At 71.5% G+C, this 56,498-nt stretch carries 53 protein-coding genes and 1 tRNA gene (2 of these 54 cut by a window edge); 30 read left to right on the top strand and 24 right to left on the bottom strand.

Translation table 11 applies throughout. From position 1 onward, the window contains the following. The 4 genes in view from AB5J73_RS23080 to AB5J73_RS23095 are tightly spaced (each overlapping or abutting the next) and all read left to right on the top strand, a layout consistent with a single transcriptional unit that may run on beyond the window. Positions 1-227 carry the final stretch of a Re/Si-specific NAD(P)(+) transhydrogenase subunit alpha gene (locus AB5J73_RS23080; RefSeq protein ID WP_370972139.1) on the top strand. The gene continues 886 nt to the left of window position 1, outside the view, so the window shows 227 of its 1,113 coding nt (coding positions 887-1,113); its start codon lies off the left edge, out of view; it ends in the stop codon at positions 225-227. Continuing rightward, positions 224-535 carry an NAD(P) transhydrogenase subunit alpha gene (locus tag AB5J73_RS23085; protein WP_329050201.1) on the top strand — a complete coding sequence of 104 codons (312 nt, stop codon included), beginning with the start codon at positions 224-226 and terminating at the stop codon, positions 533-535. Before AB5J73_RS23080 ends, AB5J73_RS23085 begins: the two co-directional genes overlap by 4 nt. Beyond that, entirely contained in the window at positions 532-1,920 is a 1,389-nt protein-coding gene (locus AB5J73_RS23090) for an NAD(P)(+) transhydrogenase (Re/Si-specific) subunit beta (protein WP_370972142.1), read from the top strand. Before AB5J73_RS23085 ends, AB5J73_RS23090 begins: the two co-directional genes overlap by 4 nt. After that, entirely contained in the window at positions 1,917-2,648 is a 732-nt protein-coding gene (locus tag AB5J73_RS23095) for a lipoate--protein ligase family protein (RefSeq protein WP_370972144.1), read from the top strand. Before AB5J73_RS23090 ends, AB5J73_RS23095 begins: the two co-directional genes overlap by 4 nt. A 29-nt stretch (positions 2,649-2,677) precedes the next feature. Here AB5J73_RS23095 and AB5J73_RS23100 read toward each other — a convergent pair whose 3' ends face one another. Next, positions 2,678-3,106, bottom strand: a complete 429-nt coding sequence (locus AB5J73_RS23100; protein WP_370972146.1) for a histone-like nucleoid-structuring protein Lsr2 — start codon at positions 3,104-3,106, stop codon at positions 2,678-2,680. Positions 3,107-3,235: 129 nt separating this feature from the next. On the opposite strand from AB5J73_RS23100, the gene AB5J73_RS23105 reads away from it, so the two are divergent. Further along, a complete protein-coding gene (locus AB5J73_RS23105; protein WP_370972148.1) occupies positions 3,236-4,630 on the top strand; it encodes an NAD(P)/FAD-dependent oxidoreductase in 1,395 nt (464 codons plus the stop codon). 1 nt (position 4,631) lies between these two features. Here the strand turns inward: AB5J73_RS23105 and AB5J73_RS23110 are convergent, their stop codons facing one another. After that, entirely contained in the window at positions 4,632-6,980 is a 2,349-nt protein-coding gene (locus AB5J73_RS23110) for a hypothetical protein (RefSeq protein ID WP_370972150.1), read from the bottom strand. 272 nt (positions 6,981-7,252) lie between these two features. Between AB5J73_RS23110 and AB5J73_RS23115 the strand changes: the two genes are divergently transcribed. Next, on the top strand, positions 7,253-7,756 hold the full coding sequence (locus AB5J73_RS23115; protein WP_125306203.1) for a DUF3145 domain-containing protein: 504 nt from the start codon (positions 7,253-7,255) through the stop codon (positions 7,754-7,756). A 31-nt stretch (positions 7,757-7,787) separates the two neighbouring features. Beyond that, positions 7,788-8,381 (top strand): hypothetical protein, encoded by a 594-nt coding sequence (locus AB5J73_RS23120; RefSeq protein WP_370972152.1) that lies wholly within the window; start codon positions 7,788-7,790, stop codon positions 8,379-8,381. Positions 8,382-8,426: 45 nt separating this feature from the next. Here the strand turns inward: AB5J73_RS23120 and AB5J73_RS23125 are convergent, their stop codons facing one another. The 5 genes from AB5J73_RS23125 to AB5J73_RS23145 form a co-directional block, all read right to left on the bottom strand. Next, positions 8,427-9,677 carry a beta-ketoacyl synthase gene (locus AB5J73_RS23125; RefSeq protein ID WP_370972154.1) on the bottom strand — a complete coding sequence of 417 codons (1,251 nt, stop codon included), beginning with the start codon at positions 9,675-9,677 and terminating at the stop codon, positions 8,427-8,429. Positions 9,678-9,706: 29 nt separating this feature from the next. After that, entirely contained in the window at positions 9,707-9,952 is a 246-nt protein-coding gene (locus tag AB5J73_RS23130; RefSeq protein ID WP_004559006.1) for an acyl carrier protein, read from the bottom strand. A 74-nt stretch (positions 9,953-10,026) separates the two neighbouring features. After that, positions 10,027-11,010: a beta-ketoacyl-ACP synthase III gene (locus tag AB5J73_RS23135; protein ID WP_370972157.1), complete on the bottom strand. Its 984-nt coding sequence runs from the start codon at positions 11,008-11,010 to the stop codon at positions 10,027-10,029. Then, positions 11,007-11,930, bottom strand: a complete 924-nt coding sequence (locus AB5J73_RS23140) for an ACP S-malonyltransferase (RefSeq protein ID WP_370972159.1) — start codon at positions 11,928-11,930, stop codon at positions 11,007-11,009. Before AB5J73_RS23140 ends, AB5J73_RS23135 begins: the two co-directional genes overlap by 4 nt. Before the next feature lie 172 nt (positions 11,931-12,102). Further along, positions 12,103-13,317, bottom strand: a complete 1,215-nt coding sequence (locus AB5J73_RS23145) for a PucR family transcriptional regulator (RefSeq protein WP_370972161.1) — start codon at positions 13,315-13,317, stop codon at positions 12,103-12,105. Positions 13,318-13,448: 131 nt separating this feature from the next. Between AB5J73_RS23145 and AB5J73_RS23150 the strand changes: the two genes are divergently transcribed. The 5 genes from AB5J73_RS23150 to AB5J73_RS23170 all read left to right on the top strand — a co-directional run bounded on the left by AB5J73_RS23150 (position 13,449) and on the right by AB5J73_RS23170 (position 18,267). Further along, positions 13,449-14,357, top strand: coding sequence for an ABC transporter ATP-binding protein (locus tag AB5J73_RS23150; RefSeq protein WP_370972163.1), 909 nt, complete (start codon positions 13,449-13,451; stop codon positions 14,355-14,357). Then, on the top strand, positions 14,354-15,574 hold the full coding sequence (locus AB5J73_RS23155; protein ID WP_370972164.1) for an ABC transporter permease: 1,221 nt from the start codon (positions 14,354-14,356) through the stop codon (positions 15,572-15,574). Before AB5J73_RS23150 ends, AB5J73_RS23155 begins: the two co-directional genes overlap by 4 nt. A gap of 310 nt (positions 15,575-15,884) precedes the next feature. Continuing rightward, a complete protein-coding gene (locus tag AB5J73_RS23160; protein ID WP_370972167.1) occupies positions 15,885-16,658 on the top strand; it encodes a hypothetical protein in 774 nt (257 codons plus the stop codon). Positions 16,659-16,854: 196 nt separating this feature from the next. Continuing rightward, entirely contained in the window at positions 16,855-17,574 is a 720-nt protein-coding gene (locus AB5J73_RS23165; RefSeq protein ID WP_370972169.1) for an MOSC domain-containing protein, read from the top strand. 54 nt (positions 17,575-17,628) lie between these two features. Then, entirely contained in the window at positions 17,629-18,267 is a 639-nt protein-coding gene (locus AB5J73_RS23170) for a nicotinamide riboside transporter PnuC (protein WP_370972171.1), read from the top strand. Here the strand turns inward: AB5J73_RS23170 and AB5J73_RS23175 are convergent. Together AB5J73_RS23175 and AB5J73_RS23180 are read right to left on the bottom strand one after the other, a co-directional pair. Further along, positions 18,248-19,858, bottom strand: coding sequence for an L-lactate permease (locus AB5J73_RS23175; RefSeq protein WP_370972173.1), 1,611 nt, complete (start codon positions 19,856-19,858; stop codon positions 18,248-18,250). The genes AB5J73_RS23170 and AB5J73_RS23175 overlap by 20 nt on opposite strands. 118 nt (positions 19,859-19,976) lie before the next feature. After that, positions 19,977-20,567 (bottom strand): TetR/AcrR family transcriptional regulator, encoded by a 591-nt coding sequence (locus AB5J73_RS23180; protein ID WP_370972175.1) that lies wholly within the window; start codon positions 20,565-20,567, stop codon positions 19,977-19,979. A gap of 82 nt (positions 20,568-20,649) precedes the next feature. Here AB5J73_RS23180 and AB5J73_RS23185 point away from each other — a divergent pair, with 82 nt between their 5' ends. Then, a complete protein-coding gene (locus AB5J73_RS23185) occupies positions 20,650-21,393 on the top strand; it encodes an SDR family oxidoreductase (RefSeq protein ID WP_370972177.1) in 744 nt (247 codons plus the stop codon). Here the strand turns inward: AB5J73_RS23185 and AB5J73_RS23190 are convergent. Then, positions 21,390-22,601 (bottom strand): alpha-hydroxy-acid oxidizing protein, encoded by a 1,212-nt coding sequence (locus AB5J73_RS23190; RefSeq protein ID WP_370972179.1) that lies wholly within the window; start codon positions 22,599-22,601, stop codon positions 21,390-21,392. The genes AB5J73_RS23185 and AB5J73_RS23190 overlap by 4 nt on opposite strands. Before the next feature lie 72 nt (positions 22,602-22,673). Next, positions 22,674-25,469 (bottom strand): pyruvate dehydrogenase (acetyl-transferring), homodimeric type, encoded by a 2,796-nt coding sequence (gene aceE / locus AB5J73_RS23195; RefSeq protein WP_370972181.1) that lies wholly within the window; start codon positions 25,467-25,469, stop codon positions 22,674-22,676. Positions 25,470-25,887: 418 nt separating this feature from the next. On the opposite strand from aceE, the gene AB5J73_RS23200 reads away from it, so the two are divergent. From AB5J73_RS23200 to fxsT, 4 genes are all read left to right on the top strand, one after another. Then, on the top strand, positions 25,888-26,319 hold the full coding sequence (locus tag AB5J73_RS23200) for a DUF3052 domain-containing protein (protein ID WP_370972183.1): 432 nt from the start codon (positions 25,888-25,890) through the stop codon (positions 26,317-26,319). Positions 26,320-26,391: 72 nt separating this feature from the next. After that, on the top strand, positions 26,392-26,856 hold the full coding sequence (locus AB5J73_RS23205; protein WP_370972184.1) for a peroxiredoxin: 465 nt from the start codon (positions 26,392-26,394) through the stop codon (positions 26,854-26,856). Between the two features lie 43 nt (positions 26,857-26,899). Then, positions 26,900-26,974 (top strand) — tRNA-Val (locus AB5J73_RS23210). A gap of 71 nt (positions 26,975-27,045) precedes the next feature. Continuing rightward, on the top strand, positions 27,046-29,556 hold the full coding sequence (gene fxsT, locus AB5J73_RS23215) for an FxSxx-COOH system tetratricopeptide repeat protein (RefSeq protein ID WP_370972186.1): 2,511 nt from the start codon (positions 27,046-27,048) through the stop codon (positions 29,554-29,556). 11 nt (positions 29,557-29,567) lie between these two features. Here the strand turns inward: fxsT and AB5J73_RS23220 are convergent, their stop codons facing one another. Further along, positions 29,568-31,007: an MFS transporter gene (locus tag AB5J73_RS23220; RefSeq protein WP_370972188.1), complete on the bottom strand. Its 1,440-nt coding sequence runs from the start codon at positions 31,005-31,007 to the stop codon at positions 29,568-29,570. 178 nt (positions 31,008-31,185) lie between these two features. Between AB5J73_RS23220 and AB5J73_RS23225 the strand changes: the two genes are divergently transcribed. Genes AB5J73_RS23225 through AB5J73_RS23245 form a run of 5 tightly spaced genes read left to right on the top strand, consistent with a single transcriptional unit; the run spans position 31,186 to position 34,007 of the window. Then, positions 31,186-31,842 carry a TasA family protein gene (locus AB5J73_RS23225; RefSeq protein ID WP_370972190.1) on the top strand — a complete coding sequence of 219 codons (657 nt, stop codon included), beginning with the start codon at positions 31,186-31,188 and terminating at the stop codon, positions 31,840-31,842. 3 nt (positions 31,843-31,845) lie between these two features. Further along, positions 31,846-32,388, top strand: coding sequence for a hypothetical protein (locus AB5J73_RS23230; RefSeq protein ID WP_370972192.1), 543 nt, complete (start codon positions 31,846-31,848; stop codon positions 32,386-32,388). Between the two features lie 10 nt (positions 32,389-32,398). Continuing rightward, on the top strand, positions 32,399-32,920 hold the full coding sequence (locus tag AB5J73_RS23235; protein ID WP_370972193.1) for a signal peptidase I: 522 nt from the start codon (positions 32,399-32,401) through the stop codon (positions 32,918-32,920). 38 nt (positions 32,921-32,958) lie between these two features. Further along, the gene (locus tag AB5J73_RS23240) at positions 32,959-33,648 is read left to right on the top strand and encodes a response regulator transcription factor (RefSeq protein ID WP_370972195.1); all 690 of its coding nucleotides are present in this window, start codon (positions 32,959-32,961) and stop codon (positions 33,646-33,648) included. Continuing rightward, complete coding sequence (locus AB5J73_RS23245; protein ID WP_370972197.1) at positions 33,645-34,007, top strand: response regulator; 363 nt, start codon at positions 33,645-33,647, stop codon at positions 34,005-34,007. The genes AB5J73_RS23240 and AB5J73_RS23245 overlap by 4 nt, the downstream gene beginning before the upstream one ends. Positions 34,008-34,054: 47 nt before the next feature. Here AB5J73_RS23245 and AB5J73_RS23250 read toward each other — a convergent pair whose 3' ends face one another. After that, positions 34,055-35,248, bottom strand: coding sequence for an ATP-binding protein (locus AB5J73_RS23250; RefSeq protein ID WP_370972199.1), 1,194 nt, complete (start codon positions 35,246-35,248; stop codon positions 34,055-34,057). A 72-nt stretch (positions 35,249-35,320) separates the two neighbouring features. Here AB5J73_RS23250 and AB5J73_RS23255 point away from each other — a divergent pair, with 72 nt between their 5' ends. Then, the gene (locus AB5J73_RS23255) at positions 35,321-35,902 is read left to right on the top strand and encodes a short chain dehydrogenase (RefSeq protein WP_370972201.1); all 582 of its coding nucleotides are present in this window, start codon (positions 35,321-35,323) and stop codon (positions 35,900-35,902) included. A 6-nt stretch (positions 35,903-35,908) separates the two neighbouring features. Here AB5J73_RS23255 and AB5J73_RS23260 read toward each other — a convergent pair whose 3' ends face one another. Together AB5J73_RS23260 and AB5J73_RS23265 are read right to left on the bottom strand one after the other, a co-directional pair. Beyond that, on the bottom strand, positions 35,909-36,652 hold the full coding sequence (locus AB5J73_RS23260; RefSeq protein ID WP_370972202.1) for an SdrD B-like domain-containing protein: 744 nt from the start codon (positions 36,650-36,652) through the stop codon (positions 35,909-35,911). 47 nt (positions 36,653-36,699) lie between these two features. Next, a complete protein-coding gene (locus AB5J73_RS23265; RefSeq protein WP_370972204.1) occupies positions 36,700-37,212 on the bottom strand; it encodes a carboxymuconolactone decarboxylase family protein in 513 nt (170 codons plus the stop codon). Between the two features lie 125 nt (positions 37,213-37,337). Between AB5J73_RS23265 and AB5J73_RS23270 the strand changes: the two genes are divergently transcribed. Next, positions 37,338-37,802: a MarR family winged helix-turn-helix transcriptional regulator gene (locus AB5J73_RS23270; protein WP_160701237.1), complete on the top strand. Its 465-nt coding sequence runs from the start codon at positions 37,338-37,340 to the stop codon at positions 37,800-37,802. On the opposite strand, the gene AB5J73_RS23275 is transcribed toward AB5J73_RS23270, so the two are convergent. Both AB5J73_RS23275 and AB5J73_RS23280 read right to left on the bottom strand, forming a co-directional pair. Next, a complete protein-coding gene (locus AB5J73_RS23275) occupies positions 37,799-38,215 on the bottom strand; it encodes a cupin domain-containing protein (RefSeq protein WP_370972206.1) in 417 nt (138 codons plus the stop codon). The genes AB5J73_RS23270 and AB5J73_RS23275 overlap by 4 nt on opposite strands. Before the next feature lie 13 nt (positions 38,216-38,228). Next, positions 38,229-39,716: an AMP-binding protein gene (locus AB5J73_RS23280; RefSeq protein ID WP_370972208.1), complete on the bottom strand. Its 1,488-nt coding sequence runs from the start codon at positions 39,714-39,716 to the stop codon at positions 38,229-38,231. A 31-nt stretch (positions 39,717-39,747) separates the two neighbouring features. Between AB5J73_RS23280 and AB5J73_RS23285 the strand changes: the two genes are divergently transcribed. Then, positions 39,748-40,884, top strand: coding sequence for an acyl-CoA dehydrogenase family protein (locus AB5J73_RS23285; RefSeq protein ID WP_370972210.1), 1,137 nt, complete (start codon positions 39,748-39,750; stop codon positions 40,882-40,884). 40 nt (positions 40,885-40,924) lie between these two features. After that, on the top strand, positions 40,925-41,863 hold the full coding sequence (locus AB5J73_RS23290) for an SDR family NAD(P)-dependent oxidoreductase (RefSeq protein ID WP_370972212.1): 939 nt from the start codon (positions 40,925-40,927) through the stop codon (positions 41,861-41,863). Here the strand turns inward: AB5J73_RS23290 and AB5J73_RS23295 are convergent. Beyond that, positions 41,860-43,029 (bottom strand): aminotransferase class V-fold PLP-dependent enzyme, encoded by a 1,170-nt coding sequence (locus AB5J73_RS23295; protein WP_370972214.1) that lies wholly within the window; start codon positions 43,027-43,029, stop codon positions 41,860-41,862. The two genes, AB5J73_RS23290 and AB5J73_RS23295, sit on opposite strands and share 4 nt — an antisense overlap. Before the next feature lie 46 nt (positions 43,030-43,075). On the opposite strand from AB5J73_RS23295, the gene AB5J73_RS23300 reads away from it, so the two are divergent. Both AB5J73_RS23300 and AB5J73_RS23305 read left to right on the top strand, forming a co-directional pair. Next, entirely contained in the window at positions 43,076-43,708 is a 633-nt protein-coding gene (locus tag AB5J73_RS23300; protein WP_370972216.1) for a GntR family transcriptional regulator, read from the top strand. Then, positions 43,705-44,463, top strand: a complete 759-nt coding sequence (locus AB5J73_RS23305; RefSeq protein WP_370972218.1) for a phosphodiesterase — start codon at positions 43,705-43,707, stop codon at positions 44,461-44,463. Before AB5J73_RS23300 ends, AB5J73_RS23305 begins: the two co-directional genes overlap by 4 nt. A 4-nt stretch (positions 44,464-44,467) precedes the next feature. On the opposite strand, the gene AB5J73_RS23310 is transcribed toward AB5J73_RS23305, so the two are convergent. Genes AB5J73_RS23310 through AB5J73_RS23335 form a run of 6 tightly spaced genes read right to left on the bottom strand, consistent with a single transcriptional unit; the run spans position 44,468 to position 51,264 of the window. Further along, positions 44,468-45,184 (bottom strand): hypothetical protein, encoded by a 717-nt coding sequence (locus AB5J73_RS23310; protein WP_370972220.1) that lies wholly within the window; start codon positions 45,182-45,184, stop codon positions 44,468-44,470. Positions 45,185-45,214: 30 nt separating this feature from the next. Next, positions 45,215-46,840: a CocE/NonD family hydrolase gene (locus AB5J73_RS23315; RefSeq protein ID WP_370972221.1), complete on the bottom strand. Its 1,626-nt coding sequence runs from the start codon at positions 46,838-46,840 to the stop codon at positions 45,215-45,217. Positions 46,841-46,890: 50 nt separating this feature from the next. Then, positions 46,891-48,282 (bottom strand): aspartate ammonia-lyase, encoded by a 1,392-nt coding sequence (aspA, locus tag AB5J73_RS23320; protein ID WP_370972223.1) that lies wholly within the window; start codon positions 48,280-48,282, stop codon positions 46,891-46,893. Continuing rightward, entirely contained in the window at positions 48,279-49,196 is a 918-nt protein-coding gene (locus AB5J73_RS23325) for an asparaginase (RefSeq protein ID WP_370972225.1), read from the bottom strand. The genes aspA and AB5J73_RS23325 overlap by 4 nt, the downstream gene beginning before the upstream one ends. Next, positions 49,193-50,620, bottom strand: a complete 1,428-nt coding sequence (locus AB5J73_RS23330; protein ID WP_370972227.1) for an amino acid permease — start codon at positions 50,618-50,620, stop codon at positions 49,193-49,195. The genes AB5J73_RS23325 and AB5J73_RS23330 overlap by 4 nt, the downstream gene beginning before the upstream one ends. Beyond that, entirely contained in the window at positions 50,617-51,264 is a 648-nt protein-coding gene (locus AB5J73_RS23335) for a FadR/GntR family transcriptional regulator (RefSeq protein ID WP_370973290.1), read from the bottom strand. Before AB5J73_RS23335 ends, AB5J73_RS23330 begins: the two co-directional genes overlap by 4 nt. 525 nt (positions 51,265-51,789) lie before the next feature. Between AB5J73_RS23335 and dnaE the strand changes: the two genes are divergently transcribed. Next, positions 51,790-55,377, top strand: a complete 3,588-nt coding sequence (gene dnaE, locus AB5J73_RS23340; RefSeq protein ID WP_370972229.1) for a DNA polymerase III subunit alpha — start codon at positions 51,790-51,792, stop codon at positions 55,375-55,377. Between the two features lie 67 nt (positions 55,378-55,444). After that, positions 55,445-56,498 carry the 5' portion of an MFS transporter gene (locus tag AB5J73_RS23345; RefSeq protein ID WP_370972231.1) on the top strand. It continues 422 nt past the right edge of the window, so only the first 1,054 of its 1,476 coding nucleotides appear in the window; the start codon lies at positions 55,445-55,447; its stop codon lies beyond the right edge, outside the window.

Consider the following 56,498-nt stretch of genomic DNA (forward strand, 5'->3'; position numbering starts at 1 on the left):
GCGAGCTGACCAAGCCGGGCGAGGACGTCGTGGAGCACGACGTCACCATCTCGTCCCCGCTGAACCTGCCCGCCGAAATGCCTTCGCACGCCAGCGAGCTGTACGCGCGCAACGTCACCGAGCTGCTGGAGCTGCTCGTGACGAAGGAAGGCGCGCTGGAGCTGAACTTCGAAGACGAGATCGTCGCCGGTGCCTGCGTGGCCGGGCGCGAAGGGAGTGCCGCGTGAGCCCACTCGTGCAGAACCTGGCGGTGCTCGTGCTCGCCGGGTTCGTCGGCTTCGCCGTCATCTCCAAGGTGCCCAACACCCTGCACACGCCGCTGATGTCCGGCACCAACGCCATCCACGGCATCGTGCTGCTGGGCGGGCTGGTCGTGCTCGGCCTCGGCGTCGACGGCGTCTTCAACAAGATCCTGCTGGTGATCGCGATCGCCTTCGGCACGATCAACGTCGTCGGCGGCTTCCTCGTCACCGACCGGATGCTGTCGATGTTCAAGGGCAAGAAGCCCGCGCCGGCCGAGGAGGACGAGAAGTGACCGACTTCATCGCGATCCTCTACATCATCGCGTTCGCCCTCTTCATCTACGGCCTGATGGGCCTCACCGGCCCGCGCACCGCCGTCCGCGGCAACTGGATCGCCGCGGTCGGCATGGGCATCGCCGTCATCGCCACCCTGCTCACCCCCGGGATGGGCAACTGGGTGCTCATCGCCCTCGGCGTCGGGATCGGCGTGGTCGTCGGCGTCCCGTCGGCGCGCAAGGTCAAGATGACCGCGATGCCGCAGATGGTGGCGCTGTTCAACGGCGTCGGCGGCGGCGCGGTCGCGCTCATCGCGTGGGTCGAGTTCAACTCCACCGGCGGCTACGCGCACGAACCGGCGTACATCGCGATCGCGTCGCTGTTCGCCGCGATCATCGGGTCGATCTCCTTCTGGGGCTCGAACGTCGCGTTCGGCAAGCTCCAAGAACTGATCAGCGGCCGCCCGATCACCCTGGGCAAGCTGCAGCAGCCGGTCAACGCGCTGCTCCTGCTGGCCGCGCTCGGCTGCGCGGTGGCCATCATCGCCGGCGGCGACTCCTGGCTGCTGATCGTCGGGCTGCTGGTCGCCTCCGGCGTCCTCGGCCTCACGGTCGTGCTGCCGATCGGTGGCGCGGACATGCCGGTCGTCATCTCACTGCTCAACGCCTTCACCGGGCTTTCGGCCGCGGCGATGGGCCTGGCGCTGGACAACACCGCGCTGATCGTGGCCGGCATGATCGTCGGCGCGTCCGGCTCGATCCTGACCAACCTGATGGCCAAGGCGATGAACCGGTCCATCCCGGCGATCGTCGCGGGCGGCTTCGGCGGTGGTCCGGCGATCTCGGCCGGCGGGGGTGCCAAGGAGGAGCGCCCGGTGCGCTCGACCAGCGCGGCCGACACCGCGATCCAGATGGCCTACGCCAGCAAGGTCGTCGTGGTGCCCGGCTACGGCATGGCCGTCGCGCAGGCGCAGCACACCGTCCGCGAAATGGCGAAGCTGCTGGAGAAGAAGGGCATCACGGTCGCCTACGCGATCCACCCGGTCGCCGGCCGGATGCCCGGGCACATGAACGTGCTGCTCGCCGAGGCCGACGTGCCGTACGAGCAGCTCAAGGAGATGGACGAGATCAACTCCGAGTTCGCCCAGACCGACGTCGCGCTCGTGATCGGCGCGAACGACGTCACGAACCCGGCCGCGCAGACCGACCCGAGCTCGCCGATCTACGGGATGCCGATCCTCAAGGTCAACGAAAGCCGGTCCGTGATCGTCTTGAAACGCGGCATGGCGTCCGGCTTCGCGGGCATCGACAACGACCTGTTCTACGATCCGAAGACCAGCATGCTCTTCGGGGACGCCAAGTCGTCGGTGGGCGAGATCGTGGAGGAACTCAAGGCGCTATGACGACCGGGTCGGATGTGCGTGCCGCGTTCACCGACCCCGCCGAGAACCTCGCGTTCGACGAAGCGCTCCTCCGGGTTGCGCCCGAGTCACCGGTGCTGTGGCTCTGGCGCAACCCGGTTTGCGTCGTGGTGGGGCGCGGGCAGCGGATCGCTCGCGAGGTGCGCGTCGAGGAGTGCGCCCGTGACGGCGTTCCGGTGCTGCGGCGGGCCAGCGGCGGCGGCACCGTGTTCCACGACCCGGGCAACCTGAACGTGACCTTGGTGCTGCCCGGCCCGGCCGACCGGCCCCTGGAGGCGCTCGGCCAGGTGATGAGCGCCGCCGTCGACCAGCTCGGCCTGGTGCCGCGGATCGGCGACCGCGGGCTGTTCGTCGGCGACGCGAAACTGTGCGGGTTCGCCGTCTTCCGCACGAAGACCGGGCTGCTGGCCCACTCGACGCTGCTGGTCGAGACGTCGGCCGCGCTGGTCGGCCGCTACCTGACGAGCGCGCCGCCGGACCCGCGGCCGCTCGACTCGCACCGCAGCCCGGTGGCGTCGCTGGCCGAGCACGGCATCCGGCCCGGCTTCCCGGCGGTCGAGGCCGCGGTGCGGGCGGCGGCGTCGCAGATCCTCGGGACCTTCGTGCCGCGCCCGCCGACTTCGGCCGAACGGGACCGGCAGCGCGCGCTGCTGCACACCCGCTACCACTACCCGTTGTGGCACGCGGACGGCGCCCAGCGCGCGGCCTGACTCCCGGACCGCCGTTGTCTACTGTGGACTTACTCGGCGGCCGAGAACGTGACGCCGGGCACCTTGCGCGTCGTCGCCCGCGTGGTCTTCTTCGGCTCCGCCGTCTTCCGGGCACGGGTGGTCTTCGCCGGCTCGGCGTTCGCCGCGGCCGGCTTCGCTTTGGCGGCGGCCTTCGGCGCGGCCTTGGTGGTCGTCGCCTTCGTGGTCTTGGTGGCCGTCTTCGCCACGGCCTTCGCGCGCGGCCGCTTCGCGCCCGGCACGATCCGCGGGCGGCGCTTGCGGCCCCCGGTGCGGCGCCCGGCGTCGGCGTAGCGCTGCAGGAGCTCGCGCAGCGCGTCGGCGTTGGCGAAGGAGAGGTCGATGTCGTACTCGATGCCGTCCAGCCCGAACCCGACCGTCTCCGCGGCGGCCTCGCCGGTCAGATCGTCCAGCACCCGCACAGCCGTGTTCTTGGCCACGACAACCTCCCGTGCTCTTCGGGCGCACCGGGTCGACGGCACCCGGTGCCGCCGATAGACCTTGCAGCTTCTCCGGACGAGGATAACCGTTGGCTTGCGCGATCCCGCGCGGTGGTGTGCGCTGAACCCATGGCTGCACAGACTTTTGACGTAGTGGTGATCGGCGCGGGTCCGGTGGGGGAGGTGGCCGCCGAACGGGCGGCCCGCGGCGGGCTGAAGGTCGCCCTCGTCGAGCACGAACGCTTCGGCGGCGAGTGCTCGTACTGGGCCTGCATCCCGAGCAAGGCGTTGCTGCGGCCGGGAAATCTCCTCGCCGCCGCCAAGCGCGTGCCCGGCGTGCCGGTCGGCGACCGGATCGACCCGGCGGCCGTCTTCGCGCGCCGTGACTGGTTCACCGGCAAGGGCGACGACTCGGGACAGGTCGACTGGGCGCGCGGCGCGGGCATCGAACCGGTCCGCGGGCGCGGCGTGATCACCGGTGAGCGGGAGGTGACCGTCGGCGGCGACCGCGTGCTGACCGCGCAGCACGCGGTGATCGTGTGCACGGGCAGCGTGCCGAACACGCCGAAGATCCCGGGTCTCGACACGATCCGGCCGTGGGGTTCGCGCGAAGCGACGTCGGCGGAGTCGGTGCCGGCCCGGCTCGGCGTCCTCGGCGGTGGCGTGGTCGGCGTCGAAATGGCGCAGGCGTTCGCTTCGCTCGGCTCGGAAGTCCACCTGGTGATCACCGGTGAGCGCCCGCTGCCGCGCAACGCGCACTTCGCCGGCGACCTCGTGCTGCACGGCCTGCGCGAAGCCGGGGTCTTCGTCCACACCGAGTCGGGTGTCGAGCGGGTCGCCGCGGGGGCGTCCGGCACCGAACTGACCTTGAAGGACGGCGAGATGGTCGTCGTCGACGAGTTCCTGGTGGCGACCGGGCGCCGTCCCGCGACCGCCGGCATCGGCCTGGAGGCGCTCGGCCTGGAAGCCGGCTCCGCGCTGACGGTCGACGACACCGGCCGGGTGTCCGCAGTGGACGGTGGCTGGCTGTTCGCGGCGGGCGACGTCACCGGCCGCGCCCCGCTGACCCACCAGGGCAAGTACGGCGCCCGCGCGGCCGGCGACACGGTGGCGGCGCTGGCCGCCGGTACCGAGGTCTCCGCCGAGCCGTGGAGCCGCTTCACCGCGACGGCCGACCACCACGCCGTGCCGCAGGTGGTGTTCACCGACCCGGAGGTCGCGGCGGTCGGCCTGGCGGACGCGCGGCCGGGGTCGGCCGACCGGGTCGTCGACATCGACATCGCGGTGGCGGGTTCGTCGCTGCACGCGGACGGCTACACCGGCAAGGCCCGGATCGTGGTCGACACCGAGCGGAACGTGCTGCTCGGCGTGACGTTCGTCGGCCAGGACGTCTCGGAGCTGGTGCACTCGGCGACCATCGCGATCGTCGGGGAGGTGCCGCTCGACCGGCTGTGGCACGCGGTGCCGTCGTTCCCGACGATCAGCGAGGTGTGGTTGCGGCTGCTCGAGGCCTACGGGCTCTGACTCACTGCGTGGGCAGGTCCAGCGCCGCCTTCGCGGCGCGGGTGAGGCCGGGATCGTCCGGAGTGGACGGTCCCGGCGCCCAGACGGCCTGCACCAGCCGCACGGACGTGCCTTCGACCTTCGACGCGTAGGCGGCGTTCTCGAACCTCGGCAGGGCGGTTTCGCCCCACTTGCCGGTCTCGGTGGCGAGGTCGAGGATCCCGCCCCCGCCCGGCGTGTCCGCGACGGCCTTGAAAGCGGCCGCCTGCGCGGCGTCGGGGAATTCGACGATCCCGACGGTGACGGCCCCGGGCCGCCCGTCGACGGTGGTGGCGTAGCTGGCGCGCCGCACCCCGGAGCAGCTGGTCTGTTGCAAGCTGGCCTGGGCGTCCCCGAAGGCGTGCGACGCACACCGCTGGTCGGCGTCGGCGGCGCGCAAGGCGAACTGCAGGCTCTGCGCGGGAGCGGCACTCGTCGCACTGGCGGGCGGCGGCTGGGTGGCGGGCGTGGGCGGCCCGGTCGGCGCGGCGGCGGTGTCGTCCCCGGTGGTGGCAACGGCGATCGCGGCGACGACCAGCAGGACGAGCAGGCCGATGGCGCCGAGGGGAAGCCACCGGACGGTGCGGGAGCTGCCCTCGGGCTCCGGCCGGGGCCGGGGGAACGGCTGGGGAGCGGCCGGCTGGATCGGCTGCCGGGCCGGGGGCTGCGGTGGGGGTGCGGCTCGCTCCGGGCGCGGTGTGGTGGGGAAGCGTTCGGTGCGCGCGGCGTCCGGTTCGAGGGTTTCGGTGCGTTCGGTGTCCGTGGTGGACGGTCCGGGCTCACTCGAGTGGGTGGACCTCGGTGCTTCGGTGCCGGGGAAGGCCGGTGGCGCTGGGAGGACTTCGGTGCGTTCGGTCTCCGGGGTCGGTGCGACCTGGGGGAGCGAGATTTCGGCGGCGAGGGGAAGTTTTGGCTCCGGTGCGGGGGTGGCAGGTGCGGAATCGGTGGCTGCCGGACGTTCGGGCTGCGGTGCGGGCCCGGTTCCCGCTGGGGTGGGCTCGGCGGATGCGGCGGCGGCCGGAAGGTCCGCTTCCGGTGCGGGCTCGGTTTCCGCGGGTGGTTGCACGGCGGGTGCGGCTGCGGAGGTTGCGGGAAGGTCCGGCACGCGCCCGGTTGCCGCGGGCGGCTGTTCGGCGGGCGTGGTTTCGGAGGTTGCGGGAGGGTTCGGCTCCGGCGCGGGCCCGGTTGCCTCGGACGGTCGCGCGGCGGTGAGCTCGGCGGGTGCGATTGCCGCGGGTGGCTCCGCTGTGGCGGGCTTGGCGGGTGCGGGTGGCTCCGCTGTGGCGGGCTTGGCGGGTGCGGGTGGCTCCGCTGTGGCGGGCTTGGCGGGTGCGGGTGGCTCCGCTGTGGCGGGCTTGGCGGGTGCGGGTGGCTCCGCTGTGGCGGGCTTGGCGGGTGCGGGTGGCTCCGCTGTGGCGGGCGCGGATTCCGTGGGTGGTTCCGCTGCCGTGGTGTCGGTGGGTGCCGGCTCGGCGGTGTGGGGGAGTTCGGGCTGTGGTGCGGCTTCCGCGGGCGGTTCCGCTACCGTCGCCCCGGCGGGGGCGCGTTCGGGCTCGGCAGGAGGCTCCGCAACCGGTTTCGGGTGGGGTGGGACCGGGGTCTCGGTCCGCCAGTCGGATCCACCGGCTGGTGCCGAAGCAGCAGCTGCCGCCGAAGCCGGGGAAGTCGCTGCCTGGGCCGGGACCTCCGGGCCGCTGTCCCAAAGGGACTCCGGGGGCGAGTCGTCCGTGAAGCGGCTGAAGCCTTCGCCCACCAGGATGTCGTCGGAAAACTCCGGGGCGTCCGGGGCCAGGCCGCGGATCAGCGCGCGTACCTGGTCCACCGAGCGGGGCCGGTGGGCCGTTGCCAGTGAAACCGTCGCCGCGAGCATCGTCGTCGGGGTCGGGTGCAGGACCCGGACCGGGCCGGCCAGGTCGCCCGCCGGCTGGTCGACCGTCTCCACGTACGGGCCCACCGCGATGATCGTGCCCACCGGGGCCGTGCCCGGGACCAGGGCGGCGATCTTGCGCTCGCACGCCTGGGAGACGTCGAGGGCCTCGGTCGCCGGGTTGACCGCGTCGTCGTCGGCGACCAGGGGCCAGCCGTCCGCTCGCCATTCGGCTCCCAGCGGGGCTTCCAGGCGCAGGGCGGGGTCCGGGAGGTCGACGCCGATGACGATGATCACGCCGTGTGGCAGGAGGACCACGGCCTCGATCGGGCGGTCCGCAACCGCGCCGACACCGATCAGGGCGATGCCGCCGATCACGGTGCTGCCGCGGCCGAGGGATGCCAGTGCCGCCCGGATGTCGTCGGCCACCCGGGACTGCTGCCGCTCCAGGCGCACCAGTCGCACCGAAAACCCTCCCTGCTCGTCGTTCCGGGTCATCACGCTAGCGCGCGTGGCCGTATCCATCGTGCGACACGGGGACGACGCGGCCGCGTGCCCTCCGAAAGTGGTGCCCCGGGTGACTTGTGGTGTTCATGTGGCCAAACAGCACGGTTGGGGTGCAGAATGTGCTACAACGCATCGGAGGCGGTATTCGGGAGCCGCGCTGAAGCCGTTCCGCAGCTCGAGTCAGGGCGTAGGGGAAGACGTCCCTCGTCGAGCAACAAGCGGAGGTAGCAGTGAGCACCCGTGGCAGCACCCGAGGTGTGGTGTACGTCCACTCGTCGCCGTCTGCGGTGTGTCCGCACGTCGAGTGGGCCATTTCGGGCACCCTGGGTGCCCGCGTTGACCTGAAGTGGACGGCGCAGCCGGCCAGTCCGGGTCAGCTTCGCGCCGAATGCGGTTGGCGCGCGCCCGCGGGCACCGGCGCCAAACTGGCGTCCGCCCTCAAGGCGTGGCCGATGATCCGGTTCGAAGTCACCGAAGAGCCCAGCGCGGGCGTCGACGGCGAACGGTACTGCTTCGCGCCCGGCCTCGGCCTGTGGCACGGCCGGACCAGTGCCAACGGCGACATCGTGGTGGGCGAAGACCAGCTGCGCGCCCTCGTCGCCATGACCCGCGGGGGTGAGTCCCTCGCGCACAAGCTCGACGAACTCCTCGCCGCGAGCTGGGACGAGGCGCTCGAACCCTTCCGCCACGCCGGCGACGGCGCTCCGGTGACCTGGCTGCACCAGGTCGGCTAGCCGCGGGACGGGGGCCCGGTACGCTCACGGCGTGACCACCCCCGCCCCCAGCTCTCGCCAGCGCTGGCTGGTGCCCGTCGTGGTCGTGGTGCTGTCCGTGACCGTCGGGGCCGGCCTGCTCGCGCGCGAGCTCTACCGCCGTCCGGACCAGCCCGCCGACGACACGTCCGCCGCGGTCTCGACGCCGTCGACGTCGGGCAGCGGCGAGCCGGCCGCCGCGGACGCCGTGCGGATGACCGACGACGCGCGGGCCCACCCGCAGGCCGACGCCGTCCGCCGGGTCATCGAGACGTACTTCTCGGCCATCAACACCAAGCAGTACCAGCAGTGGACGAGCGTGGTCAGCGCGCAGCGGGTGGCCGAGCAGTCGCTCACGACCTGGAAGAACGGCGTCCGGACCACAAAGGACAGGGACGCCGTCGTCTACCGGATCGAGCGCGGCTCCGGCTCGTCGCTGCGGGTCCTGGTCGGGTTCACCAGCGTGCAGAACCCCGAGGACGCCCCGCCGTTCTTCCAGGAGCCCTGCATCAAGTGGCGGCTGGTGCTGCCGATGGTCGTCGAGCAGGCCGCGCTGAAGATCGATTCGATCGACAAGGGCCCGCCACCCGAACACGAAAAATGCTGATGAAAAAGGGGCCCGGCCGAAGCCGGGCCCCTTTTTCCGCGTCCGTCAGGCCGCGGGGGTGAACAGCAGGGCGGTGTTGTGACCGCCGAAGCCGAACGAGTTGCTGATCGCCGCGGTCAGCTCGACCTTGCGCGGCTCACCCGCGACGACGTCCAGCTGCACCCGCGGGTCCAGATCGGTCAGGTTCATCGTGGCCGGCACGATGCCGTGGTAGAGCGACAGGATCGTGATGATCCCCTCGACCGCGCCGGCCCCGCCGACGAGGTGGCCGAGCGCGCCCTTCGGCGCCGTCACGACCGGGTGTTCCCCGACCGCGTTGCGGATCGCCGCCGCCTCGCCGATGTCACCGACCACAGTGGACGTCGCGTGGGCGTTCACGTGCCCGACGTCCGCCGCGGTGACGCCGGCCATCTTCATCGCCGCGCGCATCGCGGCGATCTGGCCGATGCCCTCGGGGTGGTTGCCGGTGATGTGGTAGGCGTCCGAGGTGATGCCGTGCCCGGCGATCGTCGCGTAGACGCGCGCCCCGCGGGCCTTCGCCAGGTCCGCGCGCTCCAGGATGACCACGCCGGCGCCCTCGCCGAGGACGAAGCCGTCCCGGTTGGCGTCGAACGGCCGCGAGGCCGCACCCGGGTCGTCGTTGCGCGTGGACACCGTGCGGGCCTGGGCGAAGCCGGCCAGCGTGATCGGGTGGATGCACGCTTCGGCACCGCCGGCGACCACGACGTCGGCGCGGCCGGAGCGGATCATCTCCACCCCGCTCGCGATGCCTTCGGCTCCCGACGCGCAGGCGGAGGCCGGCGAATGCACGCCGGCCCGCGCCTTGAGGTCGATGCCGACGTGCGCGGCCGGGCCGTTCGGCATCAGCATCGGCACGGTCAGCGGCGACACCTTGCGGAGACCCTGCTGGTGCAACAGGTCGTTCTGGGTGAGCAGGGTGACCGGGCCGCCCACGCCGGTGCCGATCGACACGCCGAGGCGGTCGGGGTCGACGTCGGTGTGCTCGTCCGTCGGTTCCGCGTACCCGGCGTCGGCCCACGCCTGGCGGGCGGCGATCAGCGCGACCTGCTCGCAGCGGTCCAGCCGGCGGGCCTGCACCCGCGGGAGGACCTCCGAAGGATCGACGGCCAGCTGACCGCCGATCTTCACCGGCAGCTGCAGTTCCTCGACCCAGTCGGCCTCGATCGCCCGGACCCCGCTCCGCCCGGCCAGCAGACCGTCCCAGGTGGACGTGACGTCCCCGCCGAGCGGTGTGGTGGCGCCGAGACCGGTGATCACGACGTCGATGTTGCTCATGGGAGTCTCCTCAAGGAGGGGAAGAGGACTTACTTGGAGTTGGCCGAAACGTAGTTCACGGCGTCGCCCACGGTCTTGAGGTTGGCGAGCTCGTCGTCCGGGATCTTCACGCCGAACTTGTCCTCGGCCTGCACGGCGATCTCGACCATCGACAGCGAGTCGATGTCCAGGTCGTCCACGAACGACTTCTCGGCGGTGACGTCGTCCTGAGCCACACCGGCCACCTCTTCGACGATCTCGGCGAGGCCGGCGAGGATCTCAGCGTTGTCAGCCATGGGGTTGTTCCCTTCTCGGTGTTTCTTGGGTCTCTGGTCCGCGGGCGAATTGCCCGCGGGGAGCGTAACGGTGGTCAGGGGCAGACGAACGCCTGCCCGGCGTAGGACAGGCCCGCACCGAACCCGACCGCCAGCACCACGTCGCCGGACTTCGCCGTCCCGGCCTTGCGCATGTGGTCCAGCGCGAGGGGGATGGACGCCGACGAGGTGTTGCCGGAGTACTTGATGTCGTCCGCGACGACCATGTCCTCGCGGGCGCCCTGCGTCCGCAGCTTCTTCGCGATCGCCTCGACGATGCGCAGGTTCGCCTGGTGCGGGATCAGGACGTCCACATCGGACGGCTTCAGCCCGGCGACCTCCAGCGCCCGCAGCGCGATCGGGGCGATCTGGGTGGTGGCCCACCGGAAGACCGACTGGCCCTCCTGGTAGATGAACTCGTCCTCGGTCATCCCGATCAGGTCGACGAGGTCGCCCGCGCTGCCCCAGGAGACCGGGCCGATCTGCGGCTCGTCGGACTCGCCCACCACCGCGGCGCCCGCGCCGTCGGCGAAGATGATCGCGTTCGCGCGGTCGGTCGGGTTCACCGAATCGGTGAGTTTTTCGGCGCCGATCACGAGGACCTTCTTGGCCGAGCCGCCGCGGATCAGGTCGGAGGCGACGCCCAGGCCGTAGCAGAAGCCGGCGCACGCGGCGTTGAGGTCGAACGCGCCGGGGCTCGGGATCCCGATCCGGGCGGCGACCTGCGCGGCCGCGTTCGGGATCGGCGTCGGCATCGTGCAGTTCGGCAGGATGACCGTGTCCACTTCGGACGGATCGACCCCGGCGTCGGCCAGCGCGGCGGTGCCGGCGGCGACCGCCATGTCGGTGAGCAGCTCGTCCTTCTCGGCGAAGCGGCGCTCGATGATGCCGACGCGAGTCCGGATCCACTCGTCGTTGGTTTCCATGATCTTCGAGAGGTCGTCGTTGCTGACGATCCGCTCGGGCTGGTAGCTGCCGACGCCCAGCACGCGGCTGCCGTGGGAGCCCGGGTTGAGGCTCAGGGCCGGTCGGTCGGTCACGAGGCGTCCTCCTGGCGCAGCGCGGCCAGCTCGGCCGGCGACTTCAGCGCGGTGGTAGTGGTGACGACGCCCTTGAGCTGCCGCTTGACCAGGCCGGTCAGGGTGCCCGCGGGCGCGAGTTCGACGGTGCGGGTGACGCCGAGCGAGACCAGGCCGTCCATCGTCAGGTCCCAGCGGACCGACCGGGTGACCTGGGAAACGAGCCGCTCCAGGTACTCGGCTCCGCTGGTGACGACGGCGCCGTCCGCATTGGACAGCAGCGGCCGGGTGGGGTCGGCCGGGGTCAGCTCGGCGGCGTGGGCGCGCAACGCCTCTTCGGCGGGCGCCATGTACTGCGTGTGGAACGCGCCGGCGACCTTGAGGGCGCGGATCTTCGTGCCTTCCAGGGGCTCGGCGACGATCTTCGCGACGGCGTCGGCCGCGCCGGAGGCGACGATCTGCCCCGCTCCGTTGCGGTTCGCGGCGGTCAGGCCGCGTTCTTCCAGCCACGCGACGACCTGCTCGGGGTCCCCGAGCATGACCGCGGCCATCGACGTCGGTTCGAGCGCGCAGGCCTTGGCCATCTCGGCCCCGCGGACGGCGGCGAGCGCGACGGCGTCCTCGGGCCTCAGCACCCCGGCGATCGCGGCCGCGGCGAGCTCGCCGACGGAGTGGCCGGCGACCGGCGCGTCCGCGGCGACCGGGGCGGTGGCCTGCAGGTGCTCGAAGGTGAGCAGCGAGAGGGCGACGATCAGGGGCTGCGCGACCGCGGTGTCCTGGATCTCTTCCGCGTCCGCCTCGGTACCGAGGCGGAGCAGGTCGAGCCCGGCGCGGTCGGACCACTGGGCGACGCGCTCGCGCGCGCCGTCGAGGTCGAGCCAGGGCGTGAACATGCCGGGGGCCTGGGACCCCTGACCGGGAGCGAGGACTGCTGCTGTCACCCTTCAAGACAACACGGCGGGGGTGCTTTCCCGGGATGCCGACGCTCACAGTGTCTACGCGGCGTCTTTGTCGGAACCCTCCAAAGACGCGCCGGAGAAGCTCGCGCGTAACCCGGATGCCTTGTCGGGTTCAATCACCTTTCGCTGTTAAGTCCATCACGTGACGCGGCCCTCACCAGAGGCCGCGGGCGCGGGCCAGCCGGCCCACCGTGAGCGCGATCCGCAGCACCAGCGCGTCCCGGGGGTCGGTCGGCTGGCAGCCGGTCAGCTCCGCCGCCTTCCGCAGCCGGTACCGGACGGTGTTCGGGTGGACGAACAACGTCTTGGCGCACGTCTCCAGCACGCCGCCGCTCTCCAGGTACGCCTCCACCGTGCGCTGCAGCGTCGGGCCCGCTTCCTCCAGCGGGCGCGCGATCGCGTCCACCAGCAGGCGCTCGGCCTCCGCGTCCCCGGACAGCGCGCGCTCGGGCAGCAGGTCCCCCGACCGGACCGGCCGGGGCGCGCCCGGCCAGCCGACGACCGCGCGCAGCCCCGAGAGCGCCTCCGTCGCGCTGTGGTGGGCTTCGGCCAGTGACGGGACCGTCGGGCCGGCGACCACCGGGCCCTCGGCGAACGCGACCGACATGCGCGTCAGGATTTCCCGCTCCTTGACCCCGCCTTCGGTCGGCCCGCCGACCACGACCACCAGCCGGGAGCCCTGGACCGACAGCAGGACCGGGCGGCCGACGCGGGCGGCGCGGCTGCGGACCTCGAACACCACGGCGGGTGGGTCGTCCGACGGCGGGTTCCCGACCAGGACGGTCGCCGCCGCCGTCGGGTCCCAGCCCAGCGCCGTGGCGCGGGAAAGCACCGACTCCTCGGCGTCGCCGCGGACGATGCCGTCGACGACCAGTGCCTCCAGCCGGGCGTCCCAGGCGCCGCGAGCTTCCGCCGCGGCCGCGTACGAGTTGGCCGCCGCGAACGCGATTTCCCGGCCGTAGCGGAGGATTCCTTCGATCAGTGCCGCCCGTTCCGCTTCGTTCGCGGCGAATTCCGGCAGCTGCTCTTCGAAAACCTCGATCGCGAGGCGCACCATGCCGACCGCCTGGCGCAGGCTGACCCACCGCGACAGCTCGGCCGGGGCGTCGCGGAACGCCTCGGTCGTCAGCTTCAGCGCTTCCTTCGAGTCCCGCAGCCAGCCGACGAAGCCCGCGGCGCCCGCCTGGGTGATCAGCAGCACGCTCGCGCGCTGGTCGGCGGGCAGCCGGGCGAACCAGGTCAGCCGCTGCTCCATCACCGCGATGCTGGCGCTGGCCAGGCTGCCGGACGCGTGCTCCAGCCGCCGGAGCGTCTTCGCGGACAGTCCGTGGTGCTTCGGCACCCGGCGCGGGGTGGTGGTTCCATCCATGGCTGAAGCGATCCTACGTGCTCCGCAACTTTCGTAGCCCCCGGCGGCAACGCGGGAAGGTAGGCGGAGCGTGTCAGTACTGCCTAGGATCGCGGGCAACGGGGAAGCTGGAGAGAATTGGGGGAACCGGAATGACCGGTTTAGAGATCGACGCGATCTCCAAACGCTACGGCGACGTGGTCGCTCTGCGGGAAATGACCTTCGACGTCCGGCCGGGCGAATTGTTCGGGTTCGTCGGCAGCAACGGGGCCGGCAAGACCACGACCATGCGCATCGCGCTCGGCGTGCTGTCCGCCGACACCGGCGAAGTCCGCTACGACGGGCAGCCGGTGACGCACGAAACGCGGCGCCACATCGGGTACATGCCCGAAGAACGCGGGCTCTACCCGAAGATGAAGGTGGCCGAGCAGCTGACGTACCTCGCGCGGCTGCACGGCATGTCCGCGGCCGACGCGGCGGCGTCGACGGAGAAGTGGACCGAACGGCTGGGGGTCGCCGCCCGCCGGGAAGACGAGGTGCAGAAGCTCAGCCTCGGCAACCAGCAGCGCGTCCAGCTGGCCGCGGCGCTGGTGCACGAGCCGCGGATCCTGGTGCTCGACGAGCCGTTCTCCGGCCTCGACCCGGTCGCGGTCGACGTGATGAGCGCGGTGCTCAAGGAAAAGGCCGCCGAGGGCGTGCCGGTCGTGTTCTCCAGCCACCAGCTCGACCTCGTCGAGCGGCTGTGCGACCGGGTCGGCATCGTCCGGAGTGGACAGATGGTCGAGGTCGGCACGGTCGGCGAGCTGCGGGCCGGCGGGGCCGTGCGGCTGCGCGTCGACGTCCCCGAGGCCGGTGCCGGCTGGGCCGACGGCGTCGCGGGCGTGCGGGTGCTCGGCCGCAAGGGCACGGTCACCGAACTGGAGCTGGGCGACGGCGCCGACGACCAGGACGTCCTCAAGGCCGCGCTGGCCACCGGGCCGGTGCGCGAGTTCGCGCGCGAGCAGCCGACGCTGGCCGATCTGTTCCGTTCCGTCGTGACGACCGAGGAGGTTCCCGCATGAACAGCCCGCTCCCGGACGTCCGGATGAGCCCGATGAGCGCGGTGGGCCTGGTCGCCTCCCGCGAGATCAGCACCCGCGTGAAGTCGAAGGCCTACCGCGTCACCACCGTGGTCATGCTGCTGCTGATCGTCGTCGGCATCGTGCTGATCAAGCTGATCTCGGGCGGCGGCGGCGCCGACTCGACGGTCGGCTACACCCCGGCGACGGCGCCGTTCGCGGCGCCGCTGAAGGCCGGGGGGCAGGCCGTCGGCGAGACCATCGACGTCACGCAGTTCGCCGACGAAGCCGCCGGGCGCGCCAAGCTGGCCGACGGCTCGATCGACGCGCTGCTCACCGGCGACGGCAAGACCGTGCACGTCCAGGTGAAGAAGGACCTCGACGGCAAGCTCTCGAACGTGCTGCAGCTGCTGTCCCGGCAGGTCGCGCTCGACCAGCAGATCACCGCGCTGGGCGGGAACCCGGCGCAGTTCGAAGCGGCCGTCTCGGCCGCGAAGTTCATCGAAGACCCGCCGCTGGAGCAGCCGTACGACTACAACGGCCAGCAGCTGGTGCTGGGCATCGCGGCCGGCATCCTGATCTACCTCTCGCTGATGATCAACGGCCAGAGCGTGGCGCAGGGCGTGGTCGAGGAAAAGACGTCACGGGTCGTGGAACTGCTGCTGTCGACGATCAAGCCGTGGCAGCTGATGGCCGGGAAGGTGCTCGGCATCGGCGTGGTCGGGCTGATCCAGATGCTCGTGATCGGGGCCGGCGGGGTGATCGCCGGACTGGCGGCCGGGGTGCTCACGATTTCCGTTTCGGCCGCCGTCGGGACGGTCGTCTGGCTGATCGTCTGGTACCTGCTCGGGTTCTTCATGTACTCGATCGTGTTCGCCGCGCTGGGCGCGCTGGTTTCGCGCCAGGAAGACGTCGGCGGCGCGACGATGCCCGCGTTGATGTTCGTGATCGCCGGGTACGTCGTCGGCATTTCCGTGCTGCCGTCCGACCCGGGGAACACGTTCGTCGAGGTGCTTTCCGTGATTCCGGTCTTCGCGCCGACGCTGATGCCGATGCGGCTGGCGATGGGCGGGGTCCCGGTGTGGGAAGCCGTGGTGTCGGTGGGGCTGGTGGTGCTGATGATCCCGGGGCTGATCTGGCTCGCCGCGCGGATCTACCGGAACGCGGTCATGCGCAGTGGCGCGAAGGTGAAACTGCGCGACGCCCTGCGCGCCGCCTGAGGTTCGCCGATTGTTCACCCGGCCCTCGGACGCTTCGGTGTCCGGGGGCCGGAACACTGTTGTCCGATAAATGCTCGAGGCCGCCCGGCGCTCGCGGTTTACGCTGCGCCGGACGGCCTCGTCTCCCCGGTCCCCACCGGTAGAACCAGTATGGCCACCGGTGATCTTTCCGCGCCAGTCGTCTCACTCGATCGTGGGGCGCACGAGTTGCCGCCGCTGGGTACCTGATCAACGATCCGGTGCAACACAGCGGCACCACCCCGAATCCGCGGGTGGAGATTCGGGCGCAAAACCCGTGGAGGGAGTCGGTATGGGCCAGCAACTGAAGGACGGGCTCGGGCAGGCGTGGAACCTGGTGGCCACGTTCGTCCCGAAACTCGTGGGATTCTTGATCATCCTGCTGATCGGCTGGCTGATCGCGAAGGCGGTTTCGAAAGCGCTGGGGCTCGTCCTCGGGAAAGTCGGGTTCGGGAAACTCGTCGAGAAGACCGGTCTTTCCGGGAACATCGGCAGCCAGAAGATCGACGCGGCCGGGATCCTCGTCAAATTGGTGTACTACTTCATCCTGCTGATCGCGCTGCAGCTGGCGTTCGGCGTGTTCGGGCCGACGAACCCGGTGAGCCAGCTGCTCAACGACATCATCGCGTTCCTGCCGCGGATCGTGGTCGCGCTGGTGCTCGTCGTGGTGGCCGCGGCCATCGCGAAGGTCGTGCGGGACGTCGTCGCGTCGGCGCTGTCCGGCCGGGGCGCGGCGCGCCCGCTCTCGATGGCGGCCTACTGGCTGATCATGGCGTTCGGCATCATCGCCGCCCTCGGCCAGGTGAACATCGCGACGGCGATCACCGGCCCGGTCCTGATCGCGGTCCTCGCCACGATCGGCGGCGTGATCGTCGTCGGCTTCGGCGGCGGCCTGATCAAGCCGGCCCAGGACCGCTGGCGCGGCTGGATGGCCAACATGGAGCACCAGCTGGAGACGCCGCAGCAGCGCACCGGCGAGATGGGCACCGCCGAGCGGCCGCGGATGCCGGTGGGGGCGGACAACACCCCGACGCCGCCGGCCGGCACCCCGCGTCCCCAGATCTGACCGGGTAGCGGCGGGAACGGGCTCGGCGGACGAGGAAGCCGGGTGGTTCTGGCTGCTGCTGCGGTGTCGCGAATGACTCATTGGGGACCTCCGCGGTCCCCAATGAGTCATTCGCGACCTTGGTGGAGCTGTTGCCATCGGGCCGGGAGCGCCGTCTTGGCTTCAAGACGTCCCGGGCGGGCACTACGCTGGGGCGATGGGGGTCGTGGCGGCGCTCTGGCGCTATCCGGTGAAGTCGATGGCGGGCGAGCGGCTGGCCGAGGTGGCGGTCGGGGAGCGCGGCCTCGAGGGCGACCGCCTGTACGCGGTCCGGGATCCCGAAGGCCGGTTCGGCAGCGGCAAGAACTCCACCCGGTTCCGGCGGATGCCGGGCCTGCACGCGTTCGCCGCGCGCTACGACGGCGCCGTCCCGGTGCTGACCTTCCCGGACGGGCGCGTGCTCCGCGGGGACGCCGCGGGCGTGCACGCCGAGCTCGCCGCCGCGCTGGACTTCCCCGGCGTCGAGCTGGCGAAGGAAGCGGACATCCCGCACCACGACGAAGCCGACGTCCACCTGGTCACGACGTCTTCGCTGGCCTGGCTGGCCGAACGCGCGCCCGGGGTCGCGCTGGACGAGCGGCGGTTCCGGGCCAACCTCCTGCTCGACACCGGATCGGCACCCGGGCGCACCGAGGAATCCTGGGTGGGGGAGCGGGTGCGGATCGGCGAAGTGGAGCTGGCGGTCCTCCGCAAGGCGGTCCGCTGCGTGATGGTCGGCCTGCCGTGCGACGGGCTGCCGGCCGCGCCCGGGCTGCTCAAGACGATCTCCGAGGTGAACGGCGTGACGTTCGGCGTGCAGGCCCGCGTGGTCCGCGGCGGCGTCCTCCGCGTCGGGGACGTCCACGAGGTGGGATGTTCCGCCCCTCACACTCCCTAGGGAATTCACCTCCCGCGGAGCATGTTGGGAGCGGTAGGACGAAAGGGGCGTGCCGTGGACTTCCTGCTGCACCACGGGATCACCGTGCTGGGCCAGTGGATCTCGATCGCGGAGCTCGCCGGGCAGGTGTTCGCGCTGGCGGTCGTGTTCCTCGCGCAGCGTCGCACCCTGTGGACGTGGCCCGTGCAGGTCGGGGCGACCGTGCTGCTGTTCGCCGTCTACGTCTCCGCGCACCTCGGCGGGCTCGCCGCCCGGCAGGTCGCCATCCTCGCCATCTCGCTCTACGGCTGGTGGGCCTGGACGCGCCGCAAGGACCCGGTGTTCGGCGTCGTCGTCCGCTCGGGCCGGCTCGCCGAACGGCTGGCCATGCTCGGCGCCTTCCTCGTCGGCACGACGGTGATGGCCCTGGTCCTGGACGCGCTGGACGCGTCGTGGGCGCCGTGGCCGGACGCCGCGATCTTCGTCGGCACCCTCGTCGCCTTCGGCGCTCAGGGCGCGGGACTCGTCGAGTTCTGGCTGGTGTGGCTGGTCGTCGACGCGATCGGCGTGCCGCTGCAGATCTCCTCCGGCCTGTACTTCTCGGCGGCGATCTACATCGTGTTCGCCGGGCTCGTCGTGCACGGCTGGTGGAGCTGGAACCGCTCCGCCAAGCGCGTCGCGGCCTCGTCCGGGGTCATGGCAGCATCCAGCTGAGCACCGGCGTGCTCTGCCCCCACACGATCAGGCACATCACCAGCAGCAGTCCCAGGCTCCACGGCAGCACCTTCCGCAGCAGCTTGCCCTCCTCACCGGGCAGGTTCGCGGCCACGCAGGCGATCGTGAGGTTCTGCGGCGACACCATCTTGCCGAGGACGCCGCCGGAGCTGTTGGCCGCGGCCAACAGGTCCGCCGGCAGGCCGGTCTTGGCCGCCGCCGTGACCTGCAGCGCGCCGAACAGCGCGTTCGCCGACGTGTCGGAGCCCGAGACGGCCACGCCGAACCAGCCCAGCACCGGGGACAGGAACGCGAGCCCGGCGCCGGCCGCCGCGATGAACGTGCCGATCGTGCTGGTCTGCCCGGACAGGTTCATCACGTAGGCCAGCGCGAGCACCCCGGTGACGGTGAGGATCGCGAACCGCAGCTCCTTGACGGTGGCCAGCCACTCCTGCGCGGTGCCGCTCGCCGAGACGGCCAGCACCGCCGCGGTCAGGACCCCGGCCAGCAGGACGAGCGTGCCGCCGGTGTTGAGGAACGGCAGCGAGAAGGTGTTGCCGGAGACCGGCTTCCCGTTCGGCCCGGCGACGTTCAGGCCGGGCCAGTGGAACTTCCAGGTCGCCTTGTCCAGCAGCTTCTTGACCGGCGGCAGGACGGCGACGGAGAAGATCACGATGATCAGCGCGTAGGGCAGGTACGCCTTGACGACGTCGGTGCGCGAGTCTTCCGGCGGGGCCTCCGCGGTCGCCGTCCCGCCGGTGCCGATCCGGACGGCTTCGGGCACCGGGCGGCGGGTCTGGGGGAGCGCCACGAGCGCGGCGGCGCCGGCGAGCGCGGCCCCGATGTCGGCCAGCTGCGGCGACACGTAGTTGGACGCGAGGAACTGCACGAGCCCGAACGCGACCCCGCAGACCAGCGCGGGCAGCCAGGTGTCCTTCAGCCCGCGCTTGCCGTCGACGATGATCACCAGCAGCAGCGGCACGACCAGCGCGAGCAGCGGCGTCTGGCGCCCGACGATCGAGGACACCTCCTGCAGCGGCAGGCCGGTGACCTGGGCGAGGGTGACGACGGGCGTGCCCATCGCGCCGAACGCGACCGGCGCGGTGTTCGCGACCAGTGCGACGACCGCCGCCTTCACCGGGTGGAAGCCGACGGCCACGAGCATCACGGCGCTGATCGCGACGGGCGCGCCGAACCCGGCCAGCGCTTCCATCAGGGCCCCGAAGCAGAAGGCGATGATGAGGGCCTGGATCCGCGGGTCGTCGGAGATCCGGCCGAACGAGCGGCGCAGGACGTCGAAGTGCCCGGTCCGCACGGTGAGCCGGTAGATCCACAGCGCGTTGACGACGATCCACATGATCGGCCACAGCCCGAACGCGGCGCCTTGGAGCGCCCCCGAGACGGCCTGCACGACGGGCATCCCGAACGCGGCGACGCCGACGACGAGCGCGACGAGCAGCCCGATGAGGGCGGCGTGGTGCGCCCGCATCCGGACGGCGCCGAGGAGCACGAGGACGGTGGCCAGCGGCAGCACGGCGACGAGCGCCGACAGGCCGAGTGAACCGAGGGGAGTCACGTCTTGCACGAACACGGGCGACCTCCGTTTTCCACGATGCGAAAACGGCCTTTCGGCGAGTGCCCGAGATCTTCGTCACAAACCAGGCGGTCCGTCAAGAAGTTGAGACCGGTTGGCCCAACGAGTCAGCCCTTCACGGCCGGGGCAGCACGGCGAGCGCCGTCTCGGCGATCGCGCGAAGCTCCTCCGGCTCGACGCCGCCCTTGCCCAGCGCTTCGAGGCCGCGCAAGACGGCCAGCACGAGCCCGGCCAGGTGGGCGGGGTCCGCGCCGGCGGCGATGTCGCCCGCGCGCTGGGCGCCCGCGATGCACGCTGTCAGGTGGTCCTGCAGGTCGCGGAACAGCTGCCGGCTGCGGGCCGCGACTGCCTCGTCGTGCTCCGCGCATTCGGCCGTGCTCTTCGCGATCAGGCACCCGCGCCGCGCCCGGTCGGCGGCGACCGACTCGGCGATCGCCCGCACGTGGTCGCCGAGCCGCCGGTAGGCCGTTTCGTCGGGGCCTTCGAGCTGTTCTCGCACGCCGTCGGCCGATTTGGTGCAGTAGTGGTCGAAGACGCGCAGGAAGAGCGCGTGCTTGTCACCGAAGGCGCCGTAGAGGCTGCCCTTCCCGAGGCCGGTCGCGGCGGCGATGTCGTCGACCTTCGTGCCGGCGTAACCGCTCTCCCAGAACTGGTCCCTGGCCGCGCGCAGGACCGCTGCCTCGTCGAAGCTCCGGGGTCTCGCCATGGACTCAGGCTACCCATTCTTGACTATCTCGTCCAGAACGGCGTACGTTCTGGACGAGATAGTCAAGAACTGGAGGAGCAACGTGAACCTGGAGAACAAGACCGCGGTCGTGACCGGCGGCAGCACCGGCATCGGGCTCGCCATCGCCAAGCGCTTCGCGGCCGAAGGCGCGCACGTGTTCATCACGGGCCGCCGGAAGGAAGCCCTCGACGACGCGGTGGCCGAGATCGGCGGCGGCGTCACGGCGATCCGGGCGGACTCGGCGAACCTGGCCGACCTCGACGAGCTCTACCGCGCGGTGGCCGAGCGCGGCCGCGGGCTGGACGTCGTGGTCGCCAACTCCGGCGGCGGGACCTTCGCCCCGCTCGGCGAAATCACCGAAGAGCAGTTCGACGCGACGTTCGGCACCAACGTCAAGGGGGTGCTCTTCGCCGTCCAGAAGGCGCTGCCGCTGCTGAACGCGAACGCGTCGATCATCCTGACCGGCTCGACGACGTCGACGCGGCCCGGCGCGGCCTTCAGCGTCTACGCGGCGACGAAGGCGGCAGTGCGCAACTTCGCCCGCAGCTGGGCGCTCGACCTGAAGGGAACCGGCACGCGGGTCAACGTCCTGAGCCCGGGACCGACGCGCACCCCGGGCCTGCTGGGGCTGGTGCCCGGCGACGAGCAGCAGGGCCTGGTCGACGGCCTCGTGGCGGAGGTCCCGCTGGGCCGCCTCGGCGACCCTTCGGAAATCGCGGCCGCCGCGCTGTTCCTGGCCTCCGGGGAGGCGAGCTTCGTCAACGGCGTCGAGTTCTTCGTCGACGGCGGCCAGGCGCAGGTCTAACGCAGGGTGGCGTGGCTCGGCGTCAGGTCCTTCAGGGTCCGGACGCCCAGCAGCTGCATCGTGCGGACCATCTCCGTGCGCAGGATGTCGACGCACCGCTGGACCCCGCGCTCGCCGCCGGCCATCAGGCCGTAGAGGAACGCGCGGCCGACCAGCACGGCGTCGGCGCCGCGGGCGATCGCCGCCACGATGTCGCCACCCGACAGGATGCCCGTGTCGATCCACACCTCGGCGCCGCCCTGGAGCTCGTCCAGCACCGCCGGCAGCAGCTCCAGGGGCGTCGGGGCGCGGTCGAGCTGGCGGCCGCCGTGGTTCGAGATGAGCACCGCGTCCGCGCCGTGCTTCACGACGTCGCGGGCGTCGTCGACGTTCTGCACGCCCTTGACCACGAGCTTCCCGGGCCAGGTCCGGCGCACCCAGTCGAGGTCGTCGAAGTTCAGCGTCGGGTCGAACAGCTTGTTCAGCAGCTCGGCGACGGTGCCGTCGAAGTGGCTCAGCGAGGCGAAGTGCAGGGGCTCGGTGGTGAGCAGGTTGAACCACCACGCCGGGTGCGTCGCGCCGTCGAGGAACGTCTTGAGCGTCAGCGCCGGCGGGATGGTGAGGCCGTTGCGGACGTCCCGCAGGCGCGCGCCGCCGACCGGGGTGTCCACGGTCAGCATCAGCGTGTCGTAGCCGTTCTCCCACGCGCGATTCATCAGATCTTCGCCCGCGCCGTGGTCGCGCCAGACGTAGAGCTGGAACCACTTGCGGGCTTCGGGCGCCGCCGCGGCGAGGTCCTCGATCGACGTCGTCGCCATCGTCGAGAGGCCCATCGGGATGCCGTTGCGCTGCGCCACGCGGCCGACCGCCGCCTCGCCCTCGTGGTTCATCATCCGCGTGAAGCCGGTGGGGGCGAAGGCGAACGGCAGCGCCGAGGTCTTGCCGAGGATCTCGCGCGTGGTGTCCACATCGGACACGCCCCGCAGCACGTTGGGGTGGAACTCGATCCGCCGGTAGGCCTGGCGGGCGCGGCGCAGGCTGTCTTCCAGCTCGGCCGCGCCGTCGGTGTAGTCGAACGCCGCCCGGGGAGTCCGCTTGCGGGCGATCGTCCGCAGGTCGGCGATGGTGTGCGCGTTCGCCAGCCGCCGGTCGGTGGGGTTGAGCACGAGCGGCTTCGGTCGCAGGAGCTGCTTCAGCTCGTCCGGCTTCGGCAGTCGGCGCTTCGTCACCTTCATCAACTCCCTAAGCGAGCGGGACCCGGCAGACATCCGATGTCTGCCGGGTCCCTTTCTAGCACCAGGTCACGCGCTGCCGGAATCCGACGTCTGCGGCCCGGCGGCCGCGATGTCGTCGAGCCGGTACTTCGTGGCCGCTTCGAGGACCTTCGCCTGCTCGACCTCGCCGCGCTTGGCGAGGATCGACAGCGCGCCGACGGTGATCGACTCGGCGTCGATCAGGAACTTCCGCCGCGCCGCCGGCCGGGTGTCGGAGAACCCGAACCCGTCGGTGCCCAGCGTCAGCATGTCGGTCGGGACGTACGGGCGGATCAGGTCCGGCACCGCGCGCATCCAGTCCGACACCGCCACGACCGGCCCGTTCGCGCCCTGCAGCGCTTCGGTGACGTACGGCACGCGCGGCTCGCTGCCCGGGTAGAGCAGGTTGTCGTGGTCGATCTCGACGGCCTCGCGCCGCAGCTCGGTCCACGACGTCGCCGACCACACCGCGGCCCGCACGCCCCACTCCTCGGCCAGCAGCTTCTGCGCTTTGAGCGCGTCCGGCATCGTGACGCCCGAGACCAGGATCTGCACCTCCGGGCCGTCGCCTCCGGGGGCGTCGGCGTACTTGTACAGACCCTTCAGCAGGCCGTCGACGTCGAGGTTCTCCGGCTCGGCGGGCTGCTGGTACGGCTCGTTGTAGATCGTCATGTAGTAGAAGACGTTCTCGCCGTTGCCGTCCGGGCCGGTCTCGCCGTACATCCGGCGGAGGCCGTCCTTGATGATGTGCGCGATCTCGAACGACCACGCCGGGTCGTAGGCCACCGCGGCCGGGTTGGTCGCCGCCAGCAGCAGCGAGTGCCCGTCGGCGTGCTGCAGGCCCTCACCGGTCAGCGTGGTGCGGCCGGCGGTGGCGCCGAGGACGAACCCGCGGGCCATCTGGTCGGCGGCCGCGTAGAGGCCGTCACCGGTGCGCTGGAACCCGAACATCGAGTAGAAGATGTAGATCGGGATCATCGGCTCGCCGTGCGTCGCGTACGACGTGCCGACGGCGGTGAACGACGCGGTCGAGCCCGCCTCGTTGATGCCCTCGTGCAGCAGCTGGCCCTTCTCGGACTCCTTGTAGGCCAGCATCAGGCTCGCGTCGACCGAGGTGTAGGTCTGGCCGTGCGGGTTGTAGATCTTGGCGGTCGGGAACATCGAGTCGAGGCCGAAGGTGCGGGCCTCGTCCGGGATGATCGGGACGACGCGCTTGCCGATCTCGGAGTCCTTGGCCAGCTCGCGGACCAGCCGGACGAACGCCATCGTGGTGGCGACCTCCTGCTTGCCGGAGCCCTTCCGGATGCCTTCGTAGACCTTGTCGCCGGGCAGGACCAGGGCCTTGGCGGCCTTCGGGCGGCGTTCCGGCAGGAACCCGCCGAGCGCCTTGCGGCGGCCGATCATGTACTCGATCTCGGGCGAATTCGCGCCCGGGTGGTAGTACGGCGGCAGCTTCGGGTCGCGCTCGAGCTCCTCGTCGCTGATCGGGATCCGCTGCGAGTCGCGGAACAGCTTGAGGTCGTCGAGGGTGAGCTTCTTCATCTGGTGCGTGGCGTTGCGGCCCTCGAACGCCGGGCCCAGGCCGTAGCCCTTGATGGTGTGGGCCAGGATCACCGTCGGCTGGCCGTGGTGCTCCAGCGCCGACTTGTACGCCGCGTACACCTTGCGGTAGTCGTGGCCGCCGCGCTTGAGGTTCCAGATGTCGGCGTCGGAGAGGTCCTTGACCAGGTCCTTCGTCCGCGGGTCGCGGCCGAAGAAGTGCTCGCGGACGAACGCGCCGTCGTTGGCCTTGTACGTCTGGTAGTCACCGTCCGGGGTGACGTTCATCAGGTTGACCAGCGCGCCGTCGCGGTCGGCGTGCAGCAGCGAGTCCCACTCGCGGCCCCAGATCACCTTGATGACGTTCCAGCCGGCGCCGCGGAAGTACGACTCCAGCTCCTGGATGATCTTGCCGTTGCCGCGCACCGGGCCGTCGAGCCGCTGCAAGTTGCAGTTGATCACGAAGGTCAGGTTGTCGAGGCCCTCGCCGGCGGCGACGTGGATCAGGCCGCGGGACTCGGCCTCGTCCATCTCGCCGTCGCCGAGGAACGCCCAGACGTGCTGGTCGTCGGTGTTCTTGATGCCGCGGTCGCGCAGGTAGCGGTTGAACCGCGCCTGGTAGATCGCGTTCATCGGGCCGAGGCCCATGGACACCGTCGGGTTCTCCCAGAAGTCCGGCATCAGCCGCGGGTGCGGGTACGACGGCAGGCCGCCGCCCTCGCCGGCGTGGCTGTACTCCTGGCGGAACCCGTCGAGCTGCTGCTCGCTCAGGCGGCCCTCGAGGAACGCGCGGGCGTAGATGCCGGGGGAGGCGTGGCCCTGGATGTAGATCTGGTCGCCGCCGCCGGAGTGGTCCTTGCCGCGGAAGAAGTGGTTGAACCCGACCTCGTACAGCGCGGCCGAGGAGGCGTAGGTCGAGATGTGACCGCCGACGCCGACGCCGGGACGCTGCGCGCGGTGCACCATGATCGCCGCGTTCCAGCGGATGTAAGCGCGGTAGCGACGCTCGATCTCCTCGTCACCGGGGAACCACGGTTCGTTCTCGGTGGGGATCGTGTTGACGTAGTCCGTCGAGGTCAGGGCCGGGACGCCGACGTTCCGCTCCCGGGCCCGCTCGAGGATGCGCAGCATCAGGTACCGGGCACGCTGCTGCCCGCCCCTCGCCAGAGCCTCGTCGAAGGAGTCCAGCCACTCGGCGGTCTCCTCCGGGTCGATGTCGGGCAGGTGCGCCGCCAGTCCGTCACGGATGACGCGTACGCGTGCCGGGGTCTCCTTGCCGGAGGCGCCGTCGTTCTGCGGGGCCAAGGGGTCTCCTTGCGAAAAGTTGTAGCCGGTGGTGCTCGTGCGCGGGCGTGTACGACTCTCCATCGTCGTCTTCCGTCCCGGCTTCCGCACCGCTACTTGGCGGTAACATGGGCCGACCCGGTCGGGCCACTCCCCGCGCGCGGTGTATCGCGCGCGCGTTTTCTTCTCCCCCACCCTAGGGGACGGCCCCCGAAGGGGTGGCAGACCGGTCGCGCGAGGCACCCGAAACGCCGTCGCGGCGGGTCCCTCCCGGGCCGTATCCTGCGACACGAGTTGTCAAAGATCCGGTGTGGACGGTTGCGCGCGGAGCCCTACCAGTGTTCGCTATCGGCAACCGGGTAGCCGAGTGTGGCGGAGCCGTACCCTCCGGAGAGGGTGGGGAACGCCACGCTCCGTCGTAGTTGGAGGAGTGAAAGCAGTGGTCGCCGCGGGAGACGCTGATCAGAGCAGCGTCGCCGAGAGGCTCGGCATCAAGCCCGAGATGGTGGTCCAGGAGATCGGCTGGGACGAGGACGTCGACGACGACGTCCGCGCGGCGATCGAGGAGCAGATCGGCGGGGACATCCTCGACGAGGACGCCGACGAGGTCATCGACGTGGTGCTGCTGTGGTGGCGCGAAGACGACGGCGATCTCGGCGATGCGCTCATCGACGCCAGGGGCCCCCTGGAAGAGACCGGCGTGATCTGGGTGCTGACCCCGAAGACGGGACAGCCCGGGCACGTCGAGCCGAGCGAGATCGCCGAAGCGGTACCCGCCGTCGGACTGACCCAGACCGCCAACATGAGCGTGGGCGCGAACTGGATCGGCACCCGGCTGGTGTCCCCCAAGTCGAAGTCGAAGCAGCGCTGACCCGGCCCCGCCCGTCGGACACGATAGGGTTGTCGTCGCAGGCACGTGTCCGTACGGGAGAGGAAACGCGGTATGGCCGTCGAGGTCGGTTCTGAGGCCCCTGACTTCACGCTCAACGACTACAACAAGCAGCCGGTCCAGCTGTCCTCCTTCCGGGGTGACAAGCCGGTGCTGGTGGTCTTCTACCCGTTCGCGTTCAGCGGCATCTGCACCGGCGAGCTCTGTCAGCTCCGCGACGAGTTCGCCGACTACGACGGCAAGGGCGTCCAGGTACTGGGCGTCTCGGTCGACACGCCGTTCTCGCTGAAGGCGTGGGCCGACCAGGAGGGCTACCAGTTCCCGCTGCTGTCCGACTTCTGGCCGCACGGCGAGGTGGCTCGCGCTTACGGCGTGTTCAACGAGCAGGCCGGCTTGGCCGTTCGCGGGACGTTCCTGATCGACACCTCGGGTGTGGTCCGGTTCGCCGAGGTCAACGCACCGGGCGAGGCGCGTGACCAGCAGGGCTGGAAGAAGGCCGTCGCCGAACTGACGGCTTGAGTTTTCCCCGGCGGCGGTCCCCCGGTGGGGCCCGCCGCCGGCGGGGCGCATAGCTCAGCGGAAGAGCACTCGGCTTACACCCGAGCGGTCGCAGGTTCGAACCCTGCTGCGCCCACCACTTTCGCCGTAACGCCCGCGCAGACCGTGGAGACTGTTCCAGGGAGTCGGCTGCGTGAGGGGAGTGCGGCGGTGCCTGCCGAGGAACAAGCCCGGAAGCCGCCCCCGCGGCGGGTGTTCCTGAGCCACACGAGCGAGCTGGGCGAGCTGCCGGAGCCGCGCTCGTTCGCGGCGGCCGCCCAGGCGGCGGTGGCGGCGGCCGGGGACGCGGTGGTGGACATGGCCCACTTCACCGCCCGGGACGTGACACCCGAGCAGCTCGACCAGGAGAAGCTGGCCGACGCGGACGTGTACGTCCTGATCGCGGGTTTCCGCTACGGGATGCCGGTGCGGGACCGCCCGGAGGTCTCGTACACCGAGCAGGAGTTCCAGATCGCGACGGACGCCGGTCTGCCGCGCCTGGTGTTCGTGCTGGCGGAAGACACCGAGGGGCCGCCGGCGTTGTTCCGGGACCTGCAGTTCGGCGCCCGGCAGGAGGCGTTCCGGCGCCGGCTGCACGACAGCGGCGTGGCGGTCACGAAGGTGTCGTCGCCGGAGCAGCTGGAGACCAGGCTGCTGCAGGCGCTGACCGAGCTCGTCCGCCCGCGGCAGCTGTCGATGCCGGCGGGCCGGATCTCGAACATCCCGGCCCGGAGCGTGAGTTTCACCGGCCGCGACGAGCTGCTGACCGGGCTGCGGGCGGCGTTGTGCTCGGGGCGGCCTGCGGTGGTGCAGGCGCTGAACGGGATGGGCGGGGTCGGCAAGACCACCACCGCGATCGAATACGCGCACCGCTACGCCGACGAGTACGACGTGGCGTGGTGGGTGCCGTCGGAAGACCCGGGCCTGGTGGCCGGCCACCTGGCCGACCTCGCCCGCGCCTTGGACCTGGCCACCGGTCAAGATCCGCCTGCGGTCGCGTTGGCCCGGTTGCGCGGGGCGCTGCAATCGCGCGAGCGGTGGCTGCTGGTGTTCGACAACGCCGAAGATCCTTCCGCTCTGCGCCCGTTGCTGCCCGGTGGCGACGGGCACGTCATCATCACCTCCCGCAACCCCTCCTGGGACGACATCGGCGCCGCGCTACCGGTGCGGGAGTTCACCCGTGCGGAGTCGGTCCAGTTGTTCCACTCACGCTGTGACCAGCTCACCGAACCCGACGCCGACCGCATCGCCGAGGCCCTCGGCGACCTGCCCCTCGCCGTCGACCAAGCCGCACGACTCCTCGCGGCGACCGGCTGGACCGCCGACACCTACCTCGACCTGCTGGCCCGGCGCACCGACGAGCTCCTGGCTCGCCGGGAGGGCGGCGGCAGCTACCCCGTCTCGCTGGCCGCGGCCTGGGCGGTGTCGTTCGACCAGCTCGCCCGCGACCACCCCGCCGCGCTGAACACGCTCACCGTGGTGGCCTGGCTGGCTCCCGAACCCGTGCCCCTCACCTTGCTCACCTATCAGGACGGCGATGCCGGAGCCGCAGCACGCGACCCGCTGGCTTTCGCCGACATCACCACGATCCTGCGCACCCACGGGATGGCCGAAGTCACCACGACGACCATCCAGCTCCACCGCGTCCCCGCCGCACTACTGCGAGCTCGCACCCGCCGCGACAACACCGCGGAAGACGACCAGGACGCCAGCTGGCCGGTCACCGTCGTCCGGCTGCTGGACGCCGGCCTCCCCGACAACCCTTGGAACAATCCGCCAAGCTGGCCGCAGTGGCGGGTGCTCGTGCCACATCTGCTCGTCGGGTGCGATCCCGAGCGCGCTTGGCAACCGGTCGCAAAGAAAGTCGGCCACCTGCTGGACCGCCTTGCTTCCTATCTCCAGACCCGGGGGGACCCTCGGGCCGCGCTGCCGTTGTTCCAGCGTGCTTACACCCTTCGCAGAGAGCTCCTCGGCGACGACGACCCCGGCACCCTCACGTCCGTCCACAACTTCGCCGTCGCCTTGAAGGACCTGGGTGAGACCGAACGGGCTCGCGACCTGCACGAGGACACCCTGGCCAGGATCAGGCGCATTCTCGGCCACGACCACCACGACACCCTCATCACCGCCCACAACCTCGCCGCCGACCTCACCGCGCTGGGTGAACACCAGCGTGCTCGTGACCTCCACGAGGACACTCTCGACCGCTCAAGGCGCGTTCTGGGCGACGATCACCCCACCACGCTCGGTTCCGTCATCCAGCTCGCCTCCAACCTCAGATCGCTGGGCGAGTACCAGCGTGCTCGCGACTTGCACGAGGAAACGTTCGCTCGTTCCAGGCGGGTTTTGGGCGACGATCACCCCGACACCTTCGTCGCTTCCAACCACTTCGCGGCCGACCTCAGGGAACTGGGTGACTACCGGCGGGCCCGTGACCTGGACGAGGACACGTTCGCTCGTTCGAAGCGGGTTCTGGGCGAGGATCATCCCGACACCCTCGCCTCCGCCAGCTTCCTCGCCAGCGATCTCAGAGGGTTGGGTGACTACCGGCGGGCTCGTGAACTGGATGAGGACACGTTCTCCCGCCGCAAACGCGCCCTGGGTGCCGATCACCCCGACACCCTCGCCTCCGCTGCCTGGCTCGTCGCCTACCAAGGCGATGGCGAGGACACACCGGAATGATTCGCGGGCGCTCATTCCGCCATCGCGGGTTCCGGGACAGGGGCCGAGCGCATCGCTCGCACCAGCACCGCCAGTCCCGTGAACAGGATCGCCGCGATCACGCCCGTTACGTTCAGCGCCGTCGTGAACGCTTCCTTCGCCTGGGCCGCCAGGTCCGGGTGCGTGACGTCCACGGCGAGCGTGGAACCGGCCGGGAAGACGCCGTGGTAGACGGCTGTCGCGGTCAGGCCGATCAGGGCCAGGCCCAGGGAGCCGCCCAGGTAGTTGCCCGTGTCGGCCATCGATGCCGCCGAACCCGCGCGCTCCGGGGGGACCGAACCCATCACCAGGCCGATGCCCAGCGCGAACAGTGGGCCGGTGCCCAGGGTCAGGATCGCGATGGCCACCATCACCAGGGCCGGGCCGTGGGTGAAGACCAGCAGGAGGCTGCCCGCCGCCGAGATGAGCAGGCCGCCGGCGATGGCTGTGGCCGGGGGTAGCCAGCGGATCAGGGTGGGGGCCGTCATCGTGCCCACCGCCACGCCGAGGCCCATCGGGGCGAACAACACCGCCGACAGCAGCGGGGAGTAGCCCAGGACGCTCTGCAGGTACTGCGTGACCAGCAGGCCGACGCCCGCCATCGCGACGCCCGCGAACACCAGGGCCACCAGGACCGCCGTGAACGGGCGGTTGCGGAACAGGCGCAGGTCCAGCAGCGGGGACGCCGTCGTCAGCTGGCGGTGGGTGAAGGCCGTGCCGAGAAGCGCGCCGGCGGCGATCGCGGCCAGGGGCAGCGGCAGCGAGCCCGTGGTCAGCTGCTTGAGGCCGAACACGATCAGCAGCACCGCGGCCAGGGAGAGCGCGACGCCGGGGAGGTCCAGGCGGCCGGACGCCGGGGCACGGAACTCCGGGAGCAGGAACGGGCCGGCCGCCAGCAGGACCGCCACCGCCGGGACGGCGACCAGGAACACCGAGCCCCACGCGAAGTGCTGGAGCAGGAAGCCGGCGAACACCGGGCCGGCCGCGCCGCCCGCGAACTGGCAGGTGGCCCAGATCGAGATGGCCGTTCCGCGCTGGCGGTCGTCGCGGAACATGTTCGTGATCAGTGCCAGCGTCGACGGCATCAGGGTCGCGCCGGCGACGCCGAGGGCGCCGCGGACCACGATGAGCATCTCCGGGCTCGTCGAGAACGCCGCGACGATCGAGAGGATCCCGAAGGCCGCGCCGCCGGTGAGCAGCAGCCGTCGGCGGCCGATGCGGTCGCCGAGGGTGCCCATCGTGATCACGAACCCGGCGACCACGAAGCCGTAGCTGTCGGTGATCCACAACTGCTCGGTGGCGCTCGCCCCGAGGTCGGCGCTGAGCTGCGGCAGCGCGAGGAACAGCGAGGTCATGTCCATCGCGACGAGCAGGGTGGGCAGCACGAGCACCGCCAGGCCCAGCCACTCCCGCCGTCCGGCAGGCTTGTCCATTTCGACTCCTTCTCGGTGGTTCGAACACCAGGGGGTCGGAGCCGTCGGGCAGGACCGGACACGGGCGCGGAAGTTTCTTGAGGCGATCTTGAGGAACGGCGGAGGGACGCCGGAGGTCCGGGCCCGAACCTGGTTCCAGCGCACCACACCGGGTGGTGCCCGCCGGACAAGGACCGCCATGGCCGACCACGCCCTCCCCGCCCGCCGCCGCTCCCCGTGGCGCCCCGTCGCCCTCGCCGTCGTCGGTGGCTCCGTCCTCTTCGCGATGGGTGCCGGCGTCTGGGCGACGCTCTCGGCCACCGCCGCGAACGTGACGCCCGAGACGATCAGCAGCGGCACCCTCAAGCTCACCCTCGCGGCCAACGGCGCCGGGTTCGACCAGGCCATCGCCAACCTCGCGCCGGGCGACACCGTCAACCGCTACGTCGACCTGACCAGCGGCGGCAGCCTCGACGCCCAGGCGCTGACCATGCAGGTCGCCGCCACCGGCTCGGGCGCGCTCGTCACCGACGGCGCCACGACGAAGGCGCTGCGGGTCACGGTCAAGCAGTGCCCGGGCACCTGGAACACCTCGACCGGCGCGTGCAGCGGCGGCACCGCGACGACGCTGCTCCCGGCGACCGCGCTGAGCGGCCTGAGCAGCGCCCAGTCGCTGATCGCCGGTGCGGTGGCCGCGGGTTCCGTCTCGCACCTGCAGGTCTCCGTGCAGCTGCCGGACCAGGCCGAGACGACGGTCAACGGCGCGCTGCCGACGTCGACCATCCAGGGCCTGACCGCGAACCTGACCTACACGTTCGCCGAGACGCAGCGCTCGGCCACCACCACGAACTCCTGAGCCGTGCGCCGGTCCTGGTCCGTGCGGGCGGCGGCCGTCACCGCGACGGCCGCCGCGCTGTCCGCCGTGCCCGCCACCGCCGGCGCGGCCGGTCTCGCCACTGCCGCCGACGCGGTCCGCGCGACGACGGTGACGTGGTCGGCGGTGCTGGCCGACAGCTCGGGCGCGGTCCAGACCGGCAAACCGCTCACCGTCTCGTGGGGACTGTTGGACACCGCGCCGCGCTACGCGTCGGTCCGCAACAACGGCACGGTCGCGCTGGCGGGGGAGACCTACGCGGTCGCCGTCACCGGCGGGTTCCTCCCGGCGGGCGTCCGCCTGGACGCGTGCGCCGGCGGCACCTGGTCGGGCGGCACGTGCCCGGGCACGGTCGTCGCGCTGTCGGACTCGGCCGCGGGCTCGTCGTCCGTCGCCCGCGCGCTCGCGGTCGGCGACCAGCTGAGCCTGCGGATCGCGCTCACCGGCACCGGGGTCACGACCACGGCGACGGTCGGCGTCTCCGTGTCCCGCACCCAGATCCGCGCCGCCACCACCACGAACTCGTAGGAGCCACCCCATGGTCACCACCGCGCCCGCCCCCGGACGGCACCGCACGAGCCGCCCGCCGCGCCGGCTGCCGGGCGTGCTGCTCGGGCTGGTCGCGGTGCTCGCCGTCGCCGGTGCGGTCGCGGTCTTCGTGCTCCGGATCGGGTTCGCGCCCGTGCTGTCGCCGAGCATGGAGCCCGGGTTCGCGCCGGGAGACCTGCTCGTCACCCGTCAGGTGGACGCCCGATCGGTGGATATCGGCGACGTCGTCGTGCTGCCCCGCCCGGACGCGCCGGGGGAGCGGTACGCCCACCGCGTCGTCGAGGTCGACCGGTCGCAGGCCGAGCCGCGGGTGCGGACGAAGGGCGACAACAACGCCGACGCCGACCCGCAGCGCCTGCGCATCACGTCATCGACGGTGCCCGTGGTCGCCGGGCACGTGCCGTGGATCGGGCGGGTGGCGCTGCTCGGCCAGTACAGCGGGGTGCGCGTCGCGGTGATCGTGTTCGCCGGGCTTTGCCTGCTCGTCGCGGCGAAGCGGGCGCTGTGGTGAAGCTGCTGACCCGCCGCCGGGCCGTCACAATCGCGATCATGGCGAAGGTTCTGGTGGTGGAGGACACCGACAGCATCCGGGAAGTCGTCGAGCTCGCGCTGGACGACGCCTGCTTCGACGTGCGCACCGCCGCCGACGGCGACCGCGCGCTGGCCGAGCTGCGGGCGTGGGACCCGGACGTGGTCGTGCTCGACCTGAACATCCCCGGCCCGGACGGCCTCGAGGTGTGCCGTCGGCTGCGCGGGTTTTCCGAGGCCTACGTCGTCATGCTCACCGCGAAGTCCGACGAGGTCGACAAGCTGGTCGGGCTGGCCAGCGGCGCCGACGACTACCTGACGAAGCCGTTTTCGCCCCGCGAGCTGGTGGCGCGGATCCAGGCGATGCTGCGGCGGCCGCGTTCGTTCGGTGCCGTCCCGGTCGTCGCGGGCCGCTTGGTCGGACCGGTCCGCATCGACGTCGAAGCCCGGGACGTGACGGTTTCGGGTGCGCACGTCGAGCTGACCCGGATCGAGTTCGAGCTGCTGGACGCGCTCACCGAAAACGTCCGCGCGGTGTGCAGCCGCGAGGCGCTGCGCCGCCGGGCGTGGGGCGAGAGCTGGCTGGCCGACGACCACGCCGTCGACGTCCACCTGTCCAACCTGCGCCGCAAGCTGGCGGCGGCGGGCGCGCCGGGTCTGATCGCGACGGTGCGCGGGGTCGGCTACCGGATCGACCGGGGTGTCCGGTGACGCGCACGGTCCTGGTGGTCGACGACGACCCGGACGTGCGGGAGGTCCTGAGCCTGGCGCTGAGCGCCTTTTCGGACTGGCGCGTGGAGACGGCGGCGGGCGGCGCCGAGGCGGTGCTGCGGTGCGGCTCCGGCGGGGTGGACGCGGTCGTGCTGGACGTGGAGATGCCGGGCTACGACGGCCGCCGCACGTTGCTCGAACTCCGGGCGGCGCACGCGGCGCTGCCGGTCGTGTTCCTGACGGCGGCCGCGGACACGACGGGCTTGGCGGAGCTGGGGGCGCTCGCGGTGCTGGCGAAGCCGTTCGACCCGCTGGGCATCGGCACGCGGCTGGCGGGTCTGCTGCGCTGGGACGGCTGAGGCTGACTGGCTGCGCCGGGTCGGCGAGTTGTCCTCAGGCCGCCGGGCTACCACCAGGCTTGTTCGGTGTCCGGGCCCGCGGAGGGCAAGCGGACCGTGAACGCACTGCCGCCGCCCTGCGCCGCGCTCGCGCGGACCGTGCCGCCGTGGGCTTGGACGATTCCGCGGGTGATCGCCAGGCCCAGGCCCGCGCCCCCGGTGGGGGCGCCGGCCTGGGCGAACGGCTCGAAGATGCGCTCTTCCTCGCCCGGGGGTACGCCGGGGCCGTGGTCGCGGACCGAGACCTCGGCCCACGTCCGGTCGTCGCGGGCGCCGACCGTGATGGCCGTGCCTTCCGGGGCCACCGCCGCCGCGTTGGCCAGGAGGTTCGTGAACACCTGGACCAGGCGGTCGGCGTCGCCGCGGACCGGGCCCGTCTCGCCCGCGCGCTCGATGCGGACACCCATTCGCTCGGCCGCACCTTCGACGCTGTCCACCGCGCTCTCCAGCACCCCCGCCATGTCCACATCGGACAGCCGGAGGCGCAGCCTGCCGCCCTGCAGACGGGTCAGGTCGAGGACGTCGTTGGACAGCCGGATCAGCCGGTCGGTGTTCTTCGCCGCGATCGCCACCAGGCGGGCGGCGCGCTCGCCGAGTTCGCCGAAGCGGCCGGAGCCGACCAGCTCCAGCGAGCCGTGGATCGACGTCAGGGGCGTCCGCAGCTCATGGCTGACCAGCGAGACGAGCTCCTCGCGCACCTCACGGGCGCGGTTCGCGTCCCGCCGCGCCTGGACGACCGACACCTCCAGCTCGACCCAGTGCGCGAGGTCCCGCAGCCGGCCGCGTTCGGCCGCGGTCAGGCGCCGCGGCTCGCGGTCGATCACGCACAGCGTCCCGGCCTTGTGCCCGGACGGCGTGGTCAACGGCTGCCCGGCGTAGAACCGGATGTACGGCGGCCCCGTCACCATCGGGTTGTCGGCGAAGCGCGGGTCCAGGTGGGCGTCCGGGATCTCCATCAGGTCGTCGCGTTCGATGGCCCGGGCGCAGAACGAAACGCTGCGCGGGGTTTCCCGCTCGTCGAGCCCGGCGCAGGACTTGAACCACTGCCGGTCCAGCTCCACCAGCGACACCAGCGCGATCGGCACGCTGAAGGTGTGCTGGGCGAGCCGGGTGATCCGGTCGAACCGTTCTTCGCTGGGGGTGTCGAGCAGGTCGAGCGCGCGCACGGCGGCGACCCGCGCCAGCTCCGCGTCCCCGTCCACGGCCTCAGTATCGAAGCGCGCGACCCCGCTGTCCTGCCGGCGACCCGATCAGGTGACGGTAGCGTCGGCGGGGTGAAGATCATCGTGCTGGGCGCGACCGGGCTCGTCGGGCGGGCCGTCGTCGCCGCGCTGGAGCCGCGTCACGACGTAGTCCGGGTCTCGCGGACGTCCGGGGTCCGGGCCGACCTGGGTGCTCCCTCCTCTCTCGACGCGGTGCTTTCCGCGGGGGCCGATGCCGTCGTGTGCTGCGCCGCCAACGTGCCGCTGCGGGCACTCGCCGACCTGACCGACGAGCAGGTGCTCGACGACCTGCGCGGCAAGCTGCTCGGCCAGGTCGCCCTCGCCCGGCGCGCTGCCGGGCACCTGACCGACGGTGGCTCGATCACGCTCACCGGCGGCACGTTCACCGAGCCGATCCCCGGCAGCGGGCTCGGCGCGCTGGTGAACGCCGGGCTCGAGGGGTTCGTCCGGTCGGCCGCCGCGGAGCTGCCGCGGGGCCTGCGGATCAACCTCGTGAGCCCGGGGTGGATCAGCGAAACCCTTGAGGCGATGGGCGAAGACGGTGCCGGCGGGACACCGGTGGCGGCCGTCGCCGAGGCCTACCGCGACCTCGTCGAAGGGGACGCCACCGGCACCACCGTCGTTCCCCGGTAGCCCGGCTCAGCGGGGTACGAAGCCCACGTCGTTGTTGGGCTCGTACTGGAACGGCCAGACCGGCATCGGATCGGTCGACAGCGTGCTTCCCAGGCCGCCGTGGAAGTCCGAGTCCAGGTACCACTCCGTGCCCGCGTGGAACTTCGTCGCCGTCAGGCCCGGTGGGGGCGTGGTCCGCAGCTTGTACGTACCTTGCGGGATGTCTTCGAAGTAGTAGTCCTCGCCGTTCGTCGTGGTCACCGTGCGGTTCAGCAAACCCTCGTACGCGCTCGGACCCACCAGCGAGATCTGCGTTTCGCGCCGGGGTTCGGTGCTCTGGCGGATCCCGTCGCCGTTCGTGTCGTCCCAGGCGCGGCCATGGAGGCGGCCGCCGATCTGCGCGAATTCGTCGTACCCGGACCAGTACTGCTCGGTCAGCGTCCGGTCGTGGGTGTTCGAGCTGATCGACCGGTAGCCGTCGTCGACCCCGAGGATCCGGTAGTCGCCCAGGGGCAGGCCGGTGAACGAGTACTTCCCTTGGGCGTCGGTGAAGGTCACGTAGTCGGTCGCCGGGGTGATCAGGTGCGCGACGACCTTGGCGCCCGCGCGGCCGGGGTCGCCCGGGTCGTGCTGGAAGTCGCCGTCGCGGTCGAACCAGACCAGTCCCTCCAGCTCCCCGATGTCCGCGGCCGCCGCGGCCGGCCCGGCCAGCACCCCCGTCAGCACCGCGGCCACGGCCCCCAGAGCAGCCGCTCTTCGCCGGAACTCCATGGTGGATCCCCCTTCTCGGGCGGCCCCTCGCCGCCGGTGGGAGGAAGCTACCGCGAGGCACCGACAGTTTCGGAATCCCAGGCGTGAGCTGCGAAAGCTTCGTCCAGCGGCGCCTGGATCAACCGGTTCGCGTACGTCGAAACCGTGTACGTCCCGATCCCCAGCACCACCTCCAGCGCGTTCCGCGGGGTGAACCCGGCCTCGACGAACGCGGCCAGCGACGAAGGCGGGACGTCGCCCGTCGTGTCCATCACGGTCAAGGCGAACCGCCGCAGCGCCTCGAGCCGCGCGGACGGCAGCGGAGCCTGCGCACGCAACGCCGTCACCAGCTCGGGCGGCGCCGAAAGGCCTTCCAGCGAGGCCGTGTGCATCGCGACGCAGACGTGGCAGCCGTTGCGCGTGGCCACCGTCATGACCAGGGTTTCCCGCTCCAGCGCCGTCAGCGTCGTGGCTTCGAAGATCGCGTTCAGCTTGAGGAACCCGTTCAGCGTCTCCGGCGACGTCGCCATCCGGGCGACGGCCGCCGGGACGTGGCCGAACTTCTTCGCGGTGGCCGCCATCGTCGGGCGCGCGGCCGGGGGTGCAGACTCCGGGGTGTGATCGGGGAACAAGGCGCCTCCAGAGGTAGGATCGACAACGTGGTTGTCGAAACCGTAAACCTGGTTGTCGAAAAGGGCAAGGGGTAATGGCCGAACCGCCCGGCTACGAGCTGCCCTTCCTGCTCTTCGGCGGCTTCCGCACGCTCATCGACCGCCTGCACGCCGAGCTCGCGCGCCGCGGCCACCCGGACGTCCGCCCGTCGTACGGGTTCGCCATGCAGGCCATCGGCGTCCAGGGCGCGACGGCGTCGGAGATCGGGCGTCGCCTCGGCGTGTCCAAGCAGGCGGCGGGCAAGACCGTCGAACGCCTGGAAGCACTCGGGTACGCCGAGCGCGCCGACGACCCCGCCGACGCGCGCCGCAAGATCGTGCGGCTCAGCGCGCATGGCGTCGACGCGCTCACGAAGTCGGCGGAAATCTTCGACGACCTGCGCGCGGAGTGGGCGCGCGCGGTCGGCGCCGAGCGGATCGGCGCGCTCGAAGCCGACCTGCGCAAGGTCGTCGGGCCCGCGGCCTACCGGCTGGACGCCGCGGGGTGGTTCACGAGCTAGAAGCCGCAGCCCGGGTCCGGCGCGTCCTCCGACAGCGGGCTGCCCGCCGGCAGCACGTACAGGACCTCCAGCACCAGCGGGGTCGACCCGAGGTTGCGGCCGATGTGCACCTGGTCGGGCTTTTCGCTGAACGCGCGCCCGGTGCCGAAGACGCCGTCGAGGCTGCAGTCGGCCAGGTTGTGCGTCAGCGTCCCGGCCTTCACGTACGCGTAGAGCGTGCCGTCGTGGAAGTGCCAGCCGGTGTAGCCGCCGGGCTGGATGGTGATCTCCCGCAGCGTGTAGTCGGTCTTGCCGACGGTCTTCTGGGCCAGGATCGTCCCGGCGACGCCGCTGCCGGGCGTCGCGGACGCCGTCCCGGGCAGCAGTGCGGCGGCGAGTGCCGTGGCGGCGATGATCGTGCAGGTCTTGCGCATCGGGCGGTACTCCTCACGACGGGCGCAGGGTGCGCCGCATCATCTTGCCCGATTCGGTGCGCGGCAGGCGATCGGTGAAGTCGAACCGCTTCGGCGTCTTGAACCCCGCCAGCGCCGCCCGGCAGTGCTCGGCCAGCCGCGCGGCCAGGTCGTCGCCGGGGGAGACCCCGGGGACCGGCTCGACGACGGCGATCACGCGCTGCCCCCATTCGTCGTCCGGCTCGCCGATCACCGCCACGTCGGCGACGTCGGGGTGCGTGAGCAGCCGCGCCTCGACTTCGGCCGGGTAGATGTTGACGCCGCCGGAGAGGATCAGGTCGGTCCGGCGGTCGAGCAGGAAGACGCGGCCTTCGCCGTCGCGGTACCCGAAGTCGCCGACGGTGATGAACTCGCCCGACCGGTTCGCCGCGGTCTTCTCCGGGTCGCCGAGGTAGTCGAGCGCGGTGTGGGCGGAGCTGAACCAGATCGTGCCCGGCTCGCCGCCGGGCACCTCGGCGCCGTCGTCGTCGAGGACCTTCAGGCGCACACCGGTCAAGGGCAGGCCCACGGTGCCCGGCGCGGCCAGCCACCCGGTCGCCGTGACGCCGCAGATCAGCCCCTCCGAAGCGCCGTAGTACTCGTGCACCACCGGGCCGAGCCACTCGATCATCCGCTCCTTGACCTCGCGCGGGCAGGGCGCCGCGCCGTGGATCACGCTCACCAGGCTCGAAAGGTCGTACCGCGCGCGGACGTCTTCGGGCAGCCGCAGCATCCGGTGGAACATGGTCGGGACGAGGTGGGTGCTCGTGACGCGGTGCCGTTCGACCAGCCGCAACGTCTCTTCGGCGTCGAAGCGGTCCATCAGCACCGCGCTGTGCCCGAGGTGCATCGCGTTGACGGCGAACGAACCGGGCGCGGCGTGGTAGAGCGGGCAGGCCACCAGGTGCACCCCCGGCCCCGGGAGCACGCCGAACATCGCCAGCAGGTCGCGGTGGATCGGGTGCAGCGACGGCGGGTTCCCGCTCAGCGCGCGCCGGACGCCCTTGGGCCGCCCGGTGGTCCCCGACGTGTAGAGCATCGTCTGGCCCGCGGTCCGCGGCTCGGGCGGCGTCGACGGCTCGTCCGCGCCCCAGGACGCGTAGTCGCCCCAGCCCCCGGCCGGGCCGATCGAGAACCTCGGCACGTCGAGGTCGCACTCCCGCGCGATGGCCGCCTCCGCGACGACGACCCGGGCGCCGCTGTTCGCCACCACGTAGGCGATTTCGGCCGGCGAGGACCGGTGGTTGACCGGCGTGAAGTACATCCCGGCCTGCAGCGTCGCGAACAGCAGCTCGAAGTACGGGAGTCCGTTGTGGACGATCGCGACGACGCCGTCGCCGGGGCCGAGCGCGAGCCGGTGCAGCGCGTGCGTCAGCCGGTTCGCCCGCGCGGCCAGCTCGCCGAAGGTCGCGGCGGTCCCGTCGGGCGCGAGCACCGCGAGCCGGTCCGGGTGCTGCTCGGCGACGTCGAAGAAGGTGCTCACGCGCCGCACGCTACCGGGTACCGTGCGACGCATGGACGCGGACGTTTTCGGGCAGGTTCTCGGCGCGGTGCGGGAGTTCGTGCGCAAGGAGGTCGTGCCGCGCGAGGCGGAGATCGACGAGCACGACGAGATCCCGGCCGAAATCCGGGACAAAGCCGCCGAACTGGGCCTGTTCGGCTGGGCGCTGCCGGAGGAGTACGGCGGCCTGGGCCTCGCCATGGCCGAAGACGTCCGGCTGGCGATCGAGCTCGGCTGGACGACGCCCGCGTTCCGGTCCCTGTTCGGCACCAACAACGGCATCGCCGGCCAGGCGATCGTGCACTACGGGACGCCGGACCAGCGCACCCGCTGGCTGCCGCGGCTGGCCGCCGGGCAGGCGGTCGCCTCCTTCGCGCTCACCGAAGCCGAGGCCGGATCGGACCCGGGTGGCCTGACCAGCCGCGCGGTCCGCGACGGCGACCGCTACCGGCTCTCGGGCACCAAGCGGTTCATCACGAACGCGCCGCTCGCCGAGGTCTTCGTCGCCTTCGCGCGCACCGACCTCGACAGCACCGGCAGCCGCGGCATCTCGGCGTTCCTGGTCCCCGCCGGCGCGAACGGCGTCACGGTCGGCCCGCACGACACCAAGATGGGCCAGGCCGGCGCGTGGACGTCGGAGGTGGTCTTCGACGACGTCGAGCTGCCGGCCGACGCGCTGGTCGGCGAAGAGGGCAAGGGCTTCGGCATCGCGATGGCCTCGCTCGCCCGCGGCCGGCTGCACATCGCGGCGCTGTGCGTCGGCATGGCCGAGCGCGCGCTCGCCGAAGCCGTCGAGTACGCGCGGACCGCACGCCAGGGCGGCCAGGTGATCGGGGAGTACCAGCTGGTCCAGGCACTGCTCGCGGAGTCGCACGCGGAGCTGGCGGCCGGTCGCGCGATGGTGCACGAGGCGGCCGCGAAGTACGACTCCGGCGAGGACCGCAAGCTCGGCCCGTCGTCGGCGAAGCTGTTCTGCACGGAGATGCTCGGCCGGGTCGCCGACCGCGCGGTGCAGGTGCACGGCGGCATGGGGTATGTCCGCGGGGTGCCGGTCGAGCGGATCTACCGGGACGCGCGGCTGTTCCGCATCTACGAGGGCACCAGCGAGATCCAGAAGCTCGTGATCGCGCGGCAGCTGCTCAAGGGCTGAACTTGCGCTGGAGTTCACTCCAGCTCTTACGGTCGTTGACATGACCACCGCACAGCACAAGATCGGCTCCGGGTTCGGCGCCGAAAGCACCGCCGCCGAGGTCGTCGCGGGGATCGACCTGACCGGCAAGCTCGCGATCGTCACCGGCGGCTACTCGGGCATCGGCCTCGAGACGACCCGCGCGCTGACGGCGGCGGGCGCGCACGTCGTCGTCCCGGCCCGCCGCCCTGAGACGGCCGAAGAAGCGTTGCGGGGCTTCGAAAACGTCGAGGTCGGCGAACTCGACCTGGCTGACCTCGGCAGCGTCCGCGCGTTCGCCGAGCGTTTCGTCGCTTCGGGCCGGGGGATCGACGTCTTCATCGGCAGCGCCGGGATCATGGCGCTGCCGGAGACCCGCGTCGGACCGGGCTGGGAGGCGCAGTTCGCGACCAACCACCTCGGCCACTTCGCCCTGGTGAACCGGCTCTGGCCGGCTTTCGCCGACGGCGCCCGCGTCGTTTCCGTGTCCTCGCGCGGCCACCACTACGGCCCGGTGCGCTTCGACGACCTCGAATTCCGGCAGGGCTACGACAAGTGGGTCGCCTACGGCCAGGCGAAGACCGCGAACGTTCTCTTCGCGGTGCAGCTCGACAAGCTCGCCCGGGACCGCGTGCGCGCCTTCGCCCTGCACCCGGGCCGGATCCTGACCGACCTCGTCCGCCACCTCGACCGGCAGGAGCTGATCGACGCCGGGATGGTGGACGCCGACGGCCGGGTCACCGGCGGCGCGAAGACCCCGGAGCAGGGCGCCGCGACGCAGGTGTGGGCGGCGACGTCCCCGCAGCTCGACGGCCTCGGCGGGCTCTACCTCGAGGACTGCGACGTCGCGGAACCCGCGGGTGACGTGCGGGCCGGGGTCAAGGACTACGCGCTCGACCCGGTGCTGGCCGAGCGCCTGTGGACGGTGTCGGCCGAGCTCACCGGCGTCAACGCCTTCTAGAGCTTCTCGACCTGCCGCACCAGCAGGTCGATCTCGTCCTCGGTGTTGTAGTAGTGCACCGAAGCGCGGAGCAGGTCCGGCAGGTCGCGCGCGGTGAAGTCGTACTGCGCCGACGTCCGCGACGACACCGACGTGTTGATGCCGGCTTCGGCCAGCCGCGCCTTGAGCTCCTTGGCCGGCGTGCCGTCGACGGTGAAGGTGACGATGCCGCAGCGGCGGGCGCCGATGTCGTGCACGTGGGCGCCGGCTTCGGTGAGCCGTTCGCGCAGGGTGGCGGCCAGTGCGGTGACGCGCGCTTCGATGGCGGGCAGGCCCCAATCGAGCGCGTAGTCGATCGCGGCGCCGAGGCCGAGGACGGCGGCGAAGTCCTTCTCCCACACCTCGAAGCGCTTGGCGGTCGGGTCGACGACGTACTCCGACGGCGACGTCCAGCTCGCCGAGTGCAGGTCGAGCATCGCCGGCTCCAGCCGGTCCCGCAGCCGGGGGTGCGCGTAGAGGAAGCCCGTGCCGCGCGGGCCGCGCAGGTACTTGCGGCCGGTCACCGACAGCGCGTCGCACTTCAGGCGGGAGACGTCGAGGTCGAGCTGGCCCGCCGACTGGCAGGCGTCGAGCAGGAACGGGATGCCGGCGGCCTCGGCGATCGCGCCGATCTCCTCGGCCGGGTTCACCAGGCCGCCCTGGGTGGGCACGTGGCTGACGGCGATCAGCTTGACGTCGCCGCCCACGCGCCGGCGCAGCTCCTCGACGTCCAGCTGCCCGGAGCCGTCGTCGCCGATCACCTCGACGACCGCGCCCGTGCGCTTCGCGACCTGCAGGAACGCGATGGCGTTGCTCGCGTACTCCGCGCGGGAGGTGAGGATCCGGTCGCCGGGACCGAACGGCAGCGCGTAGAACACCGCCTGCCACGAGCGCGTCGCGTTGTCGGTGAGCGCGATGTCGTCGGGTTCGGCGCCGACCAGCCGCGCCGCGGACGCGTACACGGCGTCGAACCGGTCCGACGCCTCGGCGATCGCTTCGTACCCGCCGGTCAGCGCCTCGTGGCGCAGGTAGTCGACGACCGTGTCGGTCACGACGGACGGCGGGAGCGCGGAGCCCGCGTTGTTGAGGTGGACAACTTCGGCGCAGCCGGGGGTCTCACGGCGTGCGCGTTCGACGTCGAAGGCCATACCAACTGAATACAGTAGATAGGTACTGTATGCAATACTCCCGGCCATGGCTCGGACCCCGCTGCGCAGCGACCTCATCGAGCGGATCACCACCCGCGTGCTCGACGGCAGGCTCGCCGCCGGCTCCCGCGTCAACGAGGTGCACCTGGCCCGCGAGCTGGGCGTCAGCCGGACGCCGCTGCGGGAGGCGCTGATCGGGCTCGCCGACCGCGGCCTGCTCGTCTCCGCGCCCGGCCGCGGGTTCCTCGTGCCGCCGTTCGACCCGGACGAGGCGCGCCGCCTCTACCCGCTGGTCGCCGAGCTCGAAGCCCTCGCGCTGCGCTGGACGTCGCCGCTGGAGCTGGCCGGGCTGCCGGACGAACTCGACGCCGTCGCCGACGAGATGGACGCGGCGCTGGCCGGCGGCGGCGATCTGTCCGATGTGGACGACCGATGGCACGCGCTGCTGCTGTCCCGCTGCCCGAACCCGCACCTGCTGCGGCTGCTCGGGCAGACCAAGCCGCTGCTCAAGCGGTACGAATCGTGCTACTTCGGCGGCGCGGGCCGCGCCGGAGAGAGCATCGGCGAGCACCGCCGGATCGCGGCGGCACTGCGCGACGGCGACCTGCCGACCGCGTCCGCGGTGCTCGTCCGCAACTGGGTGAAAGCCTTGGCCTACCTGGGGAAGGACGGACGATGATCATCGCGCACCTGAGCGACCTGCACCTCGACGGCGAGCCGCGGGCCGAAGAACGCGTCGCCGCCGTGCTGGCTTACCTGCGCGGGCTGGCGCGGCCGGTCGACGCCGTCGTGGTCACCGGCGACATCGCCGACCACGGCACGGCCACCGAGTACGCGCGTGCCGCCGAACTGCTCGAGTACCCGGCGCCGGTGCTGGTCTGCCCCGGGAACCACGACGTCCGCGCGGAGTTCCGGGCGGGCCTGCTCGGACTGCCGCCGTCGGACGAGCCGATCGACAGCGCCCAGGAGGTCGGCGGGGTGCTGTTCGCGATGTGCGACTCGACGATCCCCGGCCGCGGCGCGGGTTTCCTCGCCGACGAGACCCTGACGTGGCTCGACGACGTCCTTTCCGGCGGCGACGGACCGGCGATCGTCGCCTTCCACCACCCGCCGGTCGAGGTCGGCGTGCCGCTGGTGGACGGGATCCGCCAGCGCGGCGAGGAGCGGCTGGCCGCCGTGCTGGCCCGGCACCCGCGGGTGAAGGCGCTGCTGGCCGGGCACGTGCACACCGGCGCGTCGACGGTGTTCGCCGGCGTGCCGCTGCGCATCGCGCCGGGCGTCGTCTCGCAGTCCCTGCTGCCGGTCGAGCCGGGCGCGGACCGCGGCTGGGCCGAGGGCGGCCCGCTGGACTTCGAGCGGCCGCCGGGGCTGCTGCTGCACGTCCTGCACGACGACGGGCGGGTGACCAGCCACCAGCGCGTGGTTCCGCTCTGACGGCTCAGCCGGAGATGGTCGCCTCGTAGCTCGTGTTCCCGCAGAACGCTCCGCCGTAGCCGGTGACTTCGACGCTTCCGGAGACGTCGCCGCCGTCGATCGTCACGCGCAGCCGCCCCGACACCGGGTAGTACGGGCACGCGGCGACGCTCGTCGACGCCGTGAAGAGGTTCCCGCCGGTGGCGGCGATGTTCTCCACGGGTTCGACGGTGATCGTGCCGCCGTCCGCGCCGACCTCGGCGAGGTCGAGGTCCGCCGCCGCGGTGCCGGGGAGGCAGCCGGAGTTGGAGCCGAACCGGATCGCGCCGGGCTGCGGCTGGGCGGCCGGGTTGCCGGAGACCAGGCAGACGTCGACCGGGTTGACGTCGTTCGTGGTGCCGGTCGAGGAGATCGTCTCGACCACGCGCAGGGTCGCGGACCGGCGGAACGAGCGGCCCTCGACCGAACCGGAGATGGTGACGTCGTAGGAGCCGGTCGGGGACCCGCTCGGCTCCTCCTCGGTCGTCGTCTCCTCCTCGGTGGTCTCTGCCCCGGTGGTCGTTTCCGGCTCGGTCGTGGTTTCCGGTTCGGTGGTCGCCGGGGTGTCAGTCGGCGTCTCGGACGTCGTCGGGGCTTCGGTCGTCGACGCCGGGCTCGCTTCCTGCCGGACGCCACCGCAGCCGGCGAGCAGCAGCCCGGCGGCCAGCGCGGCGATGAGGTACCGGGGGTGCGATGCGGTCACGCGCGTAGGTCGGTGGCCGCCGCGCCGGCGTTACGGGCGGCTGAACACCGGCAGCGTGATCCGCGACGGCCGGGTCGCGTCGTGGAAGACCTCGAAGCGGTTCGGTTTGCCGTCCACCGCCGACGTGACCGGTTCGCCCGTTCCGTGGTTGCGGGCGAAGCGGGGGAAGCCGCCGCCCGCCACCTGGACGCGCAGGCGGTGGCCGCGGCGGAAGCGGTACGCCGTCGGGTCGAGGTCGACCTCCGCCGTCACCACGCCGTCGGGGTCCGCCGCCGGGAAACCCGGGCGCAGCCGCAGGATCCCGTCGGTCACGTTGCGGGACACGCCGTCCGGGTCGACGTCGCAGAGCCGGACGTAGACGTCCGCGTGGCCGAGCTCGGTGCGCACGTGCACGGTCGCGGCCACCTCGCCGATGACGTCGAGGTCCGCGGGCAGCGGCTCGCCGGTGAAGACGAGCACGTCCGGGCGGGCCTCGACCTCCTGGTTGTCGCGCTGCTTCGTGTCGCCGGTGAGCAGCGGGCCGCCGACCGCCGGGGTCGGGTCGGCCGGGTCGTAGGTGAAGGTCGTCGGGAGCGCCTGCTCGGCGGCCTCGCCGAGCCCGCCGATCGGCCGCAGGTGGGCCGCGGTCGGCGTCGACGGCGGCGGCCAGGATTCGAAGTCCAGCCAGGAGTTCGCGCCCTGCAGGAACAGCCGGACCGGCGAGCGCTGCAGCTGGGCGCGGTCGCCGAGCAGGTGCGCGCGCAGGAACCCGAGCTGGTCGCGGATCATCGGGCCCATGCTCGCCGGCTCGCCGTGCGCCCACGGCCCGATGGTGATCCGCGGCTGTTTGCCCGCTTCGGCGAGGATCCGGAAGTCGCGCAGCTGCCCGCGGATGAACAGGTCGTACCAGCCGGTGACCATCGACACCGGGACGTCGAGCTTCGCGACTTCGGCGCTGTGGTCGGACATCACCCAGTAGTCGTCGTCCGGCACGAAGTGCGTGGTGATGTCCTGGAGGAACTGCACCGGCTTCCCGATCGCGGCGACGTCGGCGCCGCCGAGCGGCAGGTGCGCCATCGCGCGCCGCGTCTTCCGCTTCTGGACCGGGTTCGGCAGCGCGGCGAACCGCTCTTCCTGGCGGCCGATCATCGCCGACCACGACACCATGTTGTCCGCCGCGAGCACGCCGCCCGGGTAGAACGTCGAGACGAACTCCGACGCCGTCACGCCGAGGCACATGGCGGCCAGCGGCGGGTCGAGGTACGGGCCGACCGCCCACTGCGTGTGCCCGAGGTAGCTGCCGCCCGCCATGGCGACCGTCCCGTCGCACCACGGCTGGGCCCGCAGCCACTCCGCGGTCGCCACGCCGTCCTCGCGCTCGAGGTGGAACGGCCGGAACTCGCCGCCGGAGCCGAACGAGCCGCGGGTGCTCTGGACGACCGTCTGCAGCCCGTGCCGGGCGAACGTGTCGCCGAAGAGCTTGGACAGCAGCCCCTTGCGGCCGTACGGCGTGCGGATCAGCACCACCGGCGCGGACGTGGTGCCCGCCGGGGCGTACCGGTCGGCCAGCAGCGTGACGCCGTCGGGCATCGGCGCGGCCAGGTCTCGCGTCACGACCGGCCTCGGTCCTTCGGCGCGGGGCAGCCCGAGCAGCTTGTCGACAAGTCGGTCCAGCACGGGCGCCCGCCTTCCGAAGTGGAGTAGACCCTTCCGGATCCGACGGTACCTCAGTTCGCGCGCGCGAGCGTTTCGGGACGCAGCAGCCTGGCCAGCTCTTCGGCCGGGATCAGGCCCTTCTCGACGACGAGTTCGGCCACGCCCCGGCCGGTGGCCAGTGCCTCCTTGGCGATCTCCGTCGCGGCCGCGTAGCCGATGCTCGGGTTCAGCGCCGTCACCAGCCCGATGGAGTTCTCGACGTACGAACGCAGGACGTCCACATTGGCCGTGATCCCCGAAACGCACTTCTCGGCCAACGTCCGGCAGGCCGCGCCCAGGTGCGTGATGCTCTCCGACAGCGCGTGCAGGATGATCGGCTCGAACGCGTTGAGCTGCAGCTGCCCGGCTTCGGCGGCCATGGTCACGGTGACGTCGTTGCCGATCACCTCGAACGCGACCTGGTTCACCACTTCGGGGATGACCGGGTTGATCTTGCCGGGCATGATCGACGACCCGGCCTGCACCGGCGGCAGGTTGATCTCGTTCAGCCCGGCGCGCGGGCCCGAGGACAGCAGCCGCAGGTCATTGCAGCTCTTCGAGAGCTTGACGGCGATCCGCTTGAGCACCCCCGAAAGGTGCACGAACGCGCCGCAGTCCTGAGTGGCCTCGACGAGGTCCGCGGCGGTGACGACCGGCAGCCCGGTGATCTCGCGCAGGTGCCGGCACGCGGCTTCGGCGTACCCCGGCGCGGCGTTGAGGCCGGTGCCGATGGCGGTCGCGCCGAGGTTGATCTCGTGCAGCAGCGCGACGGCTTCCTCCAGCCGCAGCCGGTCCTCGCCCAGCATCACCGCGTAGGTGCCGAACTCCTGGCCGAGCGTCATCGGGACCGCGTCCTGCAGCTGCGTGCGGCCCATCTTCAGCACGTCGTGGAACTCGACGGCCTTGGCCGCGAACGCCTTTTCCAGCACGACCATCGACTCGGCCAGCTCGCGCACGGCGATGATCGTCGCGACGTTGACCGCGGTCGGGTAGGCGTCGTTGGTCGACTGCCCGAGGTTGACGTGCTCGTTCGGGTGCACGACGTGGTAGTCGCCCTTGGCGTGCCCGAGCAGCTCGAGCGCGCGGTTGGCGATCACCTCGTTGGCGTTCATGTTGGTCGACGTCCCCGCGCCGCCCTGGATGACGTCGACGACGAACTCGCCGTGCAGCGCGCCTTCGCGGATCTCCCGGCAGGCCTCGCAGATGGCCTCGGCGATCTCGGGTGCGAGGAGACCCAGTTCGGCGTTGGCGCGCGCGGCGGCCTCCTTCACCGCGGCGAGCGCCTCGACCAGGTGCGGGTAGGCGGCGATCGTGGTGCCCGTGATCGGGAAGTTCTCCCGGGCGCGGGCGGTGTGCACGCCCCAGTACGCGCCGGCGGGGACGTCCTTGTCGCCCAGCAGGTCGTGTTCGCGGCGGGTGGTCATCGCAGGCTCCCCACAGACAGGTTTCCGGTGAAACGCAGGTTGTCCGGGCCGGGCGGGACGTCGATCCCGCACAGCTCCAGCGCCGCGGCCAGCACCGGGTACCGCGCCCGGTCACCGCCGTCGGCGATCTTGAGCGCGATCGCCGTGCCGTCCGGCAGCGCGGCGACCTGGACGGCTTCGAAGCCGTCCTTCGCGATCAGCCCCGGCACCGCGCGCATGACGGCGGTGACGTCGCGGCGGCTGCCGCCGACCAGCTCCGGGTGCGTCCGGATCCCGGCGGCGACCAGGTGCTCGGGCGTGCCGGGCGCGGCGGTCGCGATCTTCGAGACGGCGGTCGCGAGCCCGCGCAAGGTCGTCGCGAAGAGGGGCGCGCCGCAGCCGTCGACCGCGACGCGCTCGATGCCGCGGCCGGTCAGGTCCTCGACGGTGGCCGCGATCGCGCGCTGCAGCGGGTGGGCCGGGTCGAGGTAGCCCTCGGTGCGCCAGCCGTTCAGCTCGCAGGTCGCGAGCATCGCCGCGTGCTTGCCGGAGCAGTTGTGCGCCAGGCGGCTCGGGGCGCGGCCGGTCGCGAGCCAGTGGTCGCGCTCGACCGGGTCGTACGGGAAGTCGGCCGGGTTGCCGAGCGCGTCGGGTGAGCGGCCGCCGAGCACGTCCGAGGCGGCGTCGAGGTGCATCTCTTCGCCGGAGTGGCTGGCCGCCGCGATCGCGAAGCCGGCGGGGGACAGGCGCAGCCCGAGCCGGGCCATCGCCGTGGCCTGCAGCGGTTTCGCCGTCGACCGCGGGTACATCGCGGCGTCCGGGTCGCCCGCGGCGAACAGCGTCGAGCCGTCCGGGGCGAGCACGACCAGCGAGCCGTGGTGCACGCCCTCGACCAGGCCGCCGCGGACCAGTTCGACCAGGGGTTCGTGGCTCACACGCCCTCCTCGTCGAACGCGCGCATGTCGATCCGCTTGCGCACGGCGAACCAGCCGACGACCAGCGCCACGAGGATCGCGGGCAGCGCCAGGAGGGTGATCCGGCCGGTCTCGTCGAAGCCCATCAAGACCACGACGGCGGCGAGGAACACCAGCGTCGCGATCTCGGTGTACGGCGAGAACGGCAGCCGGAACGACGGCCGCTCGATGCCTTCGCGCTCGGCCTTGCGGACGAACAGCAGGTGGCAGAGCACGATGATGGCCCAGGTGGCGAGGATGCCGATCGCGGCGAAGTTCAGGACGATGTCGAAGGCGTCCTTCGGCACGACGTAGTTGAGCCCGACGCCCAGCACGCAGACGGCCGCGGTGAGCAGGATCCCGCCGTAGGGCACGTGGTTGCGGTTCATCACGCCGGTGAACTTCGGCGCCGAGCCCGCCGTCGCCATCGACCGCAGGATCCGGCCGGTCGAGTAGAGGCCGGAGTTCAGGCTGGACAGCGCGGCGGTCAGCACGACCAGGTTCATCACGCTGTCCGCGGCGGGCACGCCGAGGTGGGAGAGCACGGTGACGAACGGGCTCTGGTCCTTCGAGTAGGAGCTCCACGGCAGCAGCATCGCCAGCAGCACGACCGAGCCGACGTAGAAGACCGCGATGCGCCACATGATGGAGTTGATCGCCTTCGGCATGATCTTCTCCGGGTTCTCGGTCTCGCCGGCCGCGACGCCGACCAGCTCGACCGAGGCGTAGGCGAACACCACGCCCTGCACGATCAGCACCATCGGCAGCAGCCCGGTGGGGAAGATCCCGCCGTGCTCGGCGATCAGCTGCGGGCCGGGGGCGCTGCCGTCGATCGGCGTCCGCGTCACCAGCAGGAAGATCCCGATCGCCATGAACAGCACGAGCGCGGCCACCTTGACGATGGCGAACCAGAACTCCATCTCGCCGAACAGCTTCACCGAGACGAGGTTCAGCGTGAGGACCACGGCGAGCGCGATCAGCGCGAGCACCCACTGCGGGATCGGCGAGAAGAACGACCAGAAGTGCGCGTAGAGCGCGATCGCCGTGATGTCGGCGATGCCGGTGGTCGACCAGTTGAGGAAGTGCATCCAGCCGGCGACGTACGCGCCCTTCTCGCCCATGAACTCGCGGGCGTAGGAGACGAAGGCGCCGCTGGAGGGCCGGTACAGGATGAGCTCGCCGAGCGCGCGGACGACGAAGAAGGCGAAGAGCCCGCAGACGGCGTAGACGATGGCCAGCGCCGGCCCGGCCTGGGCGAGCCGGCCGCCGGCGCCGAGGAACAGGCCGGTGCCGATGGCCCCGCCGATGGCGATCATGTTCACGTGCCGGGGCTTGAGGGCCTTGCGGTAGCCGGCGTCGCCCGCGTCTGTGGTGTTGTCGGACGGCGTGAGGGTCTGCTCGGTCACTGGTCCCCGTTCACGATGCTGGTCAGAGTGGCTTCGACGTGCGTGAGGTGCGCGGTCATGGCTTCGACGGCTTGTTCTTCGGAACCGCTCTCGATGGCCGTGACGATCGCGCGGTGCTCGACGTTCGACTGCGCGCGGCGGTCGCCGAGCTGGTTGAGGAAGGCGGACTGGCGGGCGAGCGCGTCCCGGATCTCTTCGATCACCTTCCCGAACACGGGGTTGCCCGAGGCCTGGGCGATGGTGATGTGGAAGAGCGAGTCGAGCGCGACCCACGCGGTGTTGTCGGTCTCGGCGTCCATCCGCTCGACGAGGTGGCCGAGCAGGTCGAGGTCGTCCTGGCTGCGTCGCAGGGCGGCGTAGCCGGCGACGGGGATCTCGACGTGCCGGCGCACCTCGATGAGGTCGCGGGCGGAGTAGGGCCCGAAGGTGGGGTTCTCGGCGGGCCCGGTGGCGGTGACGAAGGTGCCCTTGCCGGTCTTCGACTCGGTCATGCCGAGGGCCTGCAGACCGCGCAGGGCCTCCCGGATGACCGACCGGCTGACCTCGAACTCCCTGCTCAGGGACGCTTCGGAGGGCAGCTTGGCGCCGACGGGGTAGTCGCCGCGTTCGATCAGCTGCCGCAGGTGGGCCAGCACGGCTTCCATGGCGCTCACCCGGCGAGGACCACCTTGTCCGGCTGTCTGGCTGTCAGACAGGTTCATGCGGGGAATGCTCGGTGCCGGGGATGCGGCTGTCAACGCGGGAGCCGACGGGTGTGGCCCACCTCACCGGCCGTCATGAACGGGTCGTTCACCTAGTCAGACGACGTGAACGACCCTTTCATGACATCGCCGCGTTCATGGCGTCGGACCGGCCGCGGCCCTTCGTGCTCGGCGAGCCGCACCCGCGGTCCCGATGCCGGTTCCGGCTCCCCGGCAGAGGTCTTGAATGAGTCATTCAGGACCCCCCAAGACCTGAATGACTCATTCAAGACGCTCCCGACCGCCGGACCGGCCGCCCCGCGTAACCGTCCGGCCGCACCCCGTGCCGTGATCACCACCGCCCGAAACGGTGGCGCGTCGTGCCACCCGGAGCAGGCCCCAGAGGCGCACAATCGAGCCCGGCGAGTGCGGGATAGGCTGGGGGACCCGGGCGCGCCGGTCCCATCCAGACAGGGGAGGTTTTCGCTGGTGTCGAACGATTCTTTCGTCCACCTGCACGTCCACACCGAGTACTCGATGCTCGACGGTGCGGCGAAGATCGCCCCTCTCTTCGCGGAGGCGGCGCGCCTCGGCATGCCCGCGGTCGGGATGACCGACCACGGCAACATGTACGGCGGCGACGAGTTCTACCAGCAGGCCAAGAAGGCAGGCATCAAGCCGATCATCGGCATCGAGGCCTACGTCGCGCCGGAGAGCCGGTTCCACAAGAAGCCCGTCTTCTGGGGCCAGGCCAACCAGCGCGGCTCGGACGAGTTCGGTGAGGGCGGCGACGTCTCCGGTGGCGGTGCCTACACGCACATGACCATGCTCGCCGAGAACGCCACCGGGCTGCGGAACCTCTTCAAGCTGTCCTCGCTGGCCAGCATGCAGGGCTACTACCGCAAGCCGCGCATGGACCGCGAGCTGATCTCCGAAAACCACTCCGGCATCATCGCCACCACCGGCTGCCCGTCCGGCGAGGTGCAGACCCGGCTGCGGCTGGGCCAGAAGGAGGCGGCGATCCAGGCCGCGTCCGACTACAAGGACATCTTCGGCGCGGACAACTTCTTCCTCGAGCTGATGGACCACGGCCTGCCGATCGAGCGGTCGGTCCGCGAGGGCCTGCTCGAGGTCGGCCGCCTGCTCGACCTCAAGCCGCTCGCCACGAACGACTCGCACTACGTCACCAAGGACCAGGCGGACACGCACTCGGCGCTGCTGTGCGTCCAGGCGGGCAAGACCCTCAACGACCCGACGCGGTTCAAGTTCGACGGCGACGGCTACTACCTCAAGTCCGCCGCGGACATGCGCGAGTACTGGGACAAGGAGGTCCCCGGCGCGGCCGACACCACGCTGATGATCGCCGAGCGCGTCCAGTCCTACGAAGAGGTCTACGCGCACAAGGACCGGCTGCCGTTCTTCGAGGTGCCGGAGGGCTACGACCAGGGCACCTGGCTGCGCGAAGAGGTCGAGCGCGGCCTCAAGTGGCGCTTCCCGGACGGCGTGCCGGACGAGTACTACAACGAGCGCATCGAGATCGAGCTCGACGTCATCATCGGGAAGGGCTTCCCGGCCTACTTCCTCATCGTCGCCGACCTCATCAGCTACGCCCGCCGCGTCGGCATCCGGGTCGGCCCGGGCCGTGGTTCGGCCGCCGGCTCGCTCGTCGCGTACGTCCTGGGCATCACGAACCTGGACCCGATCCCGCAGAAGCTGCTGTTCGAGCGGTTCCTGAACCCCGAGCGCGTCTCGATGCCCGACATCGACATCGACTTCGACGACCGCCGGCGCGGCGAGATGATCCGGTACGCGACCGACAAGTACGGCTCGGACAAGGTCGCCCAGGTCATCACCTTCGGCACGATCAAGACCAAGGCGGCGATCAAGGACTCCGCGCGCGTCCACTTCGGCCAGCCGGGCTACGCGATCGCGGACAAGATCTCCAAGGCGCTGCCGCCGCCGATCATGGCGAAGGACATCCCGCTCTCGGGCATCGTCGACAGCAAGCACGAGCGCTACGGCGAGGCCGCCGAGGTCCGCGCGCTGGTCGAGACCGACGAAGAGTGCAAGACGATCTTCGAGACCGCCCGCGGTCTCGAGGGCCTGATCCGCAACGCGGGCGTGCACGCCTGCGCGGTCATCATGTCCTGCGACCCGCTGACCGACGCGATCCCGCTCTGGCAGCGCGACGACGGCTCGATCATCACCGGCTGGGACTACCCGTCGTGCGAGGCCATCGGCCTGCTCAAGATGGACTTCCTCGGCCTGCGGAACCTGACGGTCATCGGCGACGCGATCGACAACATCAAGGCCAACCGCGGGATCGACATCGACCTCGACACCCTCGGCGTCGACGACCCCGAGACGTACAAGCTGCTCGCCCGCGGCGACACGCTCGGCGTGTTCCAGCTGGACGGCGGGCCCATGCGAGACCTGCTCCGCCGGATGGAGCCCACGGTCTTCGACGACATCGTCGCGGTCGGCGCGCTGTACCGCCCCGGCCCGATGGGCATGAACGCGCACAACGACTACGCCGACCGGAAGAACAACCGGCAGAAGGTCAAGCCGATCCACCCGGAGCTCGACGAGCCGCTGCGGGAGATCCTGGCCGACACCTACGGCCTGATCGTGTACCAAGAGCAGATCATGCACATCGGCCAGAAGGTGGCCGGGTACACGATGGGGCGCGCGGACGTGCTCCGCCGCGCGATGGGCAAGAAGAAGAAGGAAGTCCTCGACCTCGAGTACGAGGGCTTCGAAGCCGGGATGAAGGCCAGTGACCTGGTCCCGGGCGGGTTCTCCGCCGAGGCCGTCAAGGCGCTCTGGGACACGATCCTCCCGTTCGCCGGCTACGCGTTCAACAAGAGCCACGCGGCCGCGTACGGCCTGGTCTCCTACTGGACCGCGTACCTCAAGGCGAACTTCACGCCGGAGTACATGGCCGCGCTGCTGACCTCGGTCGGTGACAACAAGGACAAGTCGGCGGTCTACCTGTCCGAGTGCCGCCGCCTCGGCATCAAGGTGCTCCCGCCGGACGTCAACGAGTCGGCCCTGCGGTTCGCGGCCGTCGGGGACGACATCCGCTTCGGCATGGGTGCCGTCCGCAACGTCGGCGCGAACGTCGTCGAATCGATCATCAAGACGCGCGAGGAGAAGGGCAAGTACGCCTCCTTCACCGACTTCCTCGACAAGTCCGAGCTCGTGGCCTGCAACAAGCGGGTCATCGAATCGCTGATCAAGGCGGGCGGGTTCGACTCGCTCGGCCACACGCGGCTGTCGATGATCCAGGTCCACGAAGACGCGGTCGAAGCCGTCGTCCCGCTCAAGCGCCAGGAGGCGATGGGCCAGTTCGACCTGTTCGGCTTCGGCGGCGACGAGGGGGAGGCGGCGCCGTCGTCGTCACCGCTCGCGCACCTGAAGTTCGGCGAGGAGGAGTACCCGCGCAAGCAGCTGCTCGCCTACGAGCGCGAGATGCTCGGCCTGTACGTCTCGGCGCACCCGCTGGACGGGGCCGAGCGGATCCTGCGCAAGCACGCCCCGAAGCCGATCGCCGGGATCCTCGCCGATCCGCCTCGGGAAGGCGAGATCGTCATCTCCGGGCTGATCACGTCGCTCGAGCGGCGGGTCAACAAGAAGGGCGAGCCCTGGGCGATCTGCACGGTCGAAGACATGGACGCCTCGCTCGAGGTGCTGTTCTTCCCGAAGTCGTACGCGCTGTTCTCGGGTGAGCTGATCGAGGACAACGCGGTGCTGGTCAAGGGCCGGGTCAACTGGCGCGAGGACAAGATGTCGGTCTTCGGCGGCGGTCTCGCGACGCTCGACCTGTCCGAGGTCGGCACCGGCAACGGCGACGACGAGCCCCCGCTGGTCCTGCTGGCCGCGGCGGAGAAGATCGACCAGTCGGTCGTCAGCGAGCTCCGGTCCACGCTGCTGGCGCACAAGGGGGAAACCCCGGTGCACCTCAAGCTCGTGGGCAAGAACCAGACGGTGTTCGCGCTCTACGACTACCCGGTGAAGGTCAGCTCGATGCTGATCGGCGAGCTCAAGGGCATCCGGGGCATCACCGCTTCCACGTGACCCGCGAAAGGGCGGGATCCGCGGGCACGACGCGCGCGGATCCCGCCTTTCGTGTTTGCTGAACACGATGACGCACGAACCCGACCCCCGCCGCTGGAAGGCGCTCGCCGTCTCGCTCACGGCGGGGTTCATGGGCCTGCTCGACGTCAGCATCGTCAACGTCGCCCTCCCGTCGATGCAGGCCGGGCTGCACGCGAGCAGCGGCGGGATCCGCTGGGTCGTGTCCGGCTACGCGCTGGCGTTCGGCCTGGTCCTGGTCACCGGCGGCCGCCTCGGCGACGCGTTCGGCCGCCGGAACATGTTCCTCGGCGCCCTCGCCGCCTTCGTCCTCACGAGCGCGCTGGCCGGCGCGGCCCCGAACGAGACGACGCTGGTGCTCGCCCGCCTGGCCCAGGGCGTGGCGGCGGGCATGCTGACCCCGCAGAACACCGGCCTGATCCAGGACCTCTTCCGCGGCGCCGAGCGCGGCCGCGCGTTCGGGATGTTCGGCGCGGTCGTCGGGATTTCGACGGCGGTCGGCCCGATCCTCGGCGGCGCCATCATCGCGGTCTTCGGCGCCCAGGACGGCTGGCGCTGGGTGTTCTACGTCAACGTCCCGATCGGCGTGCTCGCGTTCGCGCTGGCCCTGCGCCTGCTGCCGCGGAGCGAGAAGAAGCAGCTCAGGATCCGGTCGGAGATCGACTTCGCGGGCATCGCGCTGCTGGCGATCGCGGTGCTCGCGGTGCTGCTGCCGGTGGTCGAGTCCGACGACGACGGCCTGGTGCGGCTCTGGTGGCTGTTCCCCGTCGCCCTCGTCTTCGGTGCCGCCTTCGTGCGCTGGGAGCATTCGGTGTCCCGGCGCGGCCGGACGCCGCTGCTGGACACCCGGCTGTTCACCGGCACCCCCGGCTACGCCACCGGCGCGGCGGTCGGCGCGCTCTACTTCTGCGGGTTCGCCGGGATCTGGCTGGTCTTCGCCGTGTTCTTCCAGCAGGGCCTCGGCTACACACCCCTGCAGTCCGGGCTCTCGGTGACGCCGTTCGCGCTCGGCTCGGCGGTGTCCGCGGCCGTCGCCGGGCGGCTGGTGCCCCGCTTCGGCAGGCTGCTCACCGTGACCGGTCTGGGCGTGGTCGTCCTCGGCC

It is taken from the genome of Amycolatopsis sp. cg9, assembly GCF_041346945.1.
In the GTDB taxonomy this organism is placed as follows: Bacteria; Actinomycetota; Actinomycetes; order Mycobacteriales; family Pseudonocardiaceae; genus Amycolatopsis.

What these genes read in the sequence shown, in the direction of transcription:
- AB5J73_RS23095 (WP_370972144.1), top strand. Translation starts at nt 1,917, where the DNA reads ATGACGACCGGGTCGGATGTGCGTGCCGCGTTCACCGACCCCGCCGAG.
- AB5J73_RS23105 (WP_370972148.1), top strand. Translation starts at nt 3,236, where the DNA reads ATGGCTGCACAGACTTTTGACGTAGTGGTGATCGGCGCGGGTCCGGTG.
- AB5J73_RS23125 (WP_370972154.1), bottom strand. Translation starts at nt 9,677, where the DNA reads ATGAGCAACATCGACGTCGTGATCACCGGTCTCGGCGCCACCACACCG.
- AB5J73_RS23130 (WP_004559006.1), bottom strand. Translation starts at nt 9,952, where the DNA reads ATGGCTGACAACGCTGAGATCCTCGCCGGCCTCGCCGAGATCGTCGAA.
- AB5J73_RS23145 (WP_370972161.1), bottom strand. Translation starts at nt 13,317, where the DNA reads ATGGATGGAACCACCACCCCGCGCCGGGTGCCGAAGCACCACGGACTG.
- AB5J73_RS23150 (WP_370972163.1), top strand. Translation starts at nt 13,449, where the DNA reads ATGACCGGTTTAGAGATCGACGCGATCTCCAAACGCTACGGCGACGTG.
- AB5J73_RS23155 (WP_370972164.1), top strand. Translation starts at nt 14,354, where the DNA reads ATGAACAGCCCGCTCCCGGACGTCCGGATGAGCCCGATGAGCGCGGTG.
- AB5J73_RS23160 (WP_370972167.1), top strand. Translation starts at nt 15,885, where the DNA reads ATGGGCCAGCAACTGAAGGACGGGCTCGGGCAGGCGTGGAACCTGGTG.
- AB5J73_RS23165 (WP_370972169.1), top strand. Translation starts at nt 16,855, where the DNA reads ATGGGGGTCGTGGCGGCGCTCTGGCGCTATCCGGTGAAGTCGATGGCG.
- AB5J73_RS23180 (WP_370972175.1), bottom strand. Translation starts at nt 20,567, where the DNA reads ATGGCGAGACCCCGGAGCTTCGACGAGGCAGCGGTCCTGCGCGCGGCC.
- AB5J73_RS23205 (WP_370972184.1), top strand. Translation starts at nt 26,392, where the DNA reads ATGGCCGTCGAGGTCGGTTCTGAGGCCCCTGACTTCACGCTCAACGAC.
- AB5J73_RS23220 (WP_370972188.1), bottom strand. Translation starts at nt 31,007, where the DNA reads ATGGACAAGCCTGCCGGACGGCGGGAGTGGCTGGGCCTGGCGGTGCTC.
- AB5J73_RS23225 (WP_370972190.1), top strand. Translation starts at nt 31,186, where the DNA reads ATGGCCGACCACGCCCTCCCCGCCCGCCGCCGCTCCCCGTGGCGCCCC.
- AB5J73_RS23235 (WP_370972193.1), top strand. Translation starts at nt 32,399, where the DNA reads ATGGTCACCACCGCGCCCGCCCCCGGACGGCACCGCACGAGCCGCCCG.
- AB5J73_RS23240 (WP_370972195.1), top strand. Translation starts at nt 32,959, where the DNA reads ATGGCGAAGGTTCTGGTGGTGGAGGACACCGACAGCATCCGGGAAGTC.
- AB5J73_RS23260 (WP_370972202.1), bottom strand. Translation starts at nt 36,652, where the DNA reads ATGGAGTTCCGGCGAAGAGCGGCTGCTCTGGGGGCCGTGGCCGCGGTG.
- AB5J73_RS23265 (WP_370972204.1), bottom strand. Translation starts at nt 37,212, where the DNA reads ATGGCGGCCACCGCGAAGAAGTTCGGCCACGTCCCGGCGGCCGTCGCC.
- AB5J73_RS23270 (WP_160701237.1), top strand. Translation starts at nt 37,338, where the DNA reads ATGGCCGAACCGCCCGGCTACGAGCTGCCCTTCCTGCTCTTCGGCGGC.
- AB5J73_RS23275 (WP_370972206.1), bottom strand. Translation starts at nt 38,215, where the DNA reads ATGCGCAAGACCTGCACGATCATCGCCGCCACGGCACTCGCCGCCGCA.
- AB5J73_RS23285 (WP_370972210.1), top strand. Translation starts at nt 39,748, where the DNA reads ATGGACGCGGACGTTTTCGGGCAGGTTCTCGGCGCGGTGCGGGAGTTC.
- AB5J73_RS23290 (WP_370972212.1), top strand. Translation starts at nt 40,925, where the DNA reads ATGACCACCGCACAGCACAAGATCGGCTCCGGGTTCGGCGCCGAAAGC.
- AB5J73_RS23295 (WP_370972214.1), bottom strand. Translation starts at nt 43,029, where the DNA reads ATGGCCTTCGACGTCGAACGCGCACGCCGTGAGACCCCCGGCTGCGCC.
- AB5J73_RS23300 (WP_370972216.1), top strand. Translation starts at nt 43,076, where the DNA reads ATGGCTCGGACCCCGCTGCGCAGCGACCTCATCGAGCGGATCACCACC.
- AB5J73_RS23305 (WP_370972218.1), top strand. Translation starts at nt 43,705, where the DNA reads ATGATCATCGCGCACCTGAGCGACCTGCACCTCGACGGCGAGCCGCGG.
- aspA (WP_370972223.1), bottom strand. Translation starts at nt 48,282, where the DNA reads ATGACCACCCGCCGCGAACACGACCTGCTGGGCGACAAGGACGTCCCC.
- AB5J73_RS23335 (WP_370973290.1), bottom strand. Translation starts at nt 51,264, where the DNA reads ATGGAAGCCGTGCTGGCCCACCTGCGGCAGCTGATCGAACGCGGCGAC.